At 65.3% G+C, this 56956-nt stretch carries 50 protein-coding genes, 3 other RNA genes and 1 riboswitch (1 of these 54 cut by a window edge); of the genes, 31 read left to right on the top strand and 22 right to left on the bottom strand.

Annotation, left to right across the window (positions count from 1 at the left end; genetic code table 11):
• The 3 genes from ileS to murJ form a co-directional block, all read right to left on the bottom strand.
• Positions 1-2410, bottom strand: partial view of an isoleucine--tRNA ligase gene (gene ileS, locus QRM89_RS18820; protein WP_285448695.1) — the 5' portion only. The gene continues 422 nt to the left of window position 1, outside the view; the window shows 2410 of its 2832 coding nt (coding positions 1-2410); it begins with the start codon at positions 2408-2410; its stop codon lies off the left edge, out of view.
• A gap of 6 nt (positions 2411-2416) precedes the next feature.
• Positions 2417-3490, bottom strand: a complete 1074-nt coding sequence (locus tag QRM89_RS18815) for a bifunctional riboflavin kinase/FAD synthetase (RefSeq protein ID WP_115004175.1) — start codon at positions 3488-3490, stop codon at positions 2417-2419.
• Between the two features lie 235 nt (positions 3491-3725).
• Positions 3726-5318 carry a murein biosynthesis integral membrane protein MurJ gene (gene murJ, locus QRM89_RS18810; RefSeq protein WP_285448694.1) on the bottom strand — a complete coding sequence of 531 codons (1593 nt, stop codon included), beginning with the start codon at positions 5316-5318 and terminating at the stop codon, positions 3726-3728.
• Positions 5319-5434: 116 nt separating this feature from the next.
• Here murJ and rpsT point away from each other — a divergent pair, with 116 nt between their 5' ends.
• Positions 5435-5704, top strand: a complete 270-nt coding sequence (rpsT, locus tag QRM89_RS18805; RefSeq protein ID WP_002807888.1) for a 30S ribosomal protein S20 — start codon at positions 5435-5437, stop codon at positions 5702-5704.
• Between the two features lie 91 nt (positions 5705-5795).
• On the opposite strand, the gene obgE is transcribed toward rpsT, so the two are convergent.
• The 3 genes from obgE to rplU all read right to left on the bottom strand — a co-directional run bounded on the left by obgE (position 5796) and on the right by rplU (position 7675).
• Positions 5796-6848, bottom strand: coding sequence for a GTPase ObgE (gene obgE, locus QRM89_RS18800; RefSeq protein ID WP_011036350.1), 1053 nt, complete (start codon positions 6846-6848; stop codon positions 5796-5798).
• 233 nt (positions 6849-7081) lie between these two features.
• On the bottom strand, positions 7082-7342 hold the full coding sequence (gene rpmA, locus QRM89_RS18795) for a 50S ribosomal protein L27 (protein WP_011036349.1): 261 nt from the start codon (positions 7340-7342) through the stop codon (positions 7082-7084).
• Between the two features lie 12 nt (positions 7343-7354).
• The gene (gene rplU, locus QRM89_RS18790; protein WP_005989959.1) at positions 7355-7675 is read right to left on the bottom strand and encodes a 50S ribosomal protein L21; all 321 of its coding nucleotides are present in this window, start codon (positions 7673-7675) and stop codon (positions 7355-7357) included.
• A 292-nt stretch (positions 7676-7967) separates the two neighbouring features.
• Between rplU and uvrA the strand changes: the two genes are divergently transcribed.
• The 5 genes from uvrA to QRM89_RS18765 all read left to right on the top strand — a co-directional run bounded on the left by uvrA (position 7968) and on the right by QRM89_RS18765 (position 14058).
• Positions 7968-10934: an excinuclease ABC subunit UvrA gene (gene uvrA / locus QRM89_RS18785; RefSeq protein ID WP_274298506.1), complete on the top strand. Its 2967-nt coding sequence runs from the start codon at positions 7968-7970 to the stop codon at positions 10932-10934.
• Positions 10934-11338: a thioesterase family protein gene (locus QRM89_RS18780; RefSeq protein WP_285448693.1), complete on the top strand. Its 405-nt coding sequence runs from the start codon at positions 10934-10936 to the stop codon at positions 11336-11338. The genes uvrA and QRM89_RS18780 overlap by 1 nt, the downstream gene beginning before the upstream one ends.
• Positions 11339-11569: 231 nt before the next feature.
• On the top strand, positions 11570-12340 hold the full coding sequence (locus QRM89_RS18775) for an enoyl-CoA hydratase/isomerase family protein (protein WP_011036346.1): 771 nt from the start codon (positions 11570-11572) through the stop codon (positions 12338-12340).
• 54 nt (positions 12341-12394) lie between these two features.
• Positions 12395-13300: an acyl-CoA thioesterase II gene (tesB, locus tag QRM89_RS18770; protein WP_011036345.1), complete on the top strand. Its 906-nt coding sequence runs from the start codon at positions 12395-12397 to the stop codon at positions 13298-13300.
• 251 nt (positions 13301-13551) lie between these two features.
• Positions 13552-14058 (top strand): DUF2007 domain-containing protein, encoded by a 507-nt coding sequence (locus tag QRM89_RS18765; protein WP_285448692.1) that lies wholly within the window; start codon positions 13552-13554, stop codon positions 14056-14058.
• A gap of 121 nt (positions 14059-14179) precedes the next feature.
• On the opposite strand, the gene QRM89_RS18760 is transcribed toward QRM89_RS18765, so the two are convergent.
• Positions 14180-14254, bottom strand: a non-coding RNA gene (locus QRM89_RS18760) — sX9 sRNA.
• Between the two features lie 176 nt (positions 14255-14430).
• Between QRM89_RS18760 and QRM89_RS18755 the strand changes: the two genes are divergently transcribed.
• On the top strand, positions 14431-15633 hold the full coding sequence (locus tag QRM89_RS18755; protein ID WP_274348473.1) for a sigma-70 family RNA polymerase sigma factor: 1203 nt from the start codon (positions 14431-14433) through the stop codon (positions 15631-15633).
• A gap of 202 nt (positions 15634-15835) precedes the next feature.
• Here the strand turns inward: QRM89_RS18755 and QRM89_RS18750 are convergent, their stop codons facing one another.
• A complete protein-coding gene (locus tag QRM89_RS18750; RefSeq protein ID WP_274348472.1) occupies positions 15836-16429 on the bottom strand; it encodes an EF-hand domain-containing protein in 594 nt (197 codons plus the stop codon).
• 39 nt (positions 16430-16468) lie between these two features.
• Here QRM89_RS18750 and QRM89_RS18745 point away from each other — a divergent pair, with 39 nt between their 5' ends.
• The 4 genes from QRM89_RS18745 (at position 16469) to QRM89_RS18730 (ending at position 20600) form a co-directional block, all read left to right on the top strand.
• The gene (locus QRM89_RS18745) at positions 16469-17386 is read left to right on the top strand and encodes an arginyltransferase (protein ID WP_274348471.1); all 918 of its coding nucleotides are present in this window, start codon (positions 16469-16471) and stop codon (positions 17384-17386) included.
• Between the two features lie 47 nt (positions 17387-17433).
• On the top strand, positions 17434-18654 hold the full coding sequence (locus tag QRM89_RS18740) for an endonuclease/exonuclease/phosphatase family protein (protein ID WP_285448691.1): 1221 nt from the start codon (positions 17434-17436) through the stop codon (positions 18652-18654).
• Positions 18655-18903: 249 nt separating this feature from the next.
• Positions 18904-19518, top strand: a complete 615-nt coding sequence (locus tag QRM89_RS18735; protein WP_225041309.1) for a hypothetical protein — start codon at positions 18904-18906, stop codon at positions 19516-19518.
• 26 nt (positions 19519-19544) lie between these two features.
• Entirely contained in the window at positions 19545-20600 is a 1056-nt protein-coding gene (locus QRM89_RS18730) for an XVIPCD domain-containing protein (RefSeq protein ID WP_080869879.1), read from the top strand.
• Positions 20601-20865: 265 nt separating this feature from the next.
• Here the strand turns inward: QRM89_RS18730 and purT are convergent, their stop codons facing one another.
• Positions 20866-22068 (bottom strand): formate-dependent phosphoribosylglycinamide formyltransferase, encoded by a 1203-nt coding sequence (gene purT, locus QRM89_RS18725; RefSeq protein ID WP_285448690.1) that lies wholly within the window; start codon positions 22066-22068, stop codon positions 20866-20868.
• Positions 22069-22196: 128 nt separating this feature from the next.
• Here purT and QRM89_RS18720 point away from each other — a divergent pair, with 128 nt between their 5' ends.
• The 5 genes from QRM89_RS18720 (at position 22197) to QRM89_RS18700 (ending at position 24649) form a co-directional block, all read left to right on the top strand.
• A complete protein-coding gene (locus QRM89_RS18720) occupies positions 22197-23066 on the top strand; it encodes an SPFH domain-containing protein (RefSeq protein ID WP_115004167.1) in 870 nt (289 codons plus the stop codon).
• Between the two features lie 9 nt (positions 23067-23075).
• Positions 23076-23360, top strand: a complete 285-nt coding sequence (locus QRM89_RS18715) for a hypothetical protein (protein WP_011036335.1) — start codon at positions 23076-23078, stop codon at positions 23358-23360.
• Entirely contained in the window at positions 23357-23536 is a 180-nt protein-coding gene (locus tag QRM89_RS18710; RefSeq protein ID WP_011036334.1) for a hypothetical protein, read from the top strand. The genes QRM89_RS18715 and QRM89_RS18710 overlap by 4 nt, the downstream gene beginning before the upstream one ends.
• Positions 23533-23712 (top strand): hypothetical protein, encoded by a 180-nt coding sequence (locus QRM89_RS18705; RefSeq protein WP_285448689.1) that lies wholly within the window; start codon positions 23533-23535, stop codon positions 23710-23712. Before QRM89_RS18710 ends, QRM89_RS18705 begins: the two co-directional genes overlap by 4 nt.
• 139 nt (positions 23713-23851) lie before the next feature.
• The gene (locus QRM89_RS18700; RefSeq protein ID WP_285448688.1) at positions 23852-24649 is read left to right on the top strand and encodes a M15 family metallopeptidase; all 798 of its coding nucleotides are present in this window, start codon (positions 23852-23854) and stop codon (positions 24647-24649) included.
• 34 nt (positions 24650-24683) lie between these two features.
• On the opposite strand, the gene QRM89_RS18695 is transcribed toward QRM89_RS18700, so the two are convergent.
• From QRM89_RS18695 to QRM89_RS18675, 5 genes are all read right to left on the bottom strand, one after another.
• Positions 24684-25358: a DNA-3-methyladenine glycosylase gene (locus tag QRM89_RS18695; protein ID WP_162275419.1), complete on the bottom strand. Its 675-nt coding sequence runs from the start codon at positions 25356-25358 to the stop codon at positions 24684-24686.
• 1 nt (position 25359) lies between these two features.
• Positions 25360-25731 carry a DUF423 domain-containing protein gene (locus QRM89_RS18690; RefSeq protein ID WP_029629014.1) on the bottom strand — a complete coding sequence of 124 codons (372 nt, stop codon included), beginning with the start codon at positions 25729-25731 and terminating at the stop codon, positions 25360-25362.
• A 96-nt stretch (positions 25732-25827) separates the two neighbouring features.
• On the bottom strand, positions 25828-27009 hold the full coding sequence (locus tag QRM89_RS18685) for an SRPBCC family protein (protein ID WP_012438971.1): 1182 nt from the start codon (positions 27007-27009) through the stop codon (positions 25828-25830).
• 368 nt (positions 27010-27377) lie between these two features.
• Entirely contained in the window at positions 27378-28019 is a 642-nt protein-coding gene (locus QRM89_RS18680; RefSeq protein WP_011036328.1) for a response regulator transcription factor, read from the bottom strand.
• A complete protein-coding gene (locus tag QRM89_RS18675) occupies positions 28019-29215 on the bottom strand; it encodes a sensor histidine kinase (protein ID WP_285448687.1) in 1197 nt (398 codons plus the stop codon). Before QRM89_RS18675 ends, QRM89_RS18680 begins: the two co-directional genes overlap by 1 nt.
• A gap of 153 nt (positions 29216-29368) precedes the next feature.
• Here QRM89_RS18675 and QRM89_RS18670 point away from each other — a divergent pair, with 153 nt between their 5' ends.
• The 5 genes from QRM89_RS18670 (at position 29369) to QRM89_RS18650 (ending at position 32412) form a co-directional block, all read left to right on the top strand.
• Entirely contained in the window at positions 29369-29965 is a 597-nt protein-coding gene (locus tag QRM89_RS18670) for a GNAT family N-acetyltransferase (protein WP_011036326.1), read from the top strand.
• A gap of 3 nt (positions 29966-29968) precedes the next feature.
• The gene (gene minC, locus QRM89_RS18665) at positions 29969-30718 is read left to right on the top strand and encodes a septum site-determining protein MinC (RefSeq protein ID WP_012438972.1); all 750 of its coding nucleotides are present in this window, start codon (positions 29969-29971) and stop codon (positions 30716-30718) included.
• A 36-nt stretch (positions 30719-30754) separates the two neighbouring features.
• Positions 30755-31564 carry a septum site-determining protein MinD gene (gene minD / locus QRM89_RS18660; RefSeq protein WP_011036324.1) on the top strand — a complete coding sequence of 270 codons (810 nt, stop codon included), beginning with the start codon at positions 30755-30757 and terminating at the stop codon, positions 31562-31564.
• 2 nt (positions 31565-31566) lie between these two features.
• The gene (gene minE, locus QRM89_RS18655) at positions 31567-31824 is read left to right on the top strand and encodes a cell division topological specificity factor MinE (RefSeq protein ID WP_011036323.1); all 258 of its coding nucleotides are present in this window, start codon (positions 31567-31569) and stop codon (positions 31822-31824) included.
• A gap of 87 nt (positions 31825-31911) precedes the next feature.
• On the top strand, positions 31912-32412 hold the full coding sequence (locus tag QRM89_RS18650) for a hypothetical protein (protein WP_285448819.1): 501 nt from the start codon (positions 31912-31914) through the stop codon (positions 32410-32412).
• A 33-nt stretch (positions 32413-32445) separates the two neighbouring features.
• On the opposite strand, the gene QRM89_RS18645 is transcribed toward QRM89_RS18650, so the two are convergent.
• Complete coding sequence (locus QRM89_RS18645; protein ID WP_012438974.1) at positions 32446-33729, bottom strand: HAMP domain-containing sensor histidine kinase; 1284 nt, start codon at positions 33727-33729, stop codon at positions 32446-32448.
• Positions 33722-34441 carry a response regulator transcription factor gene (locus tag QRM89_RS18640; RefSeq protein WP_011036320.1) on the bottom strand — a complete coding sequence of 240 codons (720 nt, stop codon included), beginning with the start codon at positions 34439-34441 and terminating at the stop codon, positions 33722-33724. Before QRM89_RS18640 ends, QRM89_RS18645 begins: the two co-directional genes overlap by 8 nt.
• A gap of 103 nt (positions 34442-34544) precedes the next feature.
• Here QRM89_RS18640 and QRM89_RS18635 point away from each other — a divergent pair, with 103 nt between their 5' ends.
• From QRM89_RS18635 to QRM89_RS18615, 5 genes are all read left to right on the top strand, one after another.
• Positions 34545-36311 (top strand): glycosyltransferase family 39 protein, encoded by a 1767-nt coding sequence (locus tag QRM89_RS18635; RefSeq protein ID WP_285448686.1) that lies wholly within the window; start codon positions 34545-34547, stop codon positions 36309-36311.
• Between the two features lie 100 nt (positions 36312-36411).
• Complete coding sequence (locus QRM89_RS18630; RefSeq protein WP_228417988.1) at positions 36412-37182, top strand: phosphatase PAP2 family protein; 771 nt, start codon at positions 36412-36414, stop codon at positions 37180-37182.
• Positions 37179-38834 (top strand): phosphoethanolamine--lipid A transferase, encoded by a 1656-nt coding sequence (locus QRM89_RS18625; RefSeq protein ID WP_228435946.1) that lies wholly within the window; start codon positions 37179-37181, stop codon positions 38832-38834. The genes QRM89_RS18630 and QRM89_RS18625 overlap by 4 nt, the downstream gene beginning before the upstream one ends.
• Before the next feature lie 118 nt (positions 38835-38952).
• Complete coding sequence (locus tag QRM89_RS18620) at positions 38953-40971, top strand: M2 family metallopeptidase (RefSeq protein WP_285448685.1); 2019 nt, start codon at positions 38953-38955, stop codon at positions 40969-40971.
• A gap of 129 nt (positions 40972-41100) precedes the next feature.
• Positions 41101-43032, top strand: a complete 1932-nt coding sequence (locus QRM89_RS18615; RefSeq protein ID WP_285448684.1) for an XVIPCD domain-containing protein — start codon at positions 41101-41103, stop codon at positions 43030-43032.
• Between the two features lie 700 nt (positions 43033-43732).
• Here QRM89_RS18615 and QRM89_RS18610 read toward each other — a convergent pair.
• Together QRM89_RS18610 and QRM89_RS18605 are read right to left on the bottom strand one after the other, a co-directional pair.
• A complete protein-coding gene (locus QRM89_RS18610; protein WP_011269939.1) occupies positions 43733-44134 on the bottom strand; it encodes a hypothetical protein in 402 nt (133 codons plus the stop codon).
• Positions 44135-44150: 16 nt separating this feature from the next.
• On the bottom strand, positions 44151-45404 hold the full coding sequence (locus QRM89_RS18605) for a multidrug effflux MFS transporter (protein WP_014506999.1): 1254 nt from the start codon (positions 45402-45404) through the stop codon (positions 44151-44153).
• 270 nt (positions 45405-45674) lie between these two features.
• A riboswitch (glycine riboswitch) is annotated at positions 45675-45789 on the top strand.
• A 90-nt stretch (positions 45790-45879) separates the two neighbouring features.
• On the opposite strand from QRM89_RS18605, the gene gcvP reads away from it, so the two are divergent.
• From gcvP to QRM89_RS18585, 4 genes are all read left to right on the top strand, one after another.
• On the top strand, positions 45880-48753 hold the full coding sequence (gene gcvP / locus QRM89_RS18600; RefSeq protein WP_285448683.1) for an aminomethyl-transferring glycine dehydrogenase: 2874 nt from the start codon (positions 45880-45882) through the stop codon (positions 48751-48753).
• Between the two features lie 516 nt (positions 48754-49269).
• Complete coding sequence (locus tag QRM89_RS18595; protein WP_285448682.1) at positions 49270-50943, top strand: carboxylesterase/lipase family protein; 1674 nt, start codon at positions 49270-49272, stop codon at positions 50941-50943.
• Positions 50944-50959: 16 nt separating this feature from the next.
• Positions 50960-51814, top strand: coding sequence for an aldo/keto reductase (locus tag QRM89_RS18590; protein WP_285448681.1), 855 nt, complete (start codon positions 50960-50962; stop codon positions 51812-51814).
• Positions 51815-52033: 219 nt separating this feature from the next.
• The gene (locus QRM89_RS18585) at positions 52034-54139 is read left to right on the top strand and encodes a catalase (protein WP_285448680.1); all 2106 of its coding nucleotides are present in this window, start codon (positions 52034-52036) and stop codon (positions 54137-54139) included.
• Positions 54140-54672: 533 nt separating this feature from the next.
• Here QRM89_RS18585 and QRM89_RS18580 read toward each other — a convergent pair.
• From QRM89_RS18580 to QRM89_RS18570, 3 genes are all read right to left on the bottom strand, one after another.
• Positions 54673-54745: non-coding RNA, sX9 sRNA (locus QRM89_RS18580), on the bottom strand.
• Positions 54746-54907: 162 nt separating this feature from the next.
• Entirely contained in the window at positions 54908-55633 is a 726-nt protein-coding gene (locus QRM89_RS18575; RefSeq protein ID WP_042595103.1) for an AraC family transcriptional regulator, read from the bottom strand.
• Positions 55634-55749: 116 nt separating this feature from the next.
• Positions 55750-56250: a hypothetical protein gene (locus tag QRM89_RS18570; RefSeq protein ID WP_285448679.1), complete on the bottom strand. Its 501-nt coding sequence runs from the start codon at positions 56248-56250 to the stop codon at positions 55750-55752.
• A 248-nt stretch (positions 56251-56498) separates the two neighbouring features.
• Here QRM89_RS18570 and QRM89_RS18565 point away from each other — a divergent pair, with 248 nt between their 5' ends.
• Entirely contained in the window at positions 56499-56909 is a 411-nt protein-coding gene (locus tag QRM89_RS18565; RefSeq protein WP_115576680.1) for a hypothetical protein, read from the top strand.
• A gap of 4 nt (positions 56910-56913) precedes the next feature.
• Here QRM89_RS18565 and QRM89_RS18560 read toward each other — a convergent pair.
• Positions 56914-56956, bottom strand: a non-coding RNA gene (locus QRM89_RS18560) — sX9 sRNA; the annotation flags it as partial.

Below are 56956 nucleotides of genomic sequence, written 5' to 3'. Positions count from 1 at the left end.
ACAGCACATTGTCGGAGTGCTCGCCCGGCAGGTGCGCCCACAGTTCTTCGGCGGTGAAGCTCAGCACCGGCGCAATCCAGCGCACGAACGCCTCGGCCACGTGATACATCGCGCTCTGCGCCGAGCGGCGGCCGCGCGCATCTTCGGCCATCGTGTACAGGCGGTCCTTGGTGACGTCCAGGTACAGCGAACCCAGGTCCACGCTGCAGAAATTCAGCAACGCCTGCACGATTTCGGCGAAGTCGTAGCGCGCGTAGGCGGCAGTGATCTTCTCCTGCAGCTCGTGGGCGCGATGCACGATCCAGCGGTCCAGCAGCACCATGTCGTCGAGCGCCACCAGATGCTGCAACGGATCGAAGCCATGCAGATTACCGAGCAAAAAGCGCGCGGTATTGCGCAGGCGACGGTAGGCGTCGGCATTGCGCTTGAGGATCTCCTGCGACAGCGACATCTCGTTGCTGTAATCGGCCGAAGCGATCCACAGGCGCAGGATGTCGGCGCCCAGCGTGCGCATGATTTCCTGCGGCTCGATCCCGTTGCCCAGCGACTTGGACATCTTGCGGCCGTGCTCGTCCACGGTGAATCCGTGGGTGAGGCACTGCTTGTACGGCGCGACCTTGTCCATCGCCACACCGGTCAGCAGCGAGGACTGGAACCAGCCGCGGTGCTGATCGGAGCCTTCCAGGTACAGGTCGGCCGGCTTGGGCAGGCCGCGATCCACCAGCACTGTTTCATGGGTCACGCCGGAGTCAAACCACACGTCCAGGATGTCGGTGATCTTGTCGTAGTCGCCGGCTTCATCGCCCAGCAGCTCGGCCGCGTCCAGCGTGTACCAGACATCCACGCCGCCCTGCTCCACCCGCCCTGCCACCTGCCGCATCAGCTCGGTACTGCGCGGGTGCGGCTCGCCGGTTTCGCGGTGCACGAACAGGGCGATCGGCACGCCCCAGGTACGCTGGCGCGAGATGGTCCAGTCCGGACGCCCGTCGATCATGCCGGCGATCCGCGCCTGGCCCCACGACGGATACCAATGCACGGTTTCGATGGCCTTGAGCGCATCGGCGCGCAGGTTGGCCTGCTCCATCGAGATGAACCATTGCGGCGTGGCGCGGAAGGCGATCGGCGTCTTGTGGCGCCAGCAATGCGGATAGCTGTGCTCCATCTTGCTGGCAGCCAGCAATGCGCCGGTGTCGCGCAACGCATCGATGATGACGTCGTTGGCTTTCCAGATATGCAGCCCGGCCAGCACGGTGTCGCCCAGCGGCGGGGTGGACGGCAGATACACGCCGCGCCCGTCGATCGGGTTGATCTGCGCGGCGCTGTAGCGCTCCAGCAGACCGTACTGCTTGGAGACCTGGTAGTCCTCCTGGCCATGGCCCGGCGCGGTATGCACCGCACCGGTACCGTCGTCGTCGGAGACGTGATCGCCCAGGATCAGAGGGATGTCGCGTTCGGCATAGAACGGGTGCGCCAGCAGCAGTTGGTCCAGCGCCGCGCCCTTGGCGTGACCATGCACCACCACCGCCTCGACGCCATAGCGCGCCAGCGCCTTGCCGGCCAACGCCTCGGCGATCACCAGCCAGCGCGGCTGGCCGTGGTCGGCCGGGCCTTCCACCAACACGTAGTCCAGGGCCGCGCCCAGGCTCACCGCCAGCGAGGCCGGCAGCGTCCAGGGCGTGGTGGTCCAGATCGGCACCGCCACCTGCGTACCACCTGGCAACGTGACGCCGAATGCCGCAGCGATCGCGGCCGGATCACGTGCCGGGTAGGCGATGTCCACGGTCGGCGAGAGCTTGTCGGCGTATTCGATTTCCGCCTCGGCCAACGCCGAGCCGCAGTCGAAGCACCAGTGCACCGGCTTCACGCCGCGCGTGAGGTGGCCGTTGTCGATGACCTTAGCCAGCGCGCGGATTTCATTGGCTTCGAAGCGGAAGTCCAGCGTCTTGTACGGGTTGTCCCAGTCGCCGATCACGCCCAGGCGCTTGAAATCCCGCCGCTGCAGATCGATCTGCTCGGTCGCGTACTCGCGGCACTTCTGGCGGAACTGTGCGGCGTCCAGCTTCACGCCGACCTTGCCGAACTTCTTCTCGATCGCGATTTCGATCGGCAGCCCATGGCAGTCCCAGCCCGGGATGTAAGGCGCGTCGAAGCCAGCCAGGTACTTGGACTTGACGATGATGTCCTTGAGGATCTTGTTGACCGCGTGACCCAGATGGATCTGCCCGTTCGCATACGGCGGGCCGTCGTGCAGCACGAACAGCGGGCGCCCGGCGGCATTGGCACGCACTTGTGCGTACAGCCCCTCGCGCTCCCAGCGCTCCAGCATCGCCGGCTCGCGCTTGGGCAGGTCGCCGCGCATCGGAAAGTCCGTGGCGGGCAGATGGAGTGTGGCTTTATAGTCTTGGGTCACGGGAATCTACCGTTGCGCTGCGTTATGTGAACCGTCCGCACGGGCGTGCGCAGGGCTTTGCGAGGGGCTCGCAGGTGAGGTCTCTGCAGACGTGTGCGTAGCTGTCTGCATCGAAGGTGCATCGGCGTGCTGCGGCAAAGAATGCGTGCGCGCATGCGTGGCAAGCACGGCACGTGCCTGCTCGGCATCGCGATGCATTTGCACGGTCAATGCCTCCAGCCCATCAAACTTTTCTTCATCGCGCAGCTTGGCGACGAATTCGACCGCGATGTGGCGCCCGTACAAGTCGCCCTGGAAATCGAACAGGTGCGCTTCCAGCAGCGGCTCGATCCCCGCAACCGTGGGCCGCGTGCCGAAGCTGGAGACCGACGGCCATGGCTGCGCGGCCACGCCATGCACCCAGGTGGCGTAAATGCCGGACAGCGCCGGGGTGCGGGAAAACCGCAGATTGGCGGTGGGATACCCCAGCGTGCGGCCAAGCTGCTTGCCGCGGACCACACGTCCACCGATTGCGTACGGGCGGCCGAGCAATTCGCCGGCATGGGCAAATTCCCCGGCCACCAGCAGTTCCCGGATGCGCGTTGCCGAGATGCGCTCGCCGCGCAGATGCACCGGCGCAATCTCGCCGGCAGCAAAGCCGTGCTGCTCGCCCAGGGCACGCAACAGCGCAATGTCGCCGCCACGTCGATGGCCGAAGCGGAACTCCGGGCCGATCCACACTTCGCGTGCGCACAGGCGCCCCACCAATGCCAGGCGGACGAAGTCGTGCGCGCTCATCGCCGACAGCCGGCCATCAAACCGGATCATGCCGACGCTATCGGCACCGAAGCCGTACAAGCCTTCGATCTTGGCGCGGGCCAGGGTCAGGCGCGGCGGCGGCGTGTCGTTGGCGAAGAATTCGCGCGGCAACGGCTCGAAGCTCACCGCCACCGCCGGCACGCCCAGCGCACGCGCACGTTCGACCGCATGGCGCACCAGCGCCTGATGGCCCAGGTGCAGGCCATCGAAGGCACCGATGCAGACCACGCTTCCGTGCGGGAACAGCGTCCCGCCCTCGACGTCTCTAAACAGCCTGCTCATTCCTCGTTCCAAAGCGACGCCAGCCTGCGGGCCAGCCCTCGATCATGCATAACCGTCAAGTATAGCCGCGCGCAACAAATCGCATGGCCCCGGCAGCTGAGATGGGGACGTCCGCCCGGGTTGCCAATCGACCGGCAGCCGGCGCACGCGCCGCGTGTGCCGGGTCACCCTGCGCACAAGGAGCGACACCCATCTCTGGCACGCAGGCCTCCAACGCCCTGGCCCCTTCGCGGCGTCACTGCTCGCGCAGATGCCGCGGCCGCAGCCCCAGTGCCAACTGCGCCACCACATAGGTGAGCCCGCCACTGCCCACCAGCACCGCCAGCCAGCCGATGCGCTGCCACTTGTCCATCTCGGTGAACGACGGCAACCACCACAGCAGGCCCAACAGCACCACCACCATCGCCGCACAGGCCACCAGCAGCCGCGCCGCATAGCCTGCCCAGCCCGGCCGGCGCTGATACACGCCGGACTTGCCCAGCCAGAACCACAACAGGCCCAGGTTGAGATAACTGGACAGCGCACTGGCAATGCCCAGCGCCAGATGCAGGCCGGGCTGCTTGCCGAGCGCCTGCATCACGCCTTGCGCCTTCAATTCCGGCGGCACCATCACTTGGTAGAGCACGGCCAGGAACGCGAAGTTGAACACCATGTTGGCGATCAGCGCCGCCACGCCCGCGCGCACCGGGGTGCGGGTGTCCTGCCGCGCATAGAACGCTGGCAGCACAACTTTAAGCATCGCGTAGGCCGGCAGGCCAAAACTCAGCCCGTACACCGACAGCGCAGTCATGCGGGTGTCGAACGCGGTGAACTGGCGGTACTGGAACAAGGTGGCCACCAGTGGCTCGGCCAGCAGCAGCAAGCCCAGCATCGCCGGCATCGCGATCAGCAAGGTGGTGCGGAAGCCCCAATCCAGCGCCCCGGAGAACGCGCTGCGATCGGTCTTGACGTGATGGCGCGCCAACGCCGGCAGGATCACCGTGCCCAGGGCCACACCGAACACGCCCAGCGGCAACTCCAGGAAGCGGTCCGCCAGCGACAGCCACGACTGCGACCCGTCGCTCAGGCGCGCGGCAATCACCGTGTCCAGCATCAGGTTGATCTGCGCCACCGATGAGCCGAACAGCGTCGGGATCATCAAGGTCAGCACCTTGCGCACGTCCGGATGACGCCAGCCCCAGCGCGGCAGCGTGAGCAGGTCGATGCCCTTCAACGCCGGCAGCTGGAACAGCAACTGCAACGCACCAGCCACCAGCACTGCCCAGCCCAGCGCCAAGATCGGCACATCCAGGCGCGGCGCCAACCACAGCGCGCCGGCGATCATGCACAGATTGAGGATCACCGGGGTCAGCGCCGGGATCGCAAACCGCTGGAAGCTATTGAGCGCGCCACCGGCCAGGGCCGTCAGCGAAACGAACAGCAGGAACGGAAAGGTCAGCCGCAGCAGATCCACCAGCAGGCCGTACTTGTCGGGATCGGTCGCGGCGCCATCGGAGAACACCGAAGCGAGCTGCGGGGTGAAGATCAGCCCCAGCGCCGTCACCAGCAGCAACATGCCGCCCAGGGTGCCGGAGACGCGCGCCATCAATTCGCGCAGGTCGGCGTGCGGCCGGGTCTCCTTGACTTCGGTGAACACCGGCACGAAGGCGGTGGCGAACGAGCCTTCGGCGAACAGGCGCCGCAGGAAGTTCGGAATCCGGAACGCCACCCAGAACGCGTCGGTCACCGCGTTGGCGCCGAAGGTGGTGGAGATCGCCTGATCGCGGATCAGGCCCAGTACCCGCGACACCATGGTCATACTGCTGAACGAGAGCAGGCCTCTCAACATACCGGGCTTGCTCACGCAGCCCCCCTCTTGACATCTGACTTGACGTACATAACCAGGTCCATCATACTTTCGCGCTTGCTTTTTCCACCATACCGATTTTTCAGGAACCCACCACCGTGGCCAATATCAAGTCCGCCAAGAAGCGCGCCAAGCAGACCGTTGTGCGCAACGAGCGCAACACGGGCCAGCGTTCGATGCTGCGCACCGCCGTCAAGAAGGTGATCAAGGCCCTTGACGCCAACGATGCTGCAGGCGCCGAAGCTGCTTTCGCCGTTGCTCAGCCCATCCTCGACCGTTTCAGCGCCCGTGGCCTGATTCACAAGAACAAGGCTGCGCGTCACAAGAGCCGCCTGACCGCTCGCATCAAGGCCATCAAGGCCGCGTAAGCGATCAGCAGGTTCGCCATCGAAAGCCTGGCTTTCGATGGCACAAGAAAACCCGGCCTTGGCCGGGTTTTTTGTGGGCGCCTGTCTGCGCTCAACCTGCATTGCGCGCCTCGAGCTCGTCCTCGCGCTGACGATCGAAGAAGGCCATCACGTCCTTCATGATCGGGAAGGTGCCATCACGGCCCAGCGCCGACACCAGGTACCAAGGCGCCGTCCAGCCCAGCTCGGCCACGATGGCCTCGGCAGCGGCCTGCGCTTCCTCCGGGAACATCAGATCGGCCTTGTTGAGTACCAGCCAACGCGGCTTTTCCAGCAGCGCCGGATCATGCCGTTCGAGTTCGCGCTCGATGGTGCGCACCTGATCGACCGGCGACACGCCATCCACGCCGCCGTCCATCGGCGAAATGTCCACCAGATGCAACAGCAGGCGGGTGCGCTGCAGATGGCGCAGGAACTGCGTACCCAGGCCGGCACCATCGGCGGCGCCCTCGATCAGGCCCGGCACGTCGGCGATCACGAAGCTGCGATACGCCTCGACGCTGACCACGCCCAGATTCGGGTACAGCGTGGTGAACGGGTAATCGGCCACCTTCGGCGTCGCCGCCGAAACCGCACGGATCAGCGTGCTCTTGCCGGCATTGGGAAAGCCCAGCAGGCCGACGTCTGCCAGCAGCTTGAGCTCCAGCTTGAGCAGGCGCTCCTCGCCCTCCTCGCCGGTGGTGGACTGGCGCGGCGCGCGGTTCACCGAGCTCTTGAAATGCATGTTGCCCAGGCCGCCCTTGCCGCCCTTGGCCACCAGCAGACGATCGCCGTGCTGGGTCATGTCGCCGATGATTTCATCGGTCTGCACGTTCATCACCACCGTGCCGACCGGCACCACGATGACGCGGTCTTCGCCACCCTTGCCATAGGCCTGCCGGCCCATGCCGTTCTCGCCGCGCTGCGCCTTGAACGCGCGCTCATGGCGGAAATCGACCAGGGTGTTGACGTTTTCGTCGGCCACGATCCAGACGCTGCCGCCGTTGCCGCCGTCACCGCCATCCGGCCCGCCAAGCGGGATGAACTTCTCGCGGCGAAAGCCGACACAGCCATTGCCGCCATTGCCGGCGGTGACCAGGATTTCTGCTTCGTCGACTAACTTCATGAGATTTGGGATTCGTAATTTGGGATTGGGTAACACCACCGCAGGCGCCGCTTGGCGCCCGCGGAAAAAGCAGGAAGCAACCGCATCGGAACGCCCAGGAATCCGCTGTTGCGAATCCCAACTCCCGAATCACCACTCCCGGCTCTCAAACAAAAAACCCCGCCGAAGCGGGGCTCTCCGTCTCGCCCGCCAGGCAATACTGCCGTGCGGGCTGGTCTGCATGGAGCGGGCGATTACGCCTCGGCAACCACGCTGACGGTGCGACGCTTCTTCGGGCCCTTGGTGGTGAATTCCACCTTGCCGTTGACCAGCGCGAACAGCGTGTGGTCACGACCCAGGCCGACGCCGGCGCCCGGATGGAACTGGGTGCCACGCTGACGCACGATGATGTTGCCGGCATCGATGGCCTGGCCACCGAAGATCTTGACGCCGAGGTACTTCGGGTTGGAATCGCGACCGTTGCGCGAGGAACCTACGCCCTTTTTATGTGCCATGACTGGTTCTCCTTACTTCTTGTCGCCACCGGCGATGCCGGTGATCTCGATTTCGGTGTAGTACTGACGGTGTCCCTGACGCTTCATGTGGTGCTTGCGGCGGCGGAACTTGATGATGCGCACCTTGTCGGCGCGGCCATGGGCCACAACCTTGGCGGTGACCGAAGCGCCCTTCAGCGCGTCGCCCAGCTTGATGCCGTCGCTATCACCCAACATCAGGATGGTGTCGAACTTGATCTCGTTGCCGGCTTCGACTTCGAGTTTTTCCACGCGGAGCGTTTCGCCCTGCGCGACGCGGTATTGCTTACCGCCCGTTACCAGAACTGCGTACATGACCAGGTTTTCCTCTGTAGTTATTATGGTCGCCTGACTTGCCCTTGGGGCAAACAGGAGTGGGATTGTACTGCCCTAGCCGGTTTCGGGTCAACCCGCAAGCAGGTCTGCCGCCGCAGGCCAAAATCACCCCCGTGAAACGGATCATCCGGCCGCCACAGGCGCTCGGTCACACTGGCATTTGGGGCAATTGCCCTCACCTAGGTCGGCGGGTAGGCTGATCGACTGCCACTCATTCCTGCTGAGCACGCTCGCACCACTGCCGGTTCGCCGGCCCGACATCGGATCCCCCATGGCGATGGATTTCATCCGCATCCGCGGCGCGCGGACGCACAACCTCAAGAACATCGACCTCGACCTGCCTCGCGACAAATTGATCGTGATCACCGGCCTGTCCGGCTCGGGCAAGTCGTCGTTGGCGTTCGACACCATCTATGCAGAAGGCCAGCGCCGCTACGTCGAGTCGCTGTCGGCGTATGCGCGCCAGTTCCTCAGCGTGATGGAAAAGCCGGACCTGGACCACATCGAAGGGCTGTCGCCGGCCATCTCGATCGAGCAGAAGTCCACCTCGCACAACCCGCGCTCCACCGTGGGCACGATCACGGAGATCTACGACTACCTGCGCCTGCTGTACGCGCGCGTGGGCCAGCCGCGCTGCCCGGATCATGGCTTCCCGCTGGAGGCGCAGACCGTCAGCCAGATGGTCGACCACATGCTCACGCTGGACCCGGAGCAGCGCTACATGCTGCTGGCGCCGGTGATCCGCGACCGCAAGGGCGAGCACGCGCAGGTGTTCGAGCAACTGCGTGCGCAGGGCTTCGTGCGTGTGCGCGTGGATGGCGAGTTGTACGAGATCGATGCAGTGCCGCCGCTGGCGCTGCGCCAGAAGCACACCATCGAAGCGGTGATCGACCGCTTCCGCCCGCGTGAAGACATCAAGCAGCGACTGGCGGAAAGCTTCGAGACCGCGCTCAAGCTCGGCGAAGGCATGGTCGCAGTGCAGTCGCTGGACGATGCCACTGCTGCGCCGCATCTGTTTTCGTCCAAGTACAGCTGCCCGGTCTGCGATTACTCGCTGCCGGAGCTGGAACCGCGGCTGTTCTCGTTCAACGCGCCGGTCGGCGCCTGCCCGAGCTGCGATGGCCTGGGCGTGGCCGAATTCTTCGACCCGGACCGCGTGGTCGTGCATCCGGAGCTGTCTCTGTCGGCCGGCGCGGTGCGTGGCTGGGATCGGCGCAATGCCTATTATTTCCAGCTGATTGCCTCGCTGGCCAAGCACTACAAGTTCGACGTGGATGCGGTGTGGAACACCCTGCCGGCCAAGGTGCGCCAGGCGGTGCTGTTCGGCAGTGGCGATGAGGTGATCAGCTTCACCTACTTCACCGACGCGGGCGGGCGCACCACGCGCAAGCATCGCTTCGAAGGCATCCTGCCGAACCTGGAACGCCGCTACCGCGAGACCGAATCGCCGGCCGTGCGCGAAGAGTTGACCAAGTACGTCAGCCAGCAGCCCTGCCCTGCCTGCAACGGCACGCGCCTGAACCGTGCCGCGCGCAATGTGTTCGTGGCCGACCGCCCGCTGCCGGAACTGGTGGTGCTGCCGGTCAACGAAGCGCTGAACTTTTTCCGCGGATTGTCGCTGCCGGGTTGGCGCGGCGAGATTGCCAGCAAGATCGTCAAGGAAATCGGCGAGCGTCTGGGCTTTTTGGTCGACGTGGGCCTGGATTACCTCACCCTGGAACGCAAGGCCGACACGCTGTCCGGTGGCGAAGCACAGCGCATCCGTCTGGCCAGCCAGATCGGTGCGGGCCTGGTCGGCGTGATGTACGTGCTCGACGAACCCTCGATCGGCCTGCACCAACGCGACAACGAGCGCCTGCTCGGCACGCTGACGCGACTGCGCGACCTGGGCAATACGGTGATCGTGGTCGAACACGATGAAGACGCCATTCGCCTGGCCGACCACGTGCTGGACATCGGCCCTGGCGCGGGCGTGCACGGCGGTGAAATCTGCGCGCAGGGCACGCTGCAAGACATCCTGGAGTCGCCACGTTCGCTGACCGGCCAATACCTGTCGGGCAAGCGCCGCATCGAGATTCCGAAGCAACGCCACAAGCCCAACCCGAAGATGATGCTGCATCTGCGTGGGGCCACCGGCAACAACTTGAAAAATGTGGACCTGGGGATTCCGGCCGGCCTGCTGACCTGCATCACCGGCGTGTCCGGTTCGGGTAAGTCGACGTTGATCAACGATACGTTGTTCACGCTGGCGGCCAACGAGATCAACGGTGCATCGCACACGGTGGCACCGCATCGCGAAGTCGAAAATCTGGACCTGTTCGACAAGGTGGTGGACATCGACCAGTCGCCGATCGGGCGCACACCGCGCTCCAACCCGGCGACCTACACCGGCATGTTCACTCCGCTACGCGAGCTGTTCGCGCAGGTGCCGGAATCGCGTGCACGTGGGTATTCGCCGGGCCGCTTCAGCTTCAATGTGCGCGGTGGTCGCTGCGAGGCCTGCCAGGGCGACGGCATGATCAAGGTGGAGATGCACTTCCTGCCCGACGTGTACGTGCCGTGCGATGTCTGCCATGGCAAACGCTATAACCGCGAGACACTGGAGATCCGGTACAAGGGCTTCAACATCAGCGACGTGTTGCAGATGACGGTGGAAGACGCGCTGCGGCTGTTCGAGCCGGTGCCGTCGATCGCGCGCAAGCTGGAAACCTTGGTGGACGTGGGCCTGAGCTACATCAAGCTGGGCCAGAGCGCGACCACGCTCTCCGGCGGTGAAGCGCAGCGCGTGAAGCTGTCCAAGGAACTGTCGCGGCGTGATACCGGGCGCACCTTGTACATTCTGGACGAGCCGACCACCGGCCTGCATTTCCACGACATCGAAGCGCTGCTCGGCGTGCTGCACAAGCTGCGCGACGAAGGCAACACGGTGGTGGTGATCGAACACAATCTGGATGTGATCAAGACCGCCGACTGGATCGTCGACCTGGGGCCGGAAGGCGGCCACCGCGGCGGCACCATCCTGGTCTCTGGCACGCCGGAAGATGTGGCCGCACATAAAGCCTCCTACACCGGGCAGTTCCTGGCCAAGATGCTGCCGTCGGTGAAGGCACGCGAAACCCGCCCAGCCGCGATGGCCAACAAGCCTGATGCGCGGCCACCGCGCAAGGTCAAGCCGGAGAAGGTGGTCAAGGCCGCCAAGACCGCCACCAAGAAGACTGCGAAGAAGAAGGCAAGCTGATGAGCGAACACAAGATCCTGGCACGCGTTCCGATCAGCGTGCGCTGGCGCGACATGGACAGCATGGGCCACGTCAACAACGCCAAATACATTTCCTACTTGGAAGAAGCGCGCGTGCGCTGGATGCTGGGCGTGGAAGGCGTGGCGATGACCGATCGCATCGCACCGGTGGTCGCGGCCACCAACGTCAACTACAAGCGGCCGTTGGTCTGGCCCAATGACATCCTGGTGGAATTGTTCGTCGAACGCCTGGGCAGCAGCAGCGTGACCATCGGACACCGCATCCTCGAACAGAAGGACGAGGGCGTGCTGTATTCGGACGGCAACGTGGTGGTGGTGTGGATCGATACCCAGACCGGCAAGAGCGCGTCGTTGCCCGATGCGGTGCGTGCCGCGAGCAGCTGATCGCGCGCAACATAGACGCTGGTGAATGACGCACGGCGGCTTCTTTATGAAGCCGCTGTTTTTATTTGCGCGTTTCTCGCCCCCGGTGAAACAGCTGGCGCCCACGTGCGCTGATGCTGCACTGCGCCTGCGCGCGCGCCAGCGGCAACAATGCATCCAGCAGCGCGTTTGCATGCACGCACCGCGTGCAGCGACGGCCGTCTATCATGACCAGACCTTCAGGAGCCCCGCATGAGCATCCAGATCCTTGACCACGGCCGTCTTCGCGAAATCCGTCTGGCGCGCCCGCCGGTCAATGCGCTGGATACCGCGCTATGCCAGGCACTGACTGCCGCCGTGCAGCAGGTGGGAAGCGAGGTCGACGGGGTGGTGTTGTCGGGCAGCGAACGTATTTTTTCCGGTGGCATGGACGTGCCGCATCTGCTCTCGCATGGCACCAACCGCGGCGCGCTGCTGGAAAGCTGGACGGCGTTTTTCGATGCGGCCAACGCGCTGGCGCACTGCCCGGTGCCGGTGGTCGCGGCGATCGGCGGGCACGCGCCGGCCGGTGGCTGCGTGCTGGCGTTGTGCTGCGATTACCGGGTGATGGCGCGCAGCGCCGATACCGCGCGGCCGTACGCGATTGGTCTGAATGAAGTGCAGGTTGGCCTGGCGGCGCCGGAAGGCATCCAGCGCCTGTTGCGCCGCGTGGTCGGTGCGCACCGCGCCGAACGCCTGCTGATCGCCGGGCAGCTGGTGCCGGCCGAAGAGGCAGTCAAGATCGGGCTGGTCGACGAGCTGGTGGATGGCGAGCTGGTCACCGCGCGCGCCGTGGCCTGGCTGCAGGACCTGCAGCAGTTGCCGCGCCAACCGATGCTGGCCACCCGCGCGGTGGCGCGTGCCGACCTGCGCGCGGCGCTGGCGCCGGAGTTGATCCAGCTGGAGCGCTTCATCGACGGCTGGTACGCGCCGGACGCGCAGGCCGCACTGCATGGGCTGGTGGCGCGCCTGCAAAAGGCATAGCACGCACAGGCGGGCCGCTATAATTGTGCTCCGTCGCACGCTCAGGCCAGCCTCTTGTCCGCCAACGCCGAACCCGTGGTCTCCGAACTGATCAGCCTGCTCTCGCTGGAGCGGCTGGAAGACAACCTGTTCCGTGGCCAGAGCCGCGACATCGGCACCAAATACGTGTTCGGCGGCCAGGTGCTGGGCCAGGCCCTGTCTGCGGCCCAGGCCACGGTGGAGAACGGCCGCCAGGCGCACTCGCTGCACGCCTATTTTTTGCGCGCCGGCGATATTGACCACCCCATCGTCTATGACGTGGACCGCACCCGCGATGGCGGCAGTTTTTCGGTGCGCCGCGTTACCGCGATCCAGCACGGCAAGGTGATCTTCTTCTGCGCGGCCTCGTTCCAGGAACGCGAAGACGGCGCCGAGCATCAGTCGGCCATGCCGGTGGTGCCGCCGCCGGAGGACATCGAACCCACCGCGCCGCTGGCACCGGAGGTGCTGGCGCGGCTGCCGGCCAAGGTGCAGCGCTGGCTCTCGCGCGGCGGCCCGTTCGAGTTCCGCCACGTGTTCCCGCGCGACGAGCTCAAGCCGCCCAAACGGCCGCCCTTCCAGCAGATGTGGCTGCGCCTGAGCGACCCGGTGGGCGATGACGTCGGCCTGCACCAGGCACTGCTGGCGTACGCATCGGATTTCCAGCTGCTTGGCACCTCGACGTTTCCGCACGGCATCAGCTATTACACGCCCAACGTGCAGATGGCCTCGCTCGATCACGCGCTGTGGTTCCATCGCCCGTTCCGCACCGACGACTGGCTGCTGTACTCGCTGGACAGCCCGACCGCGCAGGGCTCGCGCGGCCTGGCGCGCGGGCAGTTCTTCACCCGCGACGGCGTGCTGGTGGCCAGCACCACCCAGGAAGGGTTGATCCGGGTAGTGCGTGACGGCAGTGCCACCGCCGTGCCGGCCAAGGACTGACACGTGCGCTCGCTGCAACCGGCCATGACCACTGCATGGGCGATACATCCAAGCGGCGCAGGGACGTTGCGCGGCAGGCCGGCCAGTGCCGCATTCGGCGCCACGGCCACCGCGGCTGGTGACTGCATGCTGCCGCGGATTCGCCTATGCGCAAACGTGGCACGCAGTGCACGGCCAGCCCCTTTTCTTTCTCCCGTTCAAAGCAATTGCGCGCCCAGCGCAGTGGCGACAGACATCGATGGCACGCCCTAATGCGCAAGATTTTCAGCAGTCAACGGATCGAAACCGCCGAGGGCGTGGCCAACCTGCTGCGCAATGCCGGAATCGAGATCCGCATCAGCAATGGCCGGTCTTACCAGAGCAAGCGCAGCGGCCAGTTCAGCTATCTCGAACAAGGCAATGCGCAGGCGCATCCAACCGTGTGGATCGTGCACGCCAATGACCAGCCACGTGCGCGCGAACTGTTGCGCGATGCGCGCCTGCTGGACACCACGCGCCGCGACATGCCCAACGTGGAATACACCTTCCGCGAGGGCGAGACCGGTTCAAGCACCAGCGCGCGCAGCTGGGCCTGGCGGATTCGGCTGGTGCTGTTGCTGGTGATCGGCGCCGTTGCCATGGTGGTGGTGATGCGTCACCGCGCCGCGCCCGAGGCACCGGCGGCCACGCCGGCAGTGCAACCGGCGCCGGCAAAAACACCGCAAGCGCCCGCCGCGGAAGAAGACCAGACACGGGTCCGCATCCAGCCGGCCAGCTGATTGTCGCGTGGCCAATCGGCGCGCAGGCGCCAATGCGCATCGCCCGGCATCGTGGTGAGCGTTGGTCATCGCACGACGTGGCCACGATGCCTCGGTCGATCTGGCGACCATAGCTAAGAGCGGCTAACAAAACGGAGCGAGCAGTCGTCAGATGGGTGCGGACGGCGCGGAGGAACCGGAATGTACGGGCGTACATGAGGATTCCGAGCACCGGCCGCGCCCGCCTGGCGGCTGCGCAGTAGGTTTTATAGCTGCTCCAAGTAATGCAACGGCTCCAGGGAACCAGTCCAGCACGCTTGCGCGCTGACACAGCGAGCGGTCACGTTCGCCGGGCAACTGCGTCATGCTGGTACCTGGACACGGATTCCGACGATGCACGCCGACACCCTGGACGCGATGCTCCGCCACGAATTGCCGCACGCCGCGGCGGGTTGCCAGCAGGCATACGGCCGTATCGTCACTGCCTGCCAGAACACGGTCACCGCCATCGCCCTGGCGATCACACGCGATGTGGCGGCCAGCGAGGACATCGCGCAGGAAGCATTCCTGCGTGCGTGGCAGCGGCTGGCGCAGTTGCATCAACCGGCCAGCTTCCTGCCCTGGCTGCGGCAAATTACCCGCAACCTGGCGCGCGACTGGCTGCGTAGCCACCGGCATCGCCCACTGAGCGGTGAGGCGGCGGATCTGGCCATCGCAATGGCCGCCGACCCTTCGCCCTCGCCGGCCGAACAGGCCCTGCAGGTGGAAGAAGAGCGCGCCGCGCTGGAGATCATGTCCGCGCTACCCAACGACAGCCGCGAGATCCTGCTGCTGTACTACCGCGAGGGCCAGCGCTCGCAGCAGGTGGCCAGCCTGCTCGGGCTCAGCGATGCGGCGGTGCGCAAGCGCCTGTCGCGCGCCCGTGCCACCGTGCGTAACGAACTGCTGCAGCGCTTTGGCACCTTCGCACGCGGCAGTGCACCGGGCGTGGCCTTCGCCACCACGGTGACCGCTGCCACCATGCTCGCCGCGCCCGGAACGGCAAGCGCGGCGATTGCGCTGGGGGGGATTGGCAGTCTCGGCGGCGTCGGCAAACTGGGTGCCAGCGGCCTGAGCGGATCGGCGTTGACCAGTGGCAGCGCCGCCGGTGCGCTGAGCGTCCTGCTCGGCATGCCGATGGCAATTGCGCTGCTCGCGATCACGTTCGTGACGCTGACAACCTACATGTCTGGCGCGTATCTGTTGCGCTTTGCGGCCACCGTGCGGGAAGCCGCTGCGATTCGCGGCTTCACTCGCCTGAGCACCTTGACCGCTGCACTGACCTGCGGAACGCCCTTGTTGCTGCGGGTGTTCGGTGCGCCCACGTGGCTGGCGCTCTGCGCGCTGGCAGTTGGCATGTCGGTGGTCTGCTACCACACCTTGGGCACCCTGCCGCGCATCATGCAGCCGATGCTGGAGCGCGACGCGCGTCGACGCGGCACCACCCGCCCGCCGTTACTGTACCGCTGCATGTTCAGCCGCAGCGCAATTGCAGTCAGCCTGGCTGCGGTCATCGTGCCCATCGCCTACCGCTATGGGGTGCTGGGACTGGTGTGATGCGGGCATGGCTACGTTGTCGCTGAGACTGCGCGCTGCAAACAAAAAACGGCCTCCTGCAGTTGCAGAAGGCCGTCGGTCGATCGGCGCCTTGTTACGGTGTTGCTGAGTTGCGACTACGTGTGTTGTCCGTGTTGCCAGTCATCGCCACACGCCCTGGCTGAGCCCCTCTCGTCAGGGCATGCGTGGGCCTCCCTATCGATCAGTTACCGGCCGCCGGCTTGGCCGGCATCGGGCGCTTGCCATGCTCGCCACGCTCGCCGTGTTCACCCCGCGGACCATGTTCGCCGCGCAACTTGGACGCCGCATCGAACTCGGCCTTGCTCAGCTTGCCGTCCTTGTCGGTGTCAGCCTTGGCGAACCAGGCATCACGGTGCTGCTGCATGCGCAGCTCGCGATCGGCGCGGTCGACAAACCCGTCCTTGTTGATGTCCATCTGGTCGAAGCGTGCGGCAAACTTCGGGTCGGCCTTGGCTTCGTCACGGCTGATGCGCCCGTCCTTGTTGGCATCGAGCTTGGCCCACATTTCGCCGCGGCCATCACGGCCCGGGCCGCGACGGTGCGGACGTTCGTCGCGCGACAGCTTGCCGTCCTTGTTGGTGTCCAGGCTGTCGAACTTGGCGGCCAGGCGTGGGTCGGCGGCCGCTTCGCTGCGGTCGATCACGCCATCGCCGTTGGTGTCGAGCTTGGCCGGGCGCGGTGCATCGCCTGCGGCAGGCGGGGTGGCAGCGAAGGCGCTGGCGGTGGACAGCGCGGCCAGTACGGCCAGGGCGAGAAACGGTTTGCGGGACGTCATGAGAAACTCCTTGGATGTGAAAACCACACGCGGCACTGCATGGGCCGCATCGCGTGGGTGGTGCGTCCGGACGCGCCGTGCGCTGCCACCAACATCCACATCAACGGGCGATTGCCGCCGCCGTTGACGCGCCAACCGGGCGCATTCATCCAGCGGACAGTCGCCGCCGTCGCAACGCGCAGGCGCTATCCTGCGCGCATGGCCATCCATGCCGACACCCACGACGACCTGCGCCTGTTCCAGACCGGCGAGCATGCCTGCGGGTATTGGTCCGATCGCCAGGCACGCGACCTGGTGCTGGATCCGCACGATCCACGCCTGGGCGCGATCTATCCGCAGGCGCTGGCGTGGGGATTTCGTCGTTCCGGCGATCTGGTGTACCGCCCGCATTGCGAACGCTGCCGCGCCTGCGTGCCGGTGCGCATCGCCGTGGATGCGTTTCACCCCGACCGCAGCCAGCGCCGCTGCCTGGCGCGCAACCAGGATCTGGTGGTGCGTGTGGTCGCCGCCGAACGCACCGAAGAGCAGCTGGCGCTGTATCGCCAGTATCTGCAGCACCGGCATCCGGGCGGCGGCATGGACACGCACGGTGCGGTCGAGTTCGATCAGTTCCTGATCGGCGGTTGGTCGCACGGGCGCTTTCTGGAAATCCGCGAACCGGCCGTCGAGCATGTGCCCGGCCGGCTGCTGGCGGTGGCGGTGACCGATGTCACCGAGCACGCCTTGTCGGCGGTGTACACGTTCTACGCACCAGATGCGGCTGCACGCGGCCTGGGCACCTTTGCCATCCTCGAACAGATCCAGTGGGCCAGACGCGAACGCCGCGCGCACCTGTATCTGGGCTACTGGATCGAAGGCCACGCCAAGATGAATTACAAGCGCCGCTTCAACGCGCTGGAAGCCTACGACGGCCGTCATTGGCGCGGCCTGCCCGCGGCCCAGGGCTCGGCCCGATAGCGCCACGCGACATCGGTCTGTCGCATGCTCCATGCGAGAATAGCGCCATGATCAGACCCGTCTTATTGCTTGCATTGGCCGCGCTTTGCACCGCCTGTGCCCACCGTACCGCCCCGACCGGGCAGAGCGCTGCATCCACCACGGCCGCCCACTTGCGCATCGCCACCTACAACACCTCGCTGTACTCCGACGAGGCCGGCGGGCTGGTGCGTGAACTGCAGGGCGACAGCGCGCATGCGCGCAAGATCGCCGCCGTGCTGCAGCGCGTGCGCCCGGACCTGGTGCTGCTCAACGAGTTCGATTTCGACCCTGCGCATCGTGCGGCTGATCTATTCCAGCAACGCTATCTGCAAGTGGCCCAGCCCGGCGGTGGCGACGCATTGTCGTATCCATATCGCTACCTGGCGCCGGTCAATACCGGCGTGCCCAGCGGCCTGGACCTGGACAACAACGGCAGCGTTGGCGGCGATGGCCGCAGCCGTGGCAACGATGCGTGGGGCTACGGCCTGCACCCGGGCCAATACGGCATGCTGGTGCTGTCGCGCTATCCGATCGATGCACAGGCGGTGCGCAGTTTCCAGTTGCTGAAGTGGAGCGCGCTGCCGGGTGCACTGCGCCCGGTCGACCCGGCCACCCGGCGCTCGTTCTACAACGATGCGATCTGGGCACAGCTGCGGCTTTCGTCGAAATCGCATTGGGACGTGCCGGTGCGCACGCCGCTGGGCGTGGTGCACGCATTGGTTTCGCACCCCACGCCGCCGGTATTCGACGGTGCGGAAAAGCGTAATGCCGCGCGCAACCACGACGAACTGCAAGTGTGGCGCGCCTACCTGGACAACGCCGCCGACACCACGCGTTGGCTGTGCGACGACCAGGGCCGCTGTGGCGGCCTGGAACGCGATGCGCACTTCGTGATCCTGGGCGATCTCAACAACGACCCCATCGATGGCGCCGGCCGGCATGAAGCGATCCGTGCGCTGATCAATCACCCGCGCGTACTGCAGTACCCCACACCCGTCAGCGCCGGTGGCCCGGAAAAAACCGCCGAATACACCGCACAAGGCATTGCGCATACCGGCGACCCGCACCAGGTCACCGGCGACTTCGGCCCGCAGGCGGGCACGATGCGGCTGGACTACGTACTGCCCTCGCGTCAGTTCACCCTGGCCGGCAGTGGCATCTTCTGGCCCGCCAGCACCTCGCCGGATGCCGCAATCGCCGATGGCAGCGACCATCATGCGGTGTGGGTGGATGTGGCTGGGAAGTAAGGGCCACCAGCATCCGAGAGATTTTATGAATGACGCCCGGCGACGGCAGGCGGCGCCCGCCCGCCTGGGCCGATAGTGGCAACAAGCTGGCTGGTGGTTTGCCGCCTGCCAGCCAGCAGTGACGAAGCTCGGTATTTCAGCTTTTACAGGCGCCAGACATCACCTCATCCCTGTATACACAAGGCAGGCCTAGTCGGCTTCAGATCGCGGGTTACACTCTGACGCAATCCTGTCTGCAATGAGAACCGGATGAGACCAAATTTGCAGGATATGCGTTCCCGCGTGCGGGGTTTTTGGTCATCAATCGTGATCGCTACGATGCTGGCTGCCTGTGGCGCAAGCAAAGCGCCGCAGTCCGAGAAACAAGACCTTTTTCTCAGTCAACCATTTCGCGTGGATGCCACGGACGAACATGTGCGCTTTGAATTCGAAGCCACACCGGACAACGTGAACCTTACGCAGCCCTATATCGTCGGGTTGACACTAAGTCGCAAGGGATCTATCGACCCAGTCACGATGTTAAACAAAAGCGAATCACCCGTGCGATATGCGCTTAAAGTTGAGGCATGCAAGTGGGTGGGAGACCGATGCTTAAAAATAAAAACAGAAGATGCATTTCAAGAATATATGAGGGAGGAACCCAGCAGGAAAAAATTTTTCGACTGGAGAAAGGGAAAGGATGAAGTAAAATACATCGACATTGGAGCCCATACTTCAAACTCAAGTGACTGGGTTGTATGCAGCCTACCTCTAGAAAGTTACGGCCGCTACCGCATTGACATCTCCACACAGCCAAGCAATCCAACATTGAAAGACCCCACTGCACAGGTTTCCGTTCAAAAGAGATGGACCTCCTCGAAATAGCCTCGAGATCTCACATGGAGCAAGAGATGGATAAGCAGCAATACACTGTAACGATTGTTATCGCGGCGCCTGGCACCCCGCTATATAAAAACGGCGAACAGCAGGTTATAGATGGCGAACCGGCCAATTCCGGGCCAGGGCACATGTTTTTTATACTTGACGATAGCAAGAGCAAACCGATTAGTTATGGATTTGCTCCCATCACGCACGGCGAGATGAACGGACCAGGAAAAATCTATAACTCAGACGCTAAGGAATACCATAACCCTGCCTATTCCAGAACGATTGAAATAAGCAAAGAGCAGTATGAAAAACTGCAAAAATTCGGTGAAGAGCCGGAAAAACTGGGGTTCGACAAAGAGTACAGGGACGTGCGCAACAACTGTGTCGACTTTACCTGGGCTGCACTCAATCATGCCGGGCTCCATCGCAACAAGAGCATTGATGTGAATGGATTGCTTGGGCCTGGCGGAGTCGGACAACTGCTTCCGGACGTTCGCATCCCTTTGCCGGTTGAAGGCTCGGGGAAAGATGCTTACCGCCCCTTGCGCAATATTCATGGCGTGGAAAGCATTGAGGCACCGTTTCCGCAAAGCCCGCTGAACAAAGAGGTTCGGCATCCGCTTCCGGCAGACAGATCGATCCAACAACATCTCTTGAGCGATCAGCAGCAACTGCCGTCACTCCGTAATCCCGATCATCCTGGGCACACGCTGTTCGCCCAGGCACAGACCCACGTGCAAGCTTTGGATCAGGCAAACAACCGGCAATCGGATGCGCGCAGCGACAACCTGGCTGGTTGCCTGGCGGTGCAATCCTGCAAAATGGGCATGAACCGCATCGACGACGTGCGTCTAAGCGAGGACGCCTCACATGCGTTTGCGGTACAGAACAATCCCAACTCACTGGGACCGCATGACCAGTTGCGTGCCCATGTGGATACTGTCGCTGCACTCAATACACCGCTGGAGCAAAGCAGTCAGAACTGGGTCCAGGCTGCGGCAGAACGCGCGCACGGCGAACAGCAAAGGCAGATACAGCAAGAGCAGAGCCAACCACACCCTGCAAGGGCCTTGACCTGAAACTTGCAGTTCGACTTACATGCCCCCTGCGTCCGACGCCTTCGATGGAGCAGACGGATGCCTATCAGATCACTGTCTGACAGTGGTTTGGTCTCACCCGCAACGGATGTAATGCGGGTGTAGCCACCATGGTCCACGAAGCAATGTTTCGTGATTGCTGCACGTTGGCTGCATGCCAATCTCGCCATCTGAAAGCAAGGCAGTCTTGAAAATCGTGGGCAACGGTCAGGCCGATGCCCACAAGGCCCCGCAAGAACTACGTTATTTAATCGCGAAGCTGAATCGTCAGCGCCGCGGCAGCCACGCGCGCTTTCTCGCGTGCCGCATCGATGCTGTCGGCGCGCGCCAGCGTCACGCCAACCCGGCGATGACCGTCCACGCGCGGCTTGCCGAACAGGCGCAGTGCGGTGTCCGGGTCGCGCAAGGCCTCGGCCACGTTGTCGAACACCGGCACACCGTTGCCATGCGCCAGTAACGCGCACGATGCGGAGGGACCGCTCTGACGGATCACGCCACCGTTCTCCGCCCCGACCGGCAGGCCCAGAATGGCGCGCGCGTGCAGCGCGAACTCGCTCAGCTCCTGCGACACCAGCGTCACCAGGCCGGTGTCGTGCGGGCGCGGCGAGACTTCGCTGAACCACACCTCGTCGCCCTTGACGAACAGCTCCACGCCAAACAACCCCCAGCCGCCCAACTCATCGGTGATCGCCTGTGCAATCTCCTGCGAGCGGCGCAGCGCCGCGGCCGACATCGGCTGCGGCTGCCAGCTTTCGCGGTAGTCGCCATCTTTCTGCCAATGGCCGATCGGGTCGCAGAACGAGGTGCCACCGGCATGACGCACGGTCAGCAGGGTGATCTCGTAATCGAAATCGATGAAGCCTTCAACGATGCAGCGGCCGGCGCCGGCGCGTCCGCCGGTCTGCGCGTAGTCCCAGGCTGCGTCGATGTCCGCCTCGCTGCGCAGCGTGCTCTGGCCCTTGCCCGAGGACGACATCACCGGCTTGACCACGCACGGCAGCCCGACTGTGGCGATCGCCTCGCGGTACTCGGCGGCGGTGTCGACAAAGCGATACGGCGAGGTCGGCAGGCCCAGGGTTTCGGCAGCCAGACGACGGATGCCTTCGCGGTCCATGGTCAGACGCGCGGCACGCGCGGTGGGGATCACCTTCTGCCCCTGCTCGTGCTCCAGCGCCACCAGGGTTTCGGTGTGGATGGCTTCGATCTCCGGCACGATCAGGTGCGGCTGCTCCTGGGCGATCAGCGCCCGCAAGGCATGCGGGTCGAGCATGTCCAGCACGTGCGAACGATGCGCCACCTGCATGGCCGGTGCGTTGGCATACCGATCGGCGGCAATCACTTCCACCCCGAAGCGCTGCAGCTCGATGGCGACCTCCTTGCCCAGTTCGCCCGAGCCCAGCAACAGCACACGGGTGGCGGAAGGCGACAACGGCGTGCCGAGAGTGGTCATGAGCGCGGTCCAGATCGGGAGGGGCCGCCATTCTAACGAACGCGCGATTGCCGCAGATGGCGGCAGCCCTTGAACAAACTGATATCACTTTGATATCTTTTCAACGAACCCACATGGACTCCCTCCTCATGAAAGAGAAGCCGATCGGCTCGTTGGCAGGCATCCCCATCATCCTTGCCGTGGGCGCCGCGTTCGCGGGCATGGCCTGGTATTTGCTCAGTGCAATTTCCGCCGCGAGCATCACGCCAGCCGGCTTCATCGCGGCGCTCGCAGTCGTGGTGGTCGGGATCTTTTTCTTCGCCGGCCTGTACACCCTGGAGCCCAATCAGGCCGCGGTGCTGAGCCTGTTCGGCAAGTACGTCGGCACCGTGAAAGACCCGGGCCTGCGCTGGAACAGCCCCTTCTATGCAAAGAAGCGGATCAGCCAGCGCGTGCGTAATTTCGAAAGCGGCCGGCTCAAGGTCAATGAACTCGACGGCAGCCCGATCGAGATCGCGGCCGTGATCGTGTGGCAGGTGATGGATGCTTCCGAGGCGGTGTACAACGTGGACGACTACGAAAGCTTCGTGCACATTCAGTCCGAAGCCGCGCTACGCGCGATGGCCACCAGCTATCCGTACGACCAGCACGAAGATGACCAGATTTCGCTGCGCAGCCACCCGGCCGAGATCAGCGAACAACTCAAGCGGCATCTGGACGAGCGCCTCACGCAGGCTGGTGTGGACGTGATCGAAGCGCGCATCAGCCACCTCGCCTACGCGCCGGAAATCGCCCAGGCCATGCTGCAGCGTCAGCAGGCCAATGCGGTGATTGCCGCACGCTCGCGCATCGTGGCCGGCGCCGTGGGGATGGTTGAAATGGCGCTGGCCGAGTTGCAGAAAAACGGCGTGGTGCAGTTGGACGAAGAGCGCAAGGCGCATATGGTCAGCAACCTGCTTACCGTGTTGTGTTCTGATCGCGGCACCCAACCGGTGGTCAACGCCGGCTCGCTCTATTGAGGTGAAACAATGAATGTCATGGTGCCGTTGGTGGTCGCGCTGTCCGGCTTGCCCGCACTGGCGATCGCCGCCTCCATCGGTGCGGACGACGACGACCGCGCACGCGGCCTGGGCCTACGCTGGGCCTTGATCAGTTTGGTAATCCTGATCGGTGCCGCCTGCCTGTACTGGGCCGGCGACAACCGCGCCGGAATCTATGCAGTGGTGATCGGCATGATTATCGGCGTCAACGTCTTGATCGTCTCGATGGTCATGCACCTGCGCCGCCACAGCGGCCGCGGTGAGCGCGAGTGAGCGAAAAAAAGGCCTACCCGCTGCGCATCAACGCCGATGTGCTGGCAGCCGTGCAGCGCTGGTCCGATGACGAACTACGCAGCCTTAACGCGCAGATCGAATATGTATTGCGCGATGCCTTGCGCAAGGCAGGGCGGCTGCCAAAGCCGCCCGCCGACAAGGAACCACACGCATGAGCAAGCGCTGGACTGACCTGACCCTCGAGTTGAAGCCTTCGTTCATCGGTGGCATCAAGCACAACGACATCCAGGCCGAACCGATCAAACAGGGCAGCCTCGGCTGGGAGCTGGTCAACAGCATCATGCCGGCACGGCTGAGTGCGGCGCTGCTGGTGTTCAAGAAGGAACTCTGAGGTGACGAGGCCATCGCGCCAGCGGCTCGGTGGAACTGCAGCGCCGGTGGCATGCAGCGGGCAAGGCCGGCCGCCGCGCTAGCTACTGCAAGATCGGCTGCAGCTGGCCGCGCAACGCGCTTAGCCCTACCCTATTGCGATGCGCCCGACACAGTCCCTGCTGCTCAACACCACCGCGATCGAACTGCTTCCTGCTGCCCTGCTACGCGCGCGCAGCAATGCCGACGCACGCGTATTGGCACAGGCCGATTGGCTGCTGCGGCGCAAGCGCGATGGCAAGTACCTCGCCGCGCAGCTTCCGCATGGGTTGATGCCACTGATCCCACGCCTGGCCCGCGAGCCGGGCCTGGACGAGGCGCTGGATCTGCTACACACCAGCGCGCGCCGCACCACGCAGGCGCCGGATGCCGTGCTGCCAATCGACGGGCTGCAGCGCCGCCTGACACAGCTGGGCATTGGCGCCGATGCGTATGTGGCGCAGACCGGGCTTGACCTGATCGCCGAACCGGCAGCGCTGCACCTGGCCGGGCACGATCGCTTTGCGCGCCCGCTGTGGCTCAGCGCCGGTGCTGCGCGTGCGTGGCGGCAACTGCGTGCGGCCGCGCTGCGCGAAGACGTGGTCCTCGATGCCATTTCCGGCTATCGCAGCCACGACTATCAACTGGGCATCTTCGAACGCAAGTTCGCGCGCGGCCTGACACTTGCGCAGATCCTGGCGGTCAACGCGGCACCTGGTTTCAGCGAACATCACAGCGGCGATGCGGTGGATATCGGCACGCCTGGCGAACCGCCGGCCGAAGAACTTTTCGAGTCAACCGCGGCATTCGCATGGCTGCAGACGCATGCCGGGCGCTTTGGTTTTCGGCTGAGCTATCCGCGCGACAACCCGCACGGCATCGTCTACGAGCCCTGGCATTGGCGCTGGTGGCCGGCCTGATGACGCGTGCGCAGGCAGGGCGCAGCGTGGCCGCTCATTCCTGCGAACGCGGCGTCGGCACCTTCGCGGCAATGCTGAAGTCGGCGATCTTCCACAGGTAGAACGCGGCGTAAGTGCGGTACGGGCCCCAACGCTCGCCGCGCTCGGCGAGTTCCTTCGGCGTCGGCATCTGCGCTTGTTTGTCCACGCGCTGGGCGCCCTTGCGCACGCCCAGGTCGTCGATGGGCAAAAGGTCCGGACGGCCGAGGCGGAACATCAACATCATCTCCACCGTCCAGCGGCCGATGCCACGGACCGGCACCAATGCCTCGACGATGGCGTCGTCTTCCATGAAGGCGAGTTTGCGCAGTGAGGGGATCTCGCCCAGTGCCTCCCGCCGCGCCAGGTCGCGCAGTGCCAGCGCCTTGTTGCCGGACACGCCGCAGGCGCGCAGCGCCGCATCATCCACGCGCCCCAACGTGTCGGCATGCAGCCGGCTGGCACCGATCGCCACCTCCACGCGCCCAACAATGGTGGCCGCGGCCTTGCCGCTCAGTTGCTGAAACAAGATGGCGCGCGCCAGTGCGTCCACCGGATCGAACGGCTTGCGCCATCCCGGCTGCGGGGCGATGGGGCCGATGCGTTTCATCCAGGCCCCCAGCGCGCGATCACGGCGTGCCAGATGGGCGAAGGCCACCTCCACATCGAAGCCGCGGGCGTGACGTGGCATCTCAGCGCCTCAACGCACCGATCGCCAGCACCACCCAGCCCAGCATCAGGCTGACCCCGCCGATCGGCGCCAGGCTGGTGGGCCAGTGCAGCAACGCGCCGCCGACCAGACTGCCGGCAAACAGCAGGGTGCCGAGCAACAGCAGGTACAAGCCGATGCGGCCCAGCGCGCGGGTCTCAGCACCGCCCAGCACCACCAGCACGGCACCATGGCCGAAGGCGTACAGCGCGGCCAGTTGCAGGCGCGATTGCACCAGCGCATCGGCCACGCCATGGGAGGCGTAGGCCGATAGCCCCACTGCGGCGGCGGCCAGCAGCGCCCCCACAAAAGCCAGCAGCGAAGGATGTTTTTTGCGACGATCAGGCAACGACATGGTGGCAGTTCCAAAGGCAGCGCCGCAGCGCAAAAAAAAACGCGCCGCAAGGATGCGGCGCGTTTTCGTCTGGATCAGATCATCGTGGTGAAACGATTACTTGATGGCCCAGTAGACGTCGTAGGTACCGTCCTGCGTGAACGACTTGTCCACCCCACCCTTCCACGACTCGTACGGACGCTCGGTCACGTCGTTGCCGCTGGTGGCAGCCCAGGCGCGCAGCGAGTTACGCACTGCATCCAGGCCGGCCATGTGGCCTGCGTAGGTTGCGAACGCGGAACGGTGCGCCTTGGTGCGCTCGTACTTCACCGGTGCTTCGGTCGGGATGTTGACCTTCAGCTCTTCACCCGTTGCGGCAACCGGAGTTGCGTCGACAGGTGCAGCCGCAGCGGCGTCGTCCTTCTTGTCGTCAGCCTTGGCGGTGTCGGCCTTAGCATCGGTCTTGGCAGCGCCGCCGGCCTTCTTGCGCACCGGCTGCACGACATCGAACGCGTACTTGTCGGTGGCGAAGTCGGTGGTGACGATACGCACCGGACCCGACGGCTCAAGGCCATTGGAATCCATGACACGCTTGATCCACTCCTGGTTGTCCTTGATCGACTTCTTGATCGTCTCGTTGTCACGATCGATGTTGCCGGCGGTGACGACCAGCAGGTCCTCGGCAGGCACATCGACGAGCTTGAGATCGCTCAACACCGGCTTGCCTTCCAGCTCGGCGCGGTAGTCGAAGTTCGGCACGGTGGCCAGCGCGGTGGTCAGGCGCGACAGACCCAGCTTCAGGTCATCGCCGACATGCCGGCTGACGTACAAGCCCGCGTAGCGACCAAACAGGTTCCAGCCGTACTTGACGCTGTAGTCCTGGGTGATGCGCACGTTCTTGTTGTTCTTGCCGGTCGGCTTCAACGTGAAGTTGGTGACCTTGTCGTAGCCCTTGGTGGGATCTTCGATCGAGATCTCAACGCGCTCGTTCTTGACGCTGTTGGTGATCTCCCAGCTGCCCTGACCGATGTAGCCTTCAGTGGAGCTGTATTCAACGCGTGCACCCTTGCCCTCTTCCGGGCCGGCCAGCTTCAGCTGGATCTTGGGATCACGCAGCACAAGCGGGTTCCAATCCTTGAAACGACGGAAGCTGTTCACGGTGTCGTAAACAATCGTCATCCTGCGGTTGGTCTCGACACTCTCGGACATCTGCCGCTCCGAGGGCAACACCAAGCCCACCACGACAAACAAGCCAGCCACGATCCCCAAGGCGATCAGGAACTCGATAATACGGGTCATTCAGGAGGTCTCCGGGGCCGATCCCACGGCCGGGTTGAGTGAAGCGAAGCCGCCATCCTAGCAGGCTTCGAGAAAGATGTTCAGTTGTGCGACGGGTAGCGCGGTCCTGCGGTGTCATCCGCGCGTTCGCGCCGCGTGGTGCAAAGGCGCAATCGCAACCTGGACAAGGGTTTGCAGCGATTGCGCGCGGACATCATGCACGCGATGACGCGAGCGCGTGTGATGCACAGGACGCACTCCCTCGCCATTGCGGGTAGGCAGCCTATTCCATTCACTCATGTAGACGACTGCGCCGCGATGAACAAGCGCATCGGCCAAACGCCGTGCCAGCGTGCATCGGCGCCCTGCACGCCGGGGGTTCCGTACCATCAGACCAGCTGCAGCTCGAACGCCTTCAGCACCGCCCGGGTACGGTCGCGCACGCCCAGCTTGGACAGGATGTTGGACACGTGATTCTTGATCGTCCCCTCCGCCACGCCCAGCGAATTGGCGATCTCCTTGTTGGAAAAGCCGCTGGCCATCAGGCGCAGGATCTCGGTCTCGCGGTCGGTGAGCGGGTCGGGCCGATCGAGGCTGACGAACTCGTTGCGCATGTGCTCCAGGCCCGACAGCAGGCGCTGGGTCACCGCCGGCTGCACCAGCGAGCCGCCGTCGGCCACGGTGCGGATCGCGCCGACCAATTGCTCCAGCGAGACGTCCTTGAGCAGGTAGCCCTTGGCGCCGGCCTTGAGCCCGGCCAGCACCAGCTGGTCGTCGTCGAAGGTGGTCAGGATGATGGTCGGCGGCAATGTGCCGTTGCGCGAGAGCATCTGCAGCGCTTCCAGGCCGGACATCACCGGCATGCGCATGTCCATCAGCACCACGTCCGGCTGGATCTGCGGAATCTGCTCCACCGCCTGCCGGCCATCGGCCGCCTCGGCCACCACCTCGATCCCGGCGTCCAGGGCCAGCAGCGAGCGGATGCCCTGCCGTACCAAGGTTTGGTCATCGACCAGGCACACACGGATCATCACGACACTCCTTGAGTAATGGCCGCGGGCATCAGTGCCGGCGCGCCTGGAACGGAGATGCGCAGGCAAAAGCCGTCACCCCGCCGGGTTTGAATCTCGAGCTGCCCACCATACTGGTTCAGGCGTTCGCGCATGCCGCGCAGGCCATTACCGGGCGCCACCGCGTCGGCACCCTGGCCGTCGTCGCGCGCATCGATCAATACGGTGTCCGCATCGCGGCGCACCTGGATCCACAGATTGCGCGCGCCGGCGTGGCGCACCGCGTTGGTGATGATTTCCTGGGTACAGCGCAGCAGCACATGCGCGCGTTCGGGGTCGTCCAGGGTCAATGGCTGGCCGATGTCCAGATGGATATCCAGCGACGGCACCTGGGTCACCAATGGGCGTAGCGCCGCTTCCAGGTCGATGGCGCCGCTGTCGCGCAGCTGGCTGACCGCTTCGCGCACATCGGTGAGCAGCAGCTTGGCCAGGGTATGGGCCTGGCGTACGTGTTCCTGGGCCTGGCCTTCGGTGATGTGGCCGGCCACTTCCAGATTGAGGCTCAGCGCGGTGAGGTGATGACCGAGCAGGTCATGCAGCTCGCGCGAGATGCGGGTGCGCTCGTTGATGCGGGCGCTTTCGGCCAGCAGGGCGCGGGTGGCACGCAGTTCGGCGTTGAGGCGGCGCTGTTCTTCGCGCGCATCGGTCTGCTGACGCGCGACCAGACTGGTCACGAAGATGAACATCGAGAAGCCGCCGTACAGCAGCGACTGCATCAACGCAGCGAACAAGGTGAAATCCGGGCGCAAATAATAGAAAACTGGCAGCACGGCCAGCTGGCTGAGCACCAGCCAGGCCACCCCGATACGCAGCGGTAGCAACCAGGGGATCACACCGGCGGCCACCATCATCAGGATGCTGCCCAGCCCGGTTCCGCTCAGATAGCTGACCGCCAGCGCAAAGATCGTGAGCAGCAGCAGGATCAGCCGGTCGTACCAATGGGCGTGTCCGCCGCTGTTCAAACCGCGGGTCAACCAGAAGTAGCTGGCGCCGAAGCCGACGAAGAACCCCGACATCAGCAGGGCTTCGGCCACGCTGCGGTGGTCGCCCTCTTCGGCAACCGGCCAGTAGGTGTACACCAACGGCATGGCGATCATCGCCCAGGTGAACAGGCCGGCGAAGCGCAGGACGCGCGTATGACTGAGGTATCCCAACATGCACGCATCTTAGGCGTAACGCCTGCGGCTGCCCTCTTGCCGGAAGTCATGCATGCCGATGGTCGTCACGTCAGGTCGCCGCTTCAGGCCTGCCATGTAATAATCCGACGCAGATCCGATTTCGGGTCGATAGCGTTACCCCACGGAGTCCCAATGTCGATCGTCATCCGCGACGTGCGCGAGCACGAGCTCGATTCCGTCCTGGCCCTGAACAACAATGCCGGACTGGCGATCCTGCCGCTGGATTCAACCAAACTGCAGCGTTTCTACGAGCAGGCCGAATACTTCCGCGTCGCCGAGCGCGACGGCAACCTGGCCGGTTTCCTGGTCGGTTTCGGTAGTGGCAGTGCTCATGACAGCAGCAATTTCGCCTGGTTCCGGGACCGTCACCCGGAGTTCTTCTATATCGACCGCATCGTGGTGGCCAGCCGCCGCCGCGGCGGTGGTGTCGGCCGTGCGTTCTATGCGGACGTGCAGAGCTACACCGAACTGCGCTACCCGCAGCTGGCCTGCGAGGTGTTCCTGGACCATGGCGCCGATGCGGCGCTGCTGTTCCATGGCAGCTTCGGCTTTCGCGAAGTGGGCCAGAACACCATGGCCGACGTGGAAGTGCGCGCCAGCATGCTCATGAAAGACATGTGCAGCTACCCGTGGGTCAAGGAGACCTATGCCGGCAAGCTGCCCGAAGAGCTGCCCTGGGTGGGACGGCCGCGGCACGCCGCCGCCGACAACCGTTCGACGGGGACCTGAGGCGTGTCGAGTGTGAATGTGGATTTTGAACAGGCCGGCGAACTGAAGATCGGCCAGGTGGGCATTGCCAACCTGCGCATCCGCACCCTGGATGTGCCGCGCCTGGTGCGCGAGATGCAGGACCGGGTGACCCGCGCGCCGAAGCTGTTCGGCCGCGCGGCGGTGATCCTGGACTTCGGCGGCCTGGCACAGACCCCGGACCTGGCCACCGCCAAGGCCTTGCTCGATGGCTTGCGCAGCGCCGGCGTGCTGCCGGTGGCCCTGGCCTATGGCACCAGCGAGATCGACCTGCTCTCGCAGCAGCTCGGCATCCCGTTGCTGGCCAAGTTCCGCGCCCAGTACGAAACCGCCGCGGTCAGCCCACCGCCGCCTCCCCCGCCACCGCCTGCACGCGCCGAACCGGCCGCCCCCGTGGCGCGGCCGGCGCCGGGCCGCATGCAACGCAACGCGGTGCGCTCGGGCCAGCAGCTGTACGCGGAGAACTGCGACCTGACCGTACTCAGTACGGTAGGTGCCGGCGCCGAGGTCATCGCCGACGGCAGCATCCATATCTACGGTACCCTGCGTGGCCGCGCGTTGGCCGGCGCCCAGGGCAACCCTGACGCGCGCATCTTCTGCCGCGACTTCCACGCCGAACTGGTCGCCATCGCTGGCCACTACAAGGTGCTGGACGATGTTCCCATGGACCTGCGTGGCAAGGCCGTCCAGGTCTGGCTGGAGCAGGATCAGATCAAGATCGCTGCGCTGGATTGACGCAGCCCAACCACAGAAATATTTCGGAGAAATCCTTTGGCTGAAATCATCGTAGTCACCTCCGGCAAGGGCGGCGTTGGCAAGACCACCACCAGCGCGAGCCTGGCCTGCGGGCTGGCACGGCGCGGCAAGAAGGTCGCCGTCATCGACTTCGACGTCGGTCTGCGCAACCTGGACCTGATCATGGGCTGCGAGCGGCGCGTGGTGTACGACTTCGTCAACGTCGTGCATGGCGAAGCCACGCTCAAGCAGTCGCTGATCAAGGACAAGCGCTTCGACAACCTGTACGTGCTGGCTGCCTCGCAGACCCGCGACAAGGACGCGCTGACCCAGGAAGGCGTGGAGAAGGTGCTCAAGGACCTGGCCGCCGACGGCTTCGAATACATCGTCTGCGATTCGCCGGCAGGTATCGAGAAAGGCGCGTTCCTGGCGATGTATTTCGCCGACCGCGCGGTGGTGGTGGTGAATCCGGAAGTGTCTTCGGTGCGCGACTCCGACCGCATCATCGGCCTGCTCGATTCCAAGACCCGCAAGGCCGAGGAAGGCAAGAACGTGCCGGCTTTCCTGCTGCTGACCCGCTACAGCCCGGGCCGCGTGGAAGGCGGCGAGATGCTCAGCATCACCGACGTGGAAGAAGTGCTGGGGCTCAAGGCCATCGGCGTGATTCCCGAATCCGGCGACGTGCTCAACGCCTCCAACAAGGGCGAGCCGGTGATCCTGGATGGCGAGTCCCCGGCAGGCCAGGCGTATGACGACGCAGTCGCCCGCATCATGGGCGAAGAGCGCCCGATGCGATTCATTTCCGTGGAGAAGAAAGGCTTCTTCAGCAAGCTGTTCGGAGGGTAAGCATGGGCCTGCTCGATTTTCTCAAGAGCAAGAAGAACACCGCCGAGACGGCCAAGAACCGTTTGCAGATCATCATCGCGCAGGAACGCAACCATCGCGGTGGGCCGGATTATCTGCCGCTGATGCAGCGCGAGTTGCTGGAAGTGATCAAGAAGTACGTCAACATCGATGCCGATGCGGTACGGGTGGATCTGGTCAAGGATGGCGAGCACGATGTGCTCGACATCACCGTCGCCCTGCCGGAAGACGGCGACAAGTAAGCTGCACGGCACCGTGTGCGCACGGTGCCGTGTTGTTGTGGTCCACCCGCCGCCGCGCCCTGCCGCGGCCTGCATCTACCGCGAGCCCTGCGCGTGAGCATCTCCCCCTCTTCTTCCCTGCCTGCCGCCGATGCCGTGTTGTGCGTGGGCGATATCGGCCTGGACGCGCCCGCTGCCCTGCTGGCCCGGTACGGATTACGCCTGCAGCATGTGGACGCGGATGCGCCGATTCCCGGCAGTTTCTGGGGTGAGCCGGAAGCAGGCATCATCGGCTGCGATGTCTACGTACGCGACGACACGCCGGTGCATTCGATGCTGCACGAGGCCGGGCATCTGATCGTGCTGCCGCCGGACAAGCGTGCCGCCGTGCATACCGATGCCACCGATTCGGTGGATGAAGAAGACGCCACCTGTTATCTGCAGATCCTGCTGGCGGCGCAGTTGCCCGGCGTGGGCAGTGCGCGCCTGATGGCCGACATGGACAGCTGGGGCTACACCTACCGGCTGGGATCGACCCGCGCCTGGTTCGAGCAGGATGCGGAAAATGCGCACAGCTGGCTGCTTGCGCGCGGCCTGTTGCCGGGGTGATGGGTGTGCCGCGTTCGAACGCGGCGGTGCGCGCTAGGTCAGTGTCGCGCCACTGAGATCCAGCGTGGCCACCGTGCCCTGCCCCGCACTGGAATCCAGGCGCAGGTGCCAGCCCAGGTGCTCGCAGAGGCGGCCGATCAATTCCAGGCCGATCCCGTTGCCTTGACGCGCGTTGCCGCGTGCCAGCCGCGCATAGATCGCACTGATTTCTTCCGGGGTCATGCCGTGGCCGGGGTCGGTGATCTGCACCACGCCCGGTGACGCCAGCGCGATATGGATGATGCCGCGATCGCTGTTCTCGATCGCGTTGCGCAACAGGTTGCCAATGGCGGTCTGCACGATCGCCACCGGCGCCACCAGGCTGCACGGTGGCAGCGGTGCGACCTGCAGTTGCAGGTCCTTGTCGGCGCACAGGTGCGCATGGTCGGCCACGATCTCCGGCAGCAATTGATCCAGGCGCAGCGTGTCGCTGCTGCGCACCAGCCGGCCCGGGTCCTTGGCCAGCACCAGCAGCAAGGTGATCAGCTGTTCCACCGCGCCGCTGGTCTGCGCAATGCGTTGCAGTTGATGGCGCACCACGGCGGGCGTGTCCGGTTGCTCCAGCGCCAGCTCGGCGGCGTTGCCGATCACCGCGATCGGCGTGCGCAGTTCGTGGCTGGCGCTGTCGATGAAGGCGCGCTCGCGCTCGACGAACTGGCCGTTGCGTTCGAGATAGTCATTGAGGGCATCGGCGATCACGTACAACTCGGTGCTGCCTTGCGGGCCCACCGCAATGCGCTGGTCGCGCCGCTCCGGTCGCAATGCGCCGATGTCGCGTGCCAGGTCCACCAGCGGGCGTACCAGCCGCGCCATCGCATAGGTGCCCATCAACACGGTGATGGCGATCAAGGCGATGCCGGCGGCCAGCATCCAGCGGGTGAGGAAGTGTTCCAGTGCTTCGAAGTCGGTGATGTCCAGCACCAGCGCCAGGCGGCCGGCATGCGTGGTGTCGCGCACCATCACCGCGCTCTGGCGGCCGGCGATCTCCAGATCGTCGTGCAGCCCAGGATGCAAGCTGCGCAGCGCCGGCGGCACCTGTGCGCTGCCGTCCACGCGAAACAACCGCAAGGTGTCCGAATCCTGCCAGCGATAGCCCGGATCCTGCGCGCTGCGGTCCAGGATGCTGTCCAGTTCCGAATTGAGCAGCGAGCGCCACACGCCATGCTCGGCGCGTTCGTGCAGGTACTGCGCGGTGCCGAACACGGCTAGTACCATCAGGAAGGTGTAGCCGAACAGCCAGACCAGCACGCGCCGGCCCAGCGGGCGATGCTTAGCCATCGGTGCACTCGATGGCAGTGGCGGCGTCATCGGCGGCTTCCAGCGCGGCCACCCGGTAGCCCAGCCGCGGCAAGGTGTGGATGAGCTTTTGCGCGAACGGGCCATCCACGCTGCGGCGCAGTTCGTAGATATGGGAACGCAGCATGTCGCCGTCGGGCGGATCGTCGCCCCACAGCGCCTGCTCCAGACGCTGGCGGGTGACCACGGCGGGGCTGGCCTGCATCAGGATCTCCAGCAACTTGCGGCAGGCCGGGTACAAATGCAGCGCCTGACCGGCGCGGGTGGCGTCCAGCGTGGCCAGATCCAGCCGCAGGTCGGCCACCTGCAGCAGCTTGCCGCGGCGACGCCCCTGCGCGCGTGCCAGCAGCGCCTCCAGACGCACTTCGAGCTCGGGCAGTGCGAAGGGTTTGGTCAGGTAGTCGTCGGCGCCGGCACGGAAGCCGGCGATCTTGTCGGGCAGTTCGTCGCGCGCGGTGAGCATGATCACCGGCAGCTCGGACTGATGCTGCTCGCGCAGCCGGCGCAGCACTTCCGGCCCGTCCATGCGCGGCATCATCCAGTCCAGCACCAGCGCGTCGTAGTGCTGGGTGGTGGCCAGATGCAAGCCGGTGATGCCATCGGGCGCCGCGTCCAGGGTGTGCCCGCGCGCTTCGAAATAGTCGAACAGGTTGGCGACCATGTTGCGGTTGTCTTCGATGACCAGCAGGCGCATGGCGGTCTCCGGGGCGTCCGCGGCACGGACAAGTGTGCGCATCCTAGCCGAGCCACGGCGGCGGCGGCGATCGGGTGCATTCCGACATCCTTCCGACACGCGCATGGGCATCGTCCTGCACCGTTTCGACCAAGGCGCCCGTGTGCCGTCTGCCGTTTCCGCCGCGCTGTCGCGCAAACCCATCCTGGCTGCCGCGCTGGCGTTGATCGTCGTTGCGCTGCTGGCCGGGCTGGGCCTGCGCCAACCCAACCCGCCGGACGAACCACGCTTCGTGCTGGCCGCGCGCACCATGGTGGAGACCGGGCAGTGGTTGCTCCCGCACCGGGGCAGCGAGTTGTATGCGGAAAAACCGCCGGTGTTCATGTGGTTGCAGGCGGCCAGCTACGAACTTGTGCCGCACTGGCCGATCGCCTTCCTGCTGCCATCGTTGCTGGCCGCATTGCTCACGCTGTGGCTGACCTGGGACCTGAGCCGGCGGCTCTGGAACCGACGTGTCGCGCGTTACGCGGTGCTGTCGCTGTTCACCGTGCTGCAGTTCGGGCTGATGGCCAAGCGCGCGCAGATCGATATGGTGCTGGTGGCGCTGACCACGCTGTCGCTGTGGGGGTTACTGCGTCATCTGCTGCGTGGGCCGGACTGGCGCGCCTGGGTGATCGGGCTCTGTGCTGCGGGCGTGGGCACGGTGACCAAGGGCGTGGGGTTTCTGCCGCTGCTGGTGCTGCTGCCGTGGATGGCGCTGCCACGCCGTCACCCCAGCGTGCTGCCGGCGCGGGCACTGGCCGGGCGCAGCTGGCTGCTGGTGCTGCCGGCATTTGTGGCCGGCACCGCGGTGTGGTTGGGGCCGCTGGGCATCGCCCTGCTGCACAGCCCCGACCCGGCGTTGCATGCCTACGCGCACGAGTTGTTGTTCAAGCAGACCGGCACGCGTTATGCGCACGCATGGCATCACGTCAAACCGTTCTGGTACTACCTGCAGGTGATCGCCACGCTGTGGTTGCCGGGCTGCCTGCTGCTGCCGTGGTTGGTGCCTGCGTGGTGGCGCCGGCTGCGCCGCGGTGACCCACGCCTGCTGTTGCTGCTGGCCTGGAGCCTGCTGGTGCTGGTGTTCTTCAGTGCCAGCCCGGGCAAGCGCGAGGTCTACATCTTCCCGATGCTGCCGGCGTTGTGCGTCGCCGCCGCCCCGCTGCTGCCTGGCCTGTTGCGACGCCGTGGCGTGCAGCGGCTACTGATTGGCTATGTGCTGTTGCTGGGCGTGGCGGCGCTGGCACTGGGCGGCGGTATCGGCCTGCACCTGCACTGGGCCGAACGCATCGCGCTGCAACGTGGCATCGCGTTGGCATCGCTGCAGACCATGAGCCTGTGGCTGATAGGTCTGGGGCTTGTCGCGCTCGGACTGGTGGCCTGGGCCCGCGGCAGGCGCGCCGGCAGCGCGCTGGTCGCCGCCACCGCAGCGTTGTGGACGGTCACCGGCCTGGGCGTGATGCCGGCATTGGATCCTTACAGTTCGTCTGCGGCGCTGATGCAGCGCGTGGGCGAGCGCATCGGCCCGCACGCCGAGCTGGGCATGCTGGCGTGGAAGGAACAGAACCTGTTGCAAGCCGACCGGCCGGTCACCGACTTCGGTTTCAAGGCCAGTTGGCAGGCGCAGTGGGCGCAAGCCGGCCCGTGGTTGGCGCAGGCGCCGCAGCGGCGCTGGTTGTTCGTGCTCAAGCAGGCGGTACCGGCCTGCGTGGCGCGCGCGCAGGTGGTGGAGATCGGCGAATCGAATCGCAATCAGTGGCAATTGGTGCCGGGCACGGCATGGCACGCGGGGTGCAACGCTGCAGGCTCCGCCGCGGAAGGCGCAGATGCCGACACCGACACAGACTGAACCAATACATTGCGGTTAACGCCGGTCCAACCCGGGTCCGACCGCTTTCCGACACGCCGCTTTCGAAGATGCCGGCCATTGCAATGGTCCGGATCTTTCGATGACAACGCTCCCTCTTCATGCGCCTGCGCTGACACGCACCGCCACCAGCTGGCAAACCCGCTTTCTGCTGGCGCACCTGTGGCTGCCGCTGGCGGCGTTGCTGGCGATCAGCGCGCTGCTGATGCTCGGCGGCGGCGACCAGTGGGTGGCCGACGCGCTGTATCGGCTGGAAGGTGGGCACTGGCTGTTGAAGGAACAGTGGTTCACCAGCCAGTTGGTGCATCGCGGCGGCAAGTGGCTAAGCACGGTTGCGGCCGTGGTGGTGCTGGGCATGGCGGTGTTGGCATGGTCGCGGGCGCGGCCGGGCGCACGCGCCTTGCGTTGGCCGCTGACCTACCTGGCGGCGTCGGTGGCGCTGTCCACCACGCTGGTGTCGCTGCTGAAGTCGTGGACGGCGATGGATTGCCCGTGGGATCTGAGCCGCTATGGCGGCACGCATCCGTTGATCGGCTTGTTCGCCTCGCGGCACGGCTTGCATGCCTCCGGCTGCTTTCCGGCCGGCCATGCCAGCGCCGGCTATGCGTGGGTGGCGCTGTACTTCTGCGCACTGGCGCTGCGCCCGGCCTGGCGCTGGCCGGCGCTGCTGACGGGACTGGCCGCCGGGGCGGTGTTCGGCGTGTCGCAGCAGCTGCGCGGCGCGCATTTCCTCTCGCACGACCTGTGGTCGCTGGGCGTGTGCTGGTTGACCGCGCTGGGTCTGTATTGGCTGCTGCTGGCGCCGCCGCGGCAACCGCTGCGCATGCTGGTGCTGTCGGGAGGTGAGCAATGAGCACCTGGCTGCCGCACCCGCGTTGGCGCACGCGCCTGCACGCGCTGAGCTGGAGCACGCGCCCCACCGTCTCCACCGAGATGCTGGTGTTGCTGAGCAGCCTGTTCTTCGCCCTGGTCTGCAACCAGGTGTTCTGGCGCACCGCCATGGCGACCCACCCGGGCAGCCTGGGCTTCGCCGCCTCGCTGATGGCCTTGCTGGTGGCGGTCAATGCGCTGGTGCTGGGGCTGCTGGTGTGGCGCTGGAATGCCAAGCCGCTGCTGACCGTTCTGCTGCTCACCACCGCCTTGGCTGCGCACTACATGGACAGCTACAACGTCTATCTGGACGCGGACATGCTGCGCAACGTGCTGCATACCGATCACAAGGAATCGCGCGAGTTGCTGACGCCAGGGTTGATCCTGCCGTTGCTGTGCTACTTCGCCATCCCGGCCACGTTGCTGTGGCGTGTGCGTGTAGGGACCCGCAGCTTGAGCAAGACCTGGTTGATGCGGGTCGGTTTTCTGGTCGTGATGGCAGTGGGCGGAATGCTGGGCGCGCTGCTGTCGTTCCAGGACATCTCCGCGTTGATGCGTAACCACCGCGAAGTGCGCTATCTGGCCACGCCGATCAACTACCTGGTGGCACTCAAGCAGAACCTCAAATCCGATTCGCCGATCAAGCATGCGCCCAAGCAGCCGGTCGAGCATGATGCGATGGCCACGCCGCGCGCGGCCGGCAGCCGCCCGCGCCTGTTGCTGGTGGTGCTGGGCGAAACCGCGCGTGCGCAGAACTGGGGCCTGAATGGCTACGCGCGCCAGACCACGCCGGAGCTGGCGCAGGCCGGGGTGATCAACTTCCCGGACATGCATTCGTGCGGCACCAGCACCGAGGTCTCGGTGCCGTGCATGTTTTCCCCGTTCGGCCGGCGCGATTACAACGAAGACATGATCCGCGGCCATCAGTCGCTGCTGCATGTGCTCGAGCACGCCGGCATCTCCACGCTGTGGCGCGACAACCAGTCCGGCTGCAAGGGCGTATGCGACGGCTTGCAGATCGAACAACTGGACAACGCCACCACCCCAGGCCTGTGCGCGGATGGGCGCTGCATGGACGAGATCCTGCTCGGCGATCTGGCCGCGCAGGTGCGTGCCAAACCAGGCGATCGCGTGGTGGTGCTGCACCAGTTGGGCAGCCACGGGCCGAGCTATTTCGAACGCTACCCGGCTGCGTTCGAACGCTTCAAACCGGTGTGCAAGACCGCCGACCTGGGCAGCTGCAGCCGCCAGCAGATCGTCAATGCCTACGACAATTCCATCACCTACACCGATCACTTCCTCGCCCAGGCCATCCATGCGCTGCGTGGGATGCAGGATTACGACACCGCGATGATCTACCTTTCCGACCACGGCGAATCGCTGGGCGAAAAAGGCCTGTATCTGCATGGCGTGCCGTATGCGATCGCGCCCAAGGAGCAGACCCACGTGCCGATGGTGATGTGGTTCTCGCCGGAGTTCGCCCGCGACCGTGGCCTGGACGAAGCCTGCCTGCGCCATCGCGCCGGCCAGTACACCGACCAGGACGCGCTGTTTCCGTCGGTGCTCGGCCTGCTGCAGGTCAAGACCAGTGTCTATGCCCGCGAGCGCGACGTGTTCGCCAGCTGCACCGGCTGAGCCCGGCGCCGCGTACGCTTGCCGCTTCACCGGCGCCATGCAGCACGCATGGCGCTTTTGCTTGCCCTGAACCCCGCCGCGCTCTAGCCTTCGCCGGACTTCACCGCAAGGACCACCCGTGAATCCTCGTCTGCTGTTGCTGGCGCTCGCCGTTGCCGCCGGTACGTTGTCGCTGTCGTCGTGCCGCCAGGATGCGGCGCCGACGCCCAAGCCCACCACCACCAAGGCCGCACCCAGCGAAAGCGCCGACCAGTTCGTGGCGCGCATCAGTGCCGAGTACAAGGCGGCGTATCCGGAAATGACTGCCGCGCAGTGGCTGTCGTCGACCTACATCAACGGCGACTCGCAGTTGCTGGCCGCCAAGGCCAACGAGCGCGCGCTGAGCCAGTTGGATCGCTGGATCGACCAATCCAAGCAGTACGCCGGCACGCCGATGTCCGCCGACAGCGCGCGTGCGCTGCAATTACTCAAACTGATGAGCGCCCTGCCCGCCCCGCGCGACCCGACCAAGCTGGCCGAACTCACGCGTATCGCCGCGAAGATGGAAGGCGACTACGGCGCGGGCAGCGCCTGCACCGGTGACGGCGAGCAACGCCGTTGCCGCCAGCTGGGCGAGCTCGAACAAGTGCTGGCACGCAGCCGCGACTACGACGAACAACTGCAGGCCTGGCAGGGCTGGCACGCCACCGCGCAACCAATGCGCAAGGACTACCAGCGCTTTGTCGAGCTCGCCAACGACGGTGCACGCGGCACGGGTTTTGCCGATGTCGGTGCGATGTGGCGCAGCGGCTACGACATGCCGCCGGCGCAACTGGCCAGCGAAACCGACCGCCTGTGGGAACAGCTCAAACCGCTATACACCCAGCTGCAGTGCTACGCGCGCGGCAAGCTGGACACGCAGTACGGCAAGGACAAGGGCGAGGTGGCCGGCGGCATGCTGCCCGCGCACCTGATGGGCAACATGTGGCAGCAGGACTGGAGCAACCTGTGGGATCTGCTGCAGCCCTATCCCGGTGCGGGCGACCTGGACATCACCTCGGCGCTGGAAAAACAGTACCAGGGCAACCTGAGCGCCGTGCTGGCGCGCAACACCGGTGGCGATGGCGGCGCAGCTGCACGCTTCCTCGCCGAGCGCGACGCGCAACTGCGCACTGCCCAGCAGATGACCGAACGCGCGCAGGATTTCTACACGTCGCTGGGCATGCCGAAGTTGCCGGACACCTATTGGCAACGCTCGCAGTTCATCAAGCCACTGGACCGCGACGTGGTCTGCCACGCCAGCGCGTGGGACATGAACATGGGTGGCGAGCCGAACGCGGGCATCGGCCCGGACGTGCGCACCAAGATGTGCATCCGCCCCACTGAAGAAGACTTCACCACCATCTACCATGAGCTTGGCCACATCTATTACGACATGGCCTACAACCCGTTGCCGCCGTTGTTCCAGAACGGCGCCAACGACGGCTTCCACGAAGCCATCGGCGACACCATCGTGCTGGCGATGACCCCCAAGTATCTGCAGTCGATCGGCATGGTTGGCGAGCAGCAGAGCGGGCGCGAGGCATTGATCAATTCGCAGATGCGCATGGCGCTGAGCAAGGTGGCGTTTCTACCGTTCGGGTTGATGATCGACCGCTGGCGCTGGGGCGTGTTCGACGGCTCGATCCCGCCGGAACGCTACAACCAGGCCTGGTGGGAGTTGAAGGCCACCTACCAGGGCGTGGCACCGGTGAGCCCGCGCGGCGAGGACTTCTTCGATGCCGGCGCCAAATACCACGTGCCCGGCAACACGCCCTACACCCGTTATTTTCTCGCGCACATCCTGCAATTCCAGTTCTACAAGGGCCTGTGCGATGCCGCCGGCCACCAGGGCCCGTTGTACGAATGCAGCTTCTACGGCAACAAGGAAGCCGGCCAGAAATTCTGGTCGATGCTGCAACGTGGCTCCAGCCAACCCTGGCAGACCACGCTGAAGGAAGTGACCGGCAAGGACACCCTCGATGCCGGCCCGATGCTGGAATATTTCGCGCCGATGCAGGAATGGCTCAAACAGCAGAACCAGGGTCAGATGTGCGGGTGGCAGGCCAAGGGCGCCACTGCAACGCTGCCGGCAACGCCGGCGCCTTCGACGCGCTGATCCACGTGCGTGACGTCATGCGGTTGCCGGATCCCGGCAGCCGCATAACGACCTGTTGATAATCGCGAAAAACCTCGGCGATATACTTCGGCCCCCGCTGCGTCAGCGCAGCATGCAAGGAGCAATCCGATGAACCAGGCCTCCACTGGCCCGGGTCCGCACGATGCGGATCGCGATGCACAGATCATTGCAGACGCGCAGCAGGGCGCGTTTGATCCAACCTACGGCAGCACCGGCACCGAATTCGCGGCCAACGGGCCGGGTGGCCGCAGCCTGGGGCTCAACCCGGGCGAACAGTCGGTCAAGCACACGCAGAGCACGCAGCAGAGCGGCGGCAGTGCGACGCAGCCGCTGGGCGAAACCAGCGTGCGCAGCGCCAGCTCGCAGAGCCTGGGCGTGGTCAGCGATGCCGATGCAAAGACCACCACCTTCAGCCTGGAAGCAGACGCGCAGACCGGCTTGCAGCAAAGCCGGCAGACCAAACTCGGCAGCGGCACGTTGAACCTGGAAGCCGGCGTGGCCGCCGGCCAGCGCATGCGCTACACGCTGACGCTGCCTGGCGCCGATCAATCACTGGACGCAGCCACGCAGGTGAACCCGCTGCAACCGGAGAGCTTGCCGGTGGGCGCACGTGCCGTGCTCGATAGCCAGGCCTTCGCACAGCGCGAGGTCAAGGCGGACCTGCAACAGGTTGCGATGCAGAGCAAGATCACCGAAGCCAGCGGCCGCAGCTATCTGATCGAACGCGTGGACGAGCGCCACGTGCGCGTGGCCACCGGCCCCAATGACGCCATCGAAGCGGCCAATGCGATTGGACTCAAGGCCGGCCCAGCGCAGGCCCTGGTTGGCCGCACCGACCGCCTTGGCAGCTCGCGTGTGCAGAGCGCGCAGTTCGACCTGGCCGATCCACGCGCCGTCGAAGCCATGACTGCGTTCGCGCGCACGGGCGAAGTCGCGCCCGGCACGCCCGGCGTGGATCAGATCCAGACGCTGGAGCGGGTCGGTTTCAGTTCGCAGCAGCGCATGCAGTTGCAACTGGGCCCGCTCGACGCCGATCTGGGAGGCGCCCGCAATGAAGGCAGCCAGATCCGCATCAGTGAACCCGGCCAGGACGGCTACGCCGTGGTGCAGCAGCTGAAATACGGCGATAACGTGCCACTGACAGTGCTGCGCCACTACGACGGCAACAATGTCGAACGCGTGCAGGAGCGCAGCTACCGTTTCGAAATCGACGGCGACGTTGCCACCCCCGGGCTGATGCAACGCCTGGGCGGCCGCAACGAGGCCAGCGAAGAAAAAGCCATGGCGCAATCGCTCAATAGCGCGATCAGCGGCGACATGGCGGGCACTGGTGCGATTCAAGCCGGGCAGAAAACCACGCTGGTGTTCAGCGAGCAGCAAATGCAGGCATTGCTGCAGCAAACGCAGACCGCCGCCACTGCCAACAAGATCGGCGCAAGCCCGTTGGCGTTACTGGTCGGCAACGGCCAGCCATCCGACACCGAGCAATTCGCCATTGCAATGGCGCGCAATGTGGGCGGGCAGCCTGCGGCCTTTGCCGAGCGCCTGCAACGCATCGCAGACGGCGCCGACGGCCAGTTCGACGGCCGGCTGCAACGCATCGACGCCGATGTGGCACCGCGCCCGGCGGCCGCAACCGCGGCAGTGCCTGATCCGCGCGACCCTGCGCATCCGGACCATGGGCTGCTGCAGCAATGCACCGCCGCCGTGGGGCGACTGGAAGGCGCGCATGGCCCCACGCCGGGCATGGACAGCGAGCGTCTGGCACTGGGATCGCTGGTGGCCGCGCGTGAGCATGGGCTGCAGCGCGTCGACCACGTACTGCTCGGGAACGACACGGCCCGCGGCTTCGTGGTCCAGGGCGCGCTCGATTCACCGGCGCACCTGCGCGGCAGCTTCGACGCCAAGGCGGCGCAGGAAGCGCCGGTGGAAGCCAGCCTGCAGCGCTTGCAGGCATTGGGACCAGCACCCGAGCGCGATGCTGCCGCATTGGAGCAGGCAACGCAGCAGGAGTCGGTGCGGCAGTCGCAGGCGCGTTGATTGCGTTAGCGGGTTCAGTGGCAGCGTCGTGGCCACGCCTGCGACGCTGCCTTTGCTGGATCGCAAAGGCAGCGATGTAGCGACCCATCGGGCAGTTGCTGGGCTGTCGTAGGAGCGCGCTTGCGCGCGATGGGGCGGTACCGGGAAAGCCTCTCGCGCGCAAGCGCGCTCCTACAACAGCGCTGTTGTTTGGGCTGCCGTTTTCACGTCGATCAACGTAGGCGATTGCAACGCAAGCAAGCTCTCTGCGCTGTCGCGCTGGCAAAAGGCGCACACGCAACGTGACTCAATCGAGCTCTAAGCCTCGGCAATCGCAAACGCTCTAGACAAACCATCGCCGCGGCCATCGTAGGAGCGCGCTTGCGCGCGATGGGCGTTGCCGGGAAGGCCCTCGCGCGCAAGCGCGCTCCTACAACAGCGCTGTTGTTCGGGCTGTCGTGTTCACGTCGATCAACGCAGGCGATTGCAACGCAAGCAAGCTCACGGCGCTGTCGCGATGGCGAAAGGTGCGGACGCAACTTCACTCAATCGAGCTCTAAGCCCCAGCAATCGCAAACGCTCTAGACAAACCATCGCCGCAGCCATCGTAGGAGCGCGCTTGCGCGCGATGGGGCGTTCCCGGGAAAGCCCTCGCGCGCAAGCGCGCTCCTACAACAGCGCCCGAAACAAAAGTGCCCGCAACGCGCACTTGTACCGCAGGTCAGTTGAGCTTCGCGCCCTGCAAGCGTTCGCTTAGCTTGGTCTTGAACTGCTCGAATTCCATGCCGTCCGCAGCGGCCTCGGCGTGCGCGGCATCCTTAAGGGCGTCCGAATAGGTCAGCCGCACGGGGGTGCCCTGGCGTTCGTGCAGTTCGGCGGCGCGCATGATCAGGGCCAGCACCTGCGCAGCGCTGGTGCTTTCGCCGGCGATGCGGCCATCCATGCCCAGCACCCACTCGCCGTCGCGGCGCACGATGCCGGCCAGCAGCGTGCGTTGCTGGTCGCGCAGTTCGGCATGCGGTTCGATCGGCGAGACCGGCGCGGGGTTGGCAGCGGCCTGGTTGCGTGCGCGCTCGGTGGCCCGCTTGCGGGCATCGCGGCGCAGCTTGGAATCGGTGGACATGCAGGCTCCTGTGGGGTCAAAGGTGGTCGGCCGGCTCCAGAGGCAGTGCCTCGGCAGCCTGGCGGCGCCGCAAGCGGCGGCCGCTGCGGCGCTCCCAGCGCCAGAATAGCCAGCCCAGCAAGAAAAAGCCGGTCATGCCGAACGCCAGATGCCGCGGGTGTTCACTCAGCAGCGGCGAGAGCACCCCGGCCACCACGGTATTGGTCATCAACTGAGTGAAGGCCTGCAGCGAGGAGGCCAGGCCGCGCTGCTGCGGGTACATGTCCAGCACCGCCAGCGCCAGGATCGGGAAGATCAACGCCATGCCCAGCCCGGCCAGGAAGATCGGCAACACCGCCCACGGTAGGCTGATCTGCGCCACCGCGAGCGTGTAGCCAAGGTTGACCAGCGCCGCCACACCGCAGCAGATGAAGCCGATACGCACCTGCCGCACCGGATCCATCCGCCCGGCCATGCGCCCGGACAGGAACGAGCCCAGGGTCATGCCACCGATGGTGGGAATGAACAGCCAGGCAAAATCGCCCTCGCCCAGGTGCAGGTGGCGCATCACCAGCACCGGCGCCGAGGCGATGTACAAAAAGATGCCGGCGAAGTTGAACGCACCGGCCGCGGCCAGGCGCTGGAAGCGTGGGTTGAAGCCGATCCTCACGTAGTCATGCAACAGGCGGCGCAGTTGCAGCGGCGTGCGTGCTTCCACCGGGTGGGTTTCCGGCAGCCAGGTCACCGTGGCGATCAGCAGCACCAGCCCGAACACCGCCAGGAACCAGAAGATCAGCGGCCAGCCGGCGCCGCTGAGCAGGATCCAGCCGCCGATGATCGGCGCGATCGCCGGGGCGATGCCGAAGATCATCGACACCTGGCTCATCAGCCGCTGCGCGTCGTGGCCCTGGAACAGGTCGCGGATCACCGCACGCCCCACGATCATGCCCACGCCCGCCGACAGCCCCTGCAGCGCACGGAAGGCCAGCAGCGTCGGCAGATCGCGCGACAACGCGCAGCCAATGGTGCCGGCGATGAACAGCACCAACCCGCCCAGGATCACCCGCTTGCGGCCCCAGGCGTCGGAGAGCGGCCCGTGCGCGATGCTCATCAGCCCGTAGGCCAGCAGATACACGCTGATGGTCTGCTGGATCGCCACCTCGTCCACCGCCAGGCTGCGGCTGAGCTGGGAGAACGCCGGGAAGATGGTGTCGATGGAAAACGGGCCGAACATCGCCAGGCCGGCGAGCAGCAGCGCCATGCGACGGGTGGAGGGCGTGGTCGGGGTCATGCCGGGATCCGGAAAGCAGGTACAGCGGAGTGTGCACGTCAGGTGCCGCGTCGGCGGCGGGGACTGGATGCACACAGGGCCGCAGATGATAGGTGTTCGCCCCGGCAAGGTTAAGCAAACCCGAGCGCAGCGCCCCTGCCGCGGCGGCGTGGTGCGGCGCGCCGGCGGCTTGGGCGCAGGCTATAATCGGCCGGCAACACGGTGGGAGAAGCGGCACTGCCGCTGCCGAAGGCGCAACAGCCCGTAATCGCTCAGGCCCGATACCATCTTCAACACAACTCTGGAGAGACCGGTTCACTCCGGCGCCGAAGGGGCACGGAACGCAGGCAGGCCACAGGCCAGGCCGCGTTCTTAAACTCTCAGGCAAAAGGACAGAGGGGCGCGAGGAAGACCGCCAGTGCGGCAGGTCGTGGTGCGCGTATGCGCGTCATGCCGGTCGTGGTGCTTCCGACCTTTCGCATGCCCCCTGCCCCGGATGCCCGCCATGTCCCAGACTCCGTCTTCCCTGCGCGACCTAGAACACCACAGCGCGTTCGTCGAACGCCACATCGGCCCCAACGACGCGGAAATCGCGCAGATGCTGGGCGTGGTCGGCCACGACTCGCTGGATGCGATGACCGACGCCATCGTGCCGTCCAACATCAAGTCGCCGGCCGCATTGGCGCTGCCCGATGCGATCACCGAAGAAGAAGCGCTGGCCAAGATCCGCGCCATTGCCAGCAAGAACCAGGTGCAGCGCACGTTCATCGGCCAGGGGTATTACGGCACGCATACGCCGAAGGTGATCCTGCGCAACATCCTGGAAAACCCGGCCTGGTACACCGCCTACACGCCCTACCAGGCCGAGATTTCGCAGGGCCGCATGGAAGCGCTGATCAACTTCCAGACCATGTGCGCCGACCTCACCGGCATGCAGATCGCCAATGCCTCGCTGCTGGACGAAGCCACCGCCGCAGCCGAAGCGATGACGCTGGCCAAGCGCTCGGCCAAGTCCAAGTCCGATACGTTCTTCGTGCACGACGCAGTGCACCCGCAGACGCAGGAACTGCTGCGCACGCGCGCCGAGCCGCTGGGCATCGTGCTGCGTGTCGGCACGCCGGACGAAGCGCTGCAGGCCGAGTGCTTCGGCGTGCTGCTGCAGTACCCGGACAGCTTCGGCCACATCGGCGATCACGCCGCGCTGGCCGATGCCGTGCACGCGCAGGGCGGCCTGGTCGCCGTGGCCACCGATCTGCTGGCGCTCACGCTGATCGCCGCGCCGGGCGAATGGGGCGCGGACATCGTGGTGGGCAACTCGCAGCGCTTCGGCGTGCCGTTCGGCTTTGGCGGCCCGCATGCGGCCTTCATGGCCTGCCGCGATGCCTACAAGCGCTCGATGCCGGGCCGCTTGATCGGGGTGTCGATCGATGCTGCCGGTAACCCGGCCTATCGCCTCACGCTGCAGACGCGCGAGCAACACATTCGTCGTGAAAAGGCCACCTCCAACATCTGCACCGCACAGGTGCTGCTGGCGGTGATGGCCTCGATGTACGCGGTCTACCACGGCCCCGATGGCCTCACCCGCATTGCCCGCCGCACCCATCGCCTTGCGGCGATCCTGGCGGCCGCATTGCGCAGCGCGGGCGTCACCGTGGGCGAGCATTTCTTCGACACCCTGCACGTCAAGGCGATCGATGCCGATGCCATCCACGCCAAGGCGCGTGCGGCCGGCATCAACCTGCGCGCGATCGACAGCGAAGCGGTCGGCATCAGCCTGGACGAAACCAGCACACGTGCCGATGTGGTGGCACTGGCGGAGCTGTTCGGTGCCCAGGTCGATATCGATGCGCTGGATGCGGCCACCGCCGATGCGCTGCCGCAGGGCCTGCGCCGCACCAGCGCGTTCCTGCAGCACCCGGTGTTCAACACCCATCACAGCGAACACGAACTGCTGCGCTACATGCGCTCGCTGGCGGACAAGGACCTGGCCATGGATCGCACCATGATCCCACTGGGCAGCTGCACGATGAAGCTCAACGCCACCGCCGAGATGATTCCGGTGACCTGGCCGGAGTTCGGCGCGATCCATCCGCTGGCACCGCCCGAGCAGTCGGCCGGTTATGCGCAGCTGATCGAAGAACTGGAAGCGATGCTGGTCGAATGCACCGGCTACGACGCGGTGAGCCTGCAGCCCAATTCCGGCGCGCAGGGCGAATACGCCGGCCTGCTGGCAATCCGCGCCTATCACCGCTCGCGCAACGAAGCCCACCGCGACATCTGCCTGATTCCCGAATCCGCACATGGCACCAACCCGGCCTCCGCGCAGATGTGCGGCATGACCGTGGTGGTGACCAAGTGCGATGCCAACGGCAATGTCGATGTCGATGACATTCGCGCCAAGGCCGAGAAGTATTCCGACCGCCTGGCCGCGCTGATGATCACCTACCCGTCCACGCACGGCGTGTTCGAAGAAGACGTGGTGGCGATTTGCGAAGCGGTGCACGCGCACGGCGGCCAGGTGTATACCGACGGCGCCAACATGAACGCCCTGGTCGGCGTGGCCAAGCCCGGCAAGTGGGGCTCGGACGTGTCACATCTCAACCTGCACAAGACCTTCTGCATTCCACATGGCGGCGGCGGCCCGGGCGTGGGCCCGTGTGCGGTCAAATCGCACCTCGCACCCTTTCTGCCGCGCACGCTGGGCGGCGAAGGCGATGTCGGCATGGTCAGCGCAGCCAGCTACGGCTCCGCCTCGATCCTGCCGATCAGCTGGATGTACGTGACCATGATGGGCAGTGCCGGCCTGCGCAAGGCGACCCAGGTCGCCCTGCTCAACGCCAACTACATCGCCAAGCGTTTGAGCGCGCACTACAAGACGCTGTACACCGGCCGCAACGGGCTGGTGGCGCACGAGTGCATTCTCGACATCCGCCCGCTGGAAAAGACCAGCGGCATTGGCGCCGAGGACATCGCCAAGCGCCTGATCGACTTCGGCTTCCATGCGCCGACGCTGAGCTTCCCGGTGGCCGGCACCTTGATGGTGGAGCCGACCGAAAGTGAATCGCAGCACGAGCTGGACCGCTTCATCGACGCGATGATCCAGATCCGCGAAGAAATCCGCGCGATCGAAGACGGCCGCCTGGACCGCGAGGACAACCCGCTCAAGCACGCCCCGCACACCGCCACGCAGGTCTCGGCCAGTGAGTGGACGCATGCCTATCCGCGCGAGCTGGCCGCCTTCCCGCTGCCCTCGCTCAAACAGCAGAAGTACTGGCCGCCGGTGGGCCGCGTGGACAATGTCTACGGCGACAAGAACGTGATGTGTGCCTGCATCCCGGTGGATGCGTACAAGGACGACGTGGTGGCATAAGCGCCGCAACGCTGCTCTCCGCTGAACTCAAACCCGGCCGCGTTTAACGTGGCCGGGTTTTTTAGTGTCTTGAACGTGGGATGCGGCAGCATGCGTCGCAGCCGCCGATGTATCGTGTCGCTGTCGCGCACGAGTGCGGAAGAGAAAAATCCTGCGCGCTGGCCTGTCACCACGATCCGCGCATGGCATCCGAGCCATGTAGCGCCAAGATCGCCCAACAGTCGCCAGCCCCGCGCGCCTGCAACGGCATCGCAGGCACTACGTCAGTGGCCCACAGCGCCGTCGCTCACCGCGCATCGCAGCTTTGAATGTGCTTCTGCCATTGCGGGCGTCATCCTGTTGCGTGTCTCTGCAATGCAACGCACGCATGGCGCCAGTGGTCGCGCGACTGCACCAGCAGTGCGTTGCGATACACGCAATCACGCTCCCACAGCCTCGCTGTCAGCAGCATGTTTGCCTTCCCTACACGTGCGTTCGCGATGATGTGCCGAACAACCAAGGCGAAGCGCGGCAACCGTGATCGAATCCAACAAGACGCAATGGGCACCAATCGTGAGCAGCCTGCTGCTCGCAACCTGCCTGCTAAGCGGCTGCGCGCCACGCCGGCCCGGCACGGTGCCGGCACTGATCCAGGCCGCGGATGCGCAGCCGGCCGTGGTGCAAACCGATGCCGGCGCAGTGCGCGGTGTTGCCAGTGCGCAGGGGCGCGCATTTCTGGGCGTGCCGTTCGCCGCGCCACCGGTCGGCGCGCTGCGCTTTCATGCTCCGCAGCCGGCCACGCCCTGGCCCGGCGTGCGTGATGCCACGCAGGCCGGGCCGGCCTGCATGCCGCGCTATCGCGTCGGCCAGAAACACATCTCCGAGGACTGCCTCACACTCAACATCTATGCCCCGCCTGGTCCCGCACCCGCAACGCCGCGTGCGGTAATGGTGTGGATCTATGGCGGCGCGCTGGAGCTGGGCAGCAATGTGGACTACGACCTGAGCGCGTTGGCCGCACGCCAGAACGTGGTGGTGGTGGCGCCCAATTACCGGCTGGGCGTGTTCGGTTTTCTTGCGCATCCACAGGTGCAAGGCGATGGCGAAGGTGCCTACGCCCTGCTCGACCAGCAACTGGCGCTGCGCTGGGTGCAGCGCAATATCGGCGCGTTTGGCGGCGACCCGAGTAATGTCACCGTGTTCGGCGAATCCGCTGGCGCCTGGAGCATCTGTTACCAGCTGGCCTCACCGGGCGCGGCCGGCTTGTTCCAGCGCGCGATCCTGCAAAGCGGCAGCTGCCTGGCCGGCGACTCCACCGTTGCACGCAGCGATGCCGAGCGCGGTGGCACGCAGATGGCGGAGGCACTGGGCTGCGCACGTGCCCCTGATGTTGCCGCGTGCCTGCGCCAGCTGCCCGCCGAGACCCTGGCCGATGCCAAACCGCAGCGCCGCGGACTGACCGGCCTGGACGCCTGGGCGCCGATGCACGGCGGCGATGTGCTGCCCGCACCGCCAAGCGTCGCAATCGAACAGGCGCAGCAGCCGCAGGTGCCGTTGTTGATCGGCAGCAATCGCAATGAAGGCCGCCTGTTTGCGCAATTGCTCTCCTATGCCGGCAAGTTGAACCTGCAAAGCAGCTACGAGGCGCGCGTACACCGCATGTACGCCGCGCCGGCACCGGTGCTGGCGCAGTATGCGCAGGTGGCGGCGCAGTCGCGCTGGCATGCATTTGCAAATCTTGTCACCGATGGCGGATTCGCCTGCCCTACCCGCCGCCTGGGCCAGATGCTGCGCACCCGCGTCCCGGTGTACGCCTACGAATTCGACGACCCGGATGCGCCATTCGGGCTGTTGCGGTTGCCGTTTTCGCACGCACTGGGCGCGTATCACGCCTCCGAGTTGGTGTACCTGTTCCAGCGCCCGTGGGTGCTCAGCGGCACGCCGGACTTCACCCCTGCGCAGCACGCACTCGCCAACACGTTGCAGGATTACTGGGGCGCCTTCGCGCGCAGCGGCGATCCCAATGGCGGCGGGCGTCCAGCCTGGCCACGCTTCGATGGCGACACGCCGTTGACACTGTCGCCCGGCAGGATCGGGCCCACGCCGGACTTCGCCGCACAGCATCGCTGCGCGTTCTGGGATGCACAGGCCAACGCTGCAACGCGCCCGCTACCCACTGCCGTGCCGGTGCCTGCACCACCTTCTCACTGATCGCTGGAGCCCTGCCATGTCCGAATCCGCCACCACCCACTGCCCGCAGGTGACCTTGCGCAACGGACGCAGCGTGCCTGCGCTGGGCATGGGCTCCTGGAACCTGGGCCAGGGACGGCATGCGCCGCAGCAGGAGATCGAAGCACTGCAGACTGGCCAGGCGCTGGGCATGCGCTTGATCGATACCGCCGAGATGTACGGCAATGGCCGCTCGGAACAGTTGATCAGCCAGGTGATCGCACGCGGGCAGCCGCCGTATCTGGTGTCCAAGGTGCTGCCCAGCAATGCAAGCGCGCGCGGCATTGCGCGTGCCTGCGAAGCCAGTCTGCAACGCCTGGGCGTGCGCACGCTGGATCTGTATCTGCTGCATTGGCGCGGCGGCAGCAATCTGGCGGAGGTGGTCGCTGCATTCGAAACACTGCGCGATGCGGCCAAGATCCGTGACTGGGGCGTGTCCAATTTCGATGTCGACGACATGCAGGAGCTCTGGCAGATCGATGGCGGGCAGCACTGCCTGGTGAATCAGGTGCTGTATCACGCCGGCAGCCGCGGCATCGAGTTCGATCTATTGCCGTGGTGCGCGCAACATGCGGTCACGGTGATGGCGTATTCGCCGCTGGGCAGCCGTGCGTTGCTCGATCACCCGGTGCTGCACGCCATCGGTGCGCGACGCGGCGTGGCGGCCACCGCGGTGGCGCTGGCGTGGGCCATCCGCAGTGGCCAGGTGATCGCCATTCCCGAATCCGGCACGCCGGCGCATGTCCGCGCCAATGCGGATGCATGCACGCTGCAACTCGATGCGCAGGATCTGGCAGACCTGGACAGCGCATTTCCACCGCCCACGCGCAAGCAGCCACTGGATCTGCTGTAGACCTCGCTCACGGTCGCGCTTGCAGCATGCCGTGCGTCACAGTGTTGTCGTTGCACTTAACAGCTATTTTTAGGCGTGATTGTTCGTCGCACGCTGAGCTGCAACACGCTCGCATGCGCATGTGAGTGTTCGTTCGCATGCAGACACATCCATTTAACAGCGCCACTCCCAGGCTCGACTGGATAGCTCGCATCCCAGCCCGCCAACGTGGAGTCCCCCATGGCCAAGTCCCCCAGCAAGCCCGCACAGATTCCTTCTGTCGGCAGTTCCGCAAGCGCGCACGAAGTGCGTGGCACCGGCGACGAACTGCACCAGAAGGCCGGCGGCTCGCATCCGCAACTGACCACCAACCAGGGCATTCCCGTTGGCGACAACCAGAACTCGCTCCGCGCCACACCGCGCGGCCCGACGTTGCTTGAAGATTTCATCCTGCGCGAAAAGATCACGCACTTCGACCATGAACGCATTCCCGAGCGCATCGTGCATGCGCGCGGCAGCGCGGCGCACGGCTACTTCGAGCTGACCAAGTCGCTGAGCCAGTACACAACGGCCAAGCTGCTCACCGAAGTCGGCGAAAAAACCCCGCTATTCACGCGTTTTTCCACCGTGGCCGGCGGCGCGGGTTCGGTCGATACGCCGCGTGACGTGCGCGGCTTCGCGGTGAAGTTCTATACCAAGGAAGGCAACTGGGATCTGGTCGGCAACAACATCCCGGTGTTCTTCATCCAGGATGCAATGAAGTTTCCAGACCTCATCCACGCGGTGAAGATGGAACCGGACCGCGGCTTTCCGCAGGCGGCCAGCGCGCACGACACGTTCTGGGATTTCATCTCGCTCACCCCCGAATCGATGCACATGGTCATGTGGGCGATGAGCGATCGCACCATTCCGCGTTCATTGCGCATGATCGAAGGCTTCGGCATCCACAGCTTCCGCCTGCTCAACGAAAACGGCGACAGCACCTTCGTCAAATTCCATTGGCGCCCCAAGCTGGGCCTGCAGTCCACCATCTGGGACGAGGCAGTCAAACTTGCCGGTGCCGACCCGGACTTCCAGCGTCGCGATCTGTTCGAGGCGATTCAGAAGGGCGACTTCCCCGAATGGGAATTGGGCGTGCAGCTGTTCACCGAAGCCGAGGCCGAGGCATTCCCGTTCGACCACCTGGATTCGACCAAGGTCATTCCGGAAGAGCTGGTGCCCTTGCAGATCGTCGGGCGCATGGTGCTGGACCGCTGGCCGGACAACTTTTTTGCAGAGACCGAGCAGGTGGCCTATTGCCCGGCCAACATCGTGCCGGGGATCGACTTCAGCAACGACCCGCTGCTGCAAGGCCGGCTGTTCTCCTACCTGGACACGCAGCTGAGCCGCCTGGGCGGGCCCAACTTCCATCAGATTCCGATCAACGCACCCAAGTGCCCGTTCGCCAACAACCAGCGCGATGGCCACATGCAGATGGGCGTGCCGAAGGGCCGCGTGGCGTACGAACCCAGCTCGTTGCAGGCTGACGCACCACGCGAGGCGCTGCGCGGTTTCCCCAGCCATGCCACACCGGCCGAGGATGGCGCCAAGGGCCGCGTGCGTGCGGAAAGTTTTGCTGACCATTACAGCCAGGCACGCATGTTCTTCCGCAGCCAGACCGCGCCGGAGCAAGCGCATCTGGCATCTGCATTGGTGTTCGAACTCTCCAAGGTGGAAACCGCGCACGTGCGCGAGGCCATCGTGGGACATCTGCGGCATATCGATGAAGCGCTGGCCAAGCGCGTGGCCGATGGCATGGGCATGACCAGCCTGCCGCCGGCACCGCCGGCCGCCGTTGCACCAACCGACATGCCGTTGTCGCCGGCGCTGCAGTTGATCGGCAAGATGAAGGACACGCTGCAGGGCCGCACGGTAGGCATCCTGATCCACGACGGCTCCGACGCCGCGGCGATCAAGGCCGTGCGCAAGGCGGCCGAAGCGGCCGGCGCAACGGTCAAGATCGTGGCACCCAAGCTGGGCGGCGCCAAGCTCAGCGACGGCAAGCAACTGGCCGCCGATGGCCAGCTGGCCGGCACGCCGTCGATCGTGTTCGACGCGGTGGCGGTGTTGCTGTCTTCGGAAGCGGCCAAGGCGTTGACGCGCGAATCGGCCGCGCTGGATTTTGTCAGCAATGCCTGGGCGCATCTGAAGGCGATTGCTTTCGACGACGGCGCGCAGCTCCTGCTCAAAGCCGGCAATGTCGGCAAGGACCCCGGCGTGGTCGATGCGGCCGACACCAAGGCCTTCATTACCGCCGCCAAGACCCGCCAGTGGGCACGTGAGCCGAAGGTGCGCATGCTGGCGTAACCGCACCAGCGCCATCGAAAGCTGCCTTGGGCGCGAGCGACTTTCAATGTCGTTTCGCGCCCATTGCATTGAAGCACGCTACGTTTCGAAATCTCGGGTTGTTTGGAGTTTGTTGGACAGGGGTGTTGATTGCTTGCAGAGCAGATGATCTGCCGCTTGGCTGCAGGGCCCTTGCCCGCCCACCATCGCGGGACACGCTGCAAGTACGTCCTTGTAAGCTCTTACGCGGCATCCATGCCGCGTAAGGTCCCGCGACGGTAAGCGGGCAAGGACCAGTCGAGAGTGGCGGTTTGCATGGTGCAAGCCGTGCATGGCGTGCGCTGTTCGGATAACGGCGCGTCCGATCAGTGTCCCAAGGCAAGCCGAGTAACAAGCAGGCTTTCAACACAGCAACCGACTCACTTTCTGGTGCGGTGTCCTCGCCGCTTGCGGGACCGTGTGGCGGCATGGATGCCGCCACCGAGCCTCCACGGACGGATTCACGGCGTGTCCCGCAAGCGGTGAGGGCGCCGCGCACTCGACTAACTAAGAGCGGCTCAAAAAACGTAGCGAGCAGCCGTCAGGTGGGTGCGGACGGCGCGAAGGAACCGGAGTACGGGGGCACATGCCGATTCCGAGCACCAGCCGCGCCCGCCTGGCGGCTGCGCAGTCGTTTTGATAAGTGCTCTAAGCTGTTGACTCAATGCTCTGCTGCAGTGAGTGCACCACACACGCAACTCACTTCGCTGCTGCGAATTCGTCTTGCGAATTCGTCTTAATCAGGCCGTCCTAAGAAGTTCCGGCAGGAAACTGCCCTGCAGTTGCCAGCGTACGGTACTCACGCGGCGTCATGCCGACGGCCAGCTTGAACTGCCGCGTAAACGCGCTTTGATCGCTGAAACCACAGGCATGGCCAATCTCGGTCACGCTCTTGGTTCCATGCAATAAATGCATCGCCATCTGCAGACGCAGCTTGGCCAGTACCTGTTGCGGGGTGAGCTGGAACACCTTGCGGAACGAGCGCTGCAGCTTGGACATCGAGAACCCGGTGATATCCACCAGCGCCTGCATGCGCACGTTTTGCGCGTAGTTGGCGTTGAGGTAGGCCAGCGCGAGACGCAGTTTTTCGTACTGCGATTCCTGGCCATCCTGCGGCCCCAGATCACGCGAGATGCCGATGATGCCCTGCACCTTGCCGTCCACCAGCAGCGGACGCTTGCAGGTGAGGCACCAGCCAGGTTCGCGGTTGGCAAACAGATGTAACTCGAGCAGGTTGTCGATCACCGCACCGGCCAGCACCTGTTCGTCCTGGTTGGCATAGTTGGCGCCCAGCCCGCTGGGGTAGACCTCGGCGACGCGCTTGCCGATCAAGTCCTTGCGCGACTTCAGGCCCAATCGCCGCAGCATGGTCTGGTTGACGTGGGTGTAGCGGCCTTCGCGGTCCTTGACGAAGAACAGCACGTCCGGCACGGCATCGAACAACGCTTCCAGATCGGCAGGATCAACGCTCTTCATGCAGGACGATGGGCTCAGGGCAAGGAATGACGGCGCTGCACGTACGGCAGTTCGCAACCGCTGCGCAGGCAGGCCACGTCATGATACGCCGCGGCGCGATTCCTTCTGAATGCCGATCAGCGTGGATCTTTCGCCGCGCTGGCAGCGCCGGACGTTGCAGCCGCTGCAGTCGGCGCGGGCGTGGTACCGGCCGCGGCCGACGCGGTCCCGGCTGCAATCCGGTCAGCCGTCACCGGGCGCGTGGCCCAGCGCTGCACCACCGCAGCACCGGCTTGCGAGCCGATCTGCACACGCAGGCGAGTGCCGGGCGTTGGCGCGACGAATTCAATCTCGCAATCACCGGCGGCCATGCAGCTGTCGGCAGCCAACGGGTCCGCCGGCTGCCAGCCCTGCTCCATCACTGTCTGCGCAAACGCGCGGTAGCTCATGCCGGACTGGAGTGTGGGCGGCAACGGCACTGCCAGCGCATCACCCACTGCATCGGATGCGGCAGGCGGCGTCTCGGCCGCTGCGGTTGCACGCACGGGCACGCCGGGAACAGGCCGCGACACGGCGCTCCAGGCGGGAGAGGAAACAACAACAAGCCCCAATATCAGTGGGCGGACAAACATGCGCATGCAAACGATCCTTGCGATCCTGCAGGGAACTGGGAAAGGTGGAGACGCGTCATTTTGCCATGTCGGCATGACGCTGAAGCGATGACGCACGTGCACGATTAGCTGCCGTTACGCGACCAAACCCGCCAAGAGCGTACTCATCTGCACCCCTTAGCGGCAGCACGTCGGATGACTTGAGCAACGTGGTGGCATTCGCGGGTCGCCTTGTCGCGCGCCTGTCGGCATCATGCGCGTTTGTACTTTCGGAGATGCCCATGACCCTGCCCACTTCCACGCCTTACGCCGTCGGGCAACTGTGGCGCTGCCGCGGGCGGCATGCAGGCGAAACACCACTCCTGCTGATCAACCGGATCGATGAGCATCCACAGGGCGGGCAGATCCTGCACGCCACGCTGCGCGAGGTGCAGATCCAGCATCCGGGTGCACCCGGTGGTCTGCTGGAGACGCTGCCGCATGTGCCGGTGATTGCGCAGACGCTGGACCGCAGTGATGCGGCGCTGGTTGGCAGCAGCGCGCCCGACCCGGCCTATCTACCCGGTTACAGCGAATGGAAAGCCGCATTCGATGCCGGCCAGGCTGGCTCGTACGGCATCGCGGTGGCCGAGATCCTGCAGATTGTGGAAGGCCACCTGGCCAAACGCGCGCTCGCTGCGCACTAAGAGCGGCTAACAAAACGTAGCGAGCAGCCGTCAGGTGGGTGCGGACG

The organism is Xanthomonas sp. LMC-A-07 (genome assembly GCF_030208825.1).
GTDB lineage: Bacteria > Pseudomonadota > Gammaproteobacteria > Xanthomonadales > Xanthomonadaceae > Xanthomonas > Xanthomonas campestris.
This window is presented reverse-complemented; position numbering and strand designations above follow the sequence as displayed.

What these genes read in the sequence shown, in the direction of transcription:
- QRM89_RS18815 (WP_115004175.1), bottom strand. Translation starts at nt 3,490, where the DNA reads ATGAGCAGGCTGTTTAGAGACGTCGAGGGCGGGACGCTGTTCCCGCAC.
- murJ (WP_285448694.1), bottom strand. Translation starts at nt 5,318, where the DNA reads ATGTTGAGAGGCCTGCTCTCGTTCAGCAGTATGACCATGGTGTCGCGG.
- obgE (WP_011036350.1), bottom strand. Translation starts at nt 6,848, where the DNA reads ATGAAGTTAGTCGACGAAGCAGAAATCCTGGTCACCGCCGGCAATGGC.
- rpmA (WP_011036349.1), bottom strand. Translation starts at nt 7,342, where the DNA reads ATGGCACATAAAAAGGGCGTAGGTTCCTCGCGCAACGGTCGCGATTCC.
- rplU (WP_005989959.1), bottom strand. Translation starts at nt 7,675, where the DNA reads ATGTACGCAGTTCTGGTAACGGGCGGTAAGCAATACCGCGTCGCGCAG.
- uvrA (WP_274298506.1), top strand. Translation starts at nt 7,968, where the DNA reads ATGGCGATGGATTTCATCCGCATCCGCGGCGCGCGGACGCACAACCTC.
- QRM89_RS18780 (WP_285448693.1), top strand. Translation starts at nt 10,934, where the DNA reads ATGAGCGAACACAAGATCCTGGCACGCGTTCCGATCAGCGTGCGCTGG.
- QRM89_RS18775 (WP_011036346.1), top strand. Translation starts at nt 11,570, where the DNA reads ATGAGCATCCAGATCCTTGACCACGGCCGTCTTCGCGAAATCCGTCTG.
- QRM89_RS18765 (WP_285448692.1), top strand. Translation starts at nt 13,552, where the DNA reads ATGCGCAAGATTTTCAGCAGTCAACGGATCGAAACCGCCGAGGGCGTG.
- QRM89_RS18755 (WP_274348473.1), top strand. Translation starts at nt 14,431, where the DNA reads ATGCACGCCGACACCCTGGACGCGATGCTCCGCCACGAATTGCCGCAC.
- QRM89_RS18750 (WP_274348472.1), bottom strand. Translation starts at nt 16,429, where the DNA reads ATGACGTCCCGCAAACCGTTTCTCGCCCTGGCCGTACTGGCCGCGCTG.
- QRM89_RS18745 (WP_274348471.1), top strand. Translation starts at nt 16,469, where the DNA reads ATGGGCCGCATCGCGTGGGTGGTGCGTCCGGACGCGCCGTGCGCTGCC.
- QRM89_RS18740 (WP_285448691.1), top strand. Translation starts at nt 17,434, where the DNA reads ATGATCAGACCCGTCTTATTGCTTGCATTGGCCGCGCTTTGCACCGCC.
- QRM89_RS18735 (WP_225041309.1), top strand. Translation starts at nt 18,904, where the DNA reads ATGAGACCAAATTTGCAGGATATGCGTTCCCGCGTGCGGGGTTTTTGG.
- QRM89_RS18730 (WP_080869879.1), top strand. Translation starts at nt 19,545, where the DNA reads ATGGATAAGCAGCAATACACTGTAACGATTGTTATCGCGGCGCCTGGC.
- purT (WP_285448690.1), bottom strand. Translation starts at nt 22,068, where the DNA reads ATGACCACTCTCGGCACGCCGTTGTCGCCTTCCGCCACCCGTGTGCTG.
- QRM89_RS18720 (WP_115004167.1), top strand. Translation starts at nt 22,197, where the DNA reads ATGAAAGAGAAGCCGATCGGCTCGTTGGCAGGCATCCCCATCATCCTT.
- QRM89_RS18715 (WP_011036335.1), top strand. Translation starts at nt 23,076, where the DNA reads ATGAATGTCATGGTGCCGTTGGTGGTCGCGCTGTCCGGCTTGCCCGCA.
- QRM89_RS18705 (WP_285448689.1), top strand. Translation starts at nt 23,533, where the DNA reads ATGAGCAAGCGCTGGACTGACCTGACCCTCGAGTTGAAGCCTTCGTTC.
- QRM89_RS18700 (WP_285448688.1), top strand. Translation starts at nt 23,852, where the DNA reads ATGCGCCCGACACAGTCCCTGCTGCTCAACACCACCGCGATCGAACTG.
- QRM89_RS18695 (WP_162275419.1), bottom strand. Translation starts at nt 25,358, where the DNA reads ATGCCACGTCACGCCCGCGGCTTCGATGTGGAGGTGGCCTTCGCCCAT.
- QRM89_RS18690 (WP_029629014.1), bottom strand. Translation starts at nt 25,731, where the DNA reads ATGTCGTTGCCTGATCGTCGCAAAAAACATCCTTCGCTGCTGGCTTTT.
- QRM89_RS18685 (WP_012438971.1), bottom strand. Translation starts at nt 27,009, where the DNA reads ATGACCCGTATTATCGAGTTCCTGATCGCCTTGGGGATCGTGGCTGGC.
- QRM89_RS18680 (WP_011036328.1), bottom strand. Translation starts at nt 28,019, where the DNA reads ATGATCCGTGTGTGCCTGGTCGATGACCAAACCTTGGTACGGCAGGGC.
- QRM89_RS18675 (WP_285448687.1), bottom strand. Translation starts at nt 29,215, where the DNA reads ATGTTGGGATACCTCAGTCATACGCGCGTCCTGCGCTTCGCCGGCCTG.
- QRM89_RS18670 (WP_011036326.1), top strand. Translation starts at nt 29,369, where the DNA reads ATGTCGATCGTCATCCGCGACGTGCGCGAGCACGAGCTCGATTCCGTC.
- minE (WP_011036323.1), top strand. Translation starts at nt 31,567, where the DNA reads ATGGGCCTGCTCGATTTTCTCAAGAGCAAGAAGAACACCGCCGAGACG.
- QRM89_RS18645 (WP_012438974.1), bottom strand. Translation starts at nt 33,729, where the DNA reads ATGGCTAAGCATCGCCCGCTGGGCCGGCGCGTGCTGGTCTGGCTGTTC.
- QRM89_RS18640 (WP_011036320.1), bottom strand. Translation starts at nt 34,441, where the DNA reads ATGCGCCTGCTGGTCATCGAAGACAACCGCAACATGGTCGCCAACCTG.
- QRM89_RS18635 (WP_285448686.1), top strand. Translation starts at nt 34,545, where the DNA reads ATGGGCATCGTCCTGCACCGTTTCGACCAAGGCGCCCGTGTGCCGTCT.
- QRM89_RS18630 (WP_228417988.1), top strand. Translation starts at nt 36,412, where the DNA reads ATGACAACGCTCCCTCTTCATGCGCCTGCGCTGACACGCACCGCCACC.
- QRM89_RS18625 (WP_228435946.1), top strand. Translation starts at nt 37,179, where the DNA reads ATGAGCACCTGGCTGCCGCACCCGCGTTGGCGCACGCGCCTGCACGCG.
- QRM89_RS18615 (WP_285448684.1), top strand. Translation starts at nt 41,101, where the DNA reads ATGAACCAGGCCTCCACTGGCCCGGGTCCGCACGATGCGGATCGCGAT.
- QRM89_RS18610 (WP_011269939.1), bottom strand. Translation starts at nt 44,134, where the DNA reads ATGTCCACCGATTCCAAGCTGCGCCGCGATGCCCGCAAGCGGGCCACC.
- QRM89_RS18605 (WP_014506999.1), bottom strand. Translation starts at nt 45,404, where the DNA reads ATGACCCCGACCACGCCCTCCACCCGTCGCATGGCGCTGCTGCTCGCC.
- gcvP (WP_285448683.1), top strand. Translation starts at nt 45,880, where the DNA reads ATGCCCGCCATGTCCCAGACTCCGTCTTCCCTGCGCGACCTAGAACAC.
- QRM89_RS18590 (WP_285448681.1), top strand. Translation starts at nt 50,960, where the DNA reads ATGTCCGAATCCGCCACCACCCACTGCCCGCAGGTGACCTTGCGCAAC.
- QRM89_RS18585 (WP_285448680.1), top strand. Translation starts at nt 52,034, where the DNA reads ATGGCCAAGTCCCCCAGCAAGCCCGCACAGATTCCTTCTGTCGGCAGT.
- QRM89_RS18575 (WP_042595103.1), bottom strand. Translation starts at nt 55,633, where the DNA reads ATGAAGAGCGTTGATCCTGCCGATCTGGAAGCGTTGTTCGATGCCGTG.
- QRM89_RS18570 (WP_285448679.1), bottom strand. Translation starts at nt 56,250, where the DNA reads ATGCGCATGTTTGTCCGCCCACTGATATTGGGGCTTGTTGTTGTTTCC.
- QRM89_RS18565 (WP_115576680.1), top strand. Translation starts at nt 56,499, where the DNA reads ATGCCCATGACCCTGCCCACTTCCACGCCTTACGCCGTCGGGCAACTG.